General features: G+C 60.8%; 44 protein-coding genes and 4 tRNA genes (2 of these 48 running past the window's edge). 27 read left to right on the top strand and 21 right to left on the bottom strand.

Features of this window, described 5'->3' with window-relative positions:
- On the top strand, positions 1–41 hold the 3' end of the coding sequence (locus M2103_RS06345) for a M48 family metallopeptidase (RefSeq protein ID WP_277509473.1). The gene continues 1231 nt to the left of window position 1, outside the view; the window shows 41 of its 1272 coding nt (coding positions 1232–1272); its start codon lies off the left edge, out of view; it ends in the stop codon at positions 39–41.
- An 11-nt stretch (positions 42–52) separates the two neighbouring features.
- Positions 53–1003, top strand: coding sequence for an endonuclease/exonuclease/phosphatase family protein (locus tag M2103_RS06340; protein ID WP_277509472.1), 951 nt, complete (start codon positions 53–55; stop codon positions 1001–1003).
- Here the strand turns inward: M2103_RS06340 and M2103_RS06335 are convergent.
- From M2103_RS06335 to M2103_RS06315, 5 genes are all read right to left on the bottom strand, one after another.
- Positions 993–2777: a SulP family inorganic anion transporter gene (locus M2103_RS06335; RefSeq protein ID WP_277509470.1), complete on the bottom strand. Its 1785-nt coding sequence runs from the start codon at positions 2775–2777 to the stop codon at positions 993–995. The genes M2103_RS06340 and M2103_RS06335 overlap by 11 nt on opposite strands.
- A gap of 74 nt (positions 2778–2851) precedes the next feature.
- The gene (gene queA / locus M2103_RS06330; protein ID WP_277509468.1) at positions 2852–3949 is read right to left on the bottom strand and encodes a tRNA preQ1(34) S-adenosylmethionine ribosyltransferase-isomerase QueA; all 1098 of its coding nucleotides are present in this window, start codon (positions 3947–3949) and stop codon (positions 2852–2854) included.
- 178 nt (positions 3950–4127) lie between these two features.
- Positions 4128–4203, bottom strand: a tRNA-Thr gene (locus M2103_RS06325).
- A 131-nt stretch (positions 4204–4334) separates the two neighbouring features.
- Positions 4335–4580, bottom strand: a complete 246-nt coding sequence (locus M2103_RS06320; protein WP_277509466.1) for a hypothetical protein — start codon at positions 4578–4580, stop codon at positions 4335–4337.
- 87 nt (positions 4581–4667) lie between these two features.
- Positions 4668–4742 (bottom strand) — tRNA-Lys (locus M2103_RS06315).
- Between the two features lie 255 nt (positions 4743–4997).
- Here M2103_RS06315 and M2103_RS06310 point away from each other — a divergent pair.
- Together M2103_RS06310 and M2103_RS06305 are read left to right on the top strand one after the other, a co-directional pair.
- Entirely contained in the window at positions 4998–5603 is a 606-nt protein-coding gene (locus M2103_RS06310; protein WP_277509464.1) for a sigma-70 family RNA polymerase sigma factor, read from the top strand.
- Positions 5600–6325 (top strand): hypothetical protein, encoded by a 726-nt coding sequence (locus tag M2103_RS06305; RefSeq protein ID WP_277509462.1) that lies wholly within the window; start codon positions 5600–5602, stop codon positions 6323–6325. The genes M2103_RS06310 and M2103_RS06305 overlap by 4 nt, the downstream gene beginning before the upstream one ends.
- Before the next feature lie 37 nt (positions 6326–6362).
- Here the strand turns inward: M2103_RS06305 and M2103_RS06300 are convergent.
- Positions 6363–6450, bottom strand: a tRNA-Leu gene (locus tag M2103_RS06300).
- Positions 6451–6657: 207 nt separating this feature from the next.
- On the opposite strand from M2103_RS06300, the gene M2103_RS06295 reads away from it, so the two are divergent.
- The 6 genes from M2103_RS06295 to dps all read left to right on the top strand — a co-directional run bounded on the left by M2103_RS06295 (position 6658) and on the right by dps (position 13061).
- A complete protein-coding gene (locus M2103_RS06295) occupies positions 6658–8964 on the top strand; it encodes a tetratricopeptide repeat protein (RefSeq protein ID WP_277509460.1) in 2307 nt (768 codons plus the stop codon).
- 127 nt (positions 8965–9091) lie between these two features.
- Entirely contained in the window at positions 9092–9703 is a 612-nt protein-coding gene (locus M2103_RS06290) for an acyl carrier protein phosphodiesterase (RefSeq protein WP_277509459.1), read from the top strand.
- A 69-nt stretch (positions 9704–9772) separates the two neighbouring features.
- Positions 9773–10456: an SDR family oxidoreductase gene (locus M2103_RS06285; protein ID WP_277509458.1), complete on the top strand. Its 684-nt coding sequence runs from the start codon at positions 9773–9775 to the stop codon at positions 10454–10456.
- Between the two features lie 245 nt (positions 10457–10701).
- Positions 10702–11109 (top strand): OadG family transporter subunit, encoded by a 408-nt coding sequence (locus M2103_RS06280; RefSeq protein WP_277509457.1) that lies wholly within the window; start codon positions 10702–10704, stop codon positions 11107–11109.
- A 52-nt stretch (positions 11110–11161) separates the two neighbouring features.
- Complete coding sequence (locus tag M2103_RS06275) at positions 11162–12445, top strand: sodium ion-translocating decarboxylase subunit beta (protein ID WP_277509456.1); 1284 nt, start codon at positions 11162–11164, stop codon at positions 12443–12445.
- Positions 12446–12569: 124 nt separating this feature from the next.
- Positions 12570–13061 (top strand): DNA starvation/stationary phase protection protein Dps, encoded by a 492-nt coding sequence (gene dps, locus M2103_RS06270; protein ID WP_277509455.1) that lies wholly within the window; start codon positions 12570–12572, stop codon positions 13059–13061.
- 65 nt (positions 13062–13126) lie between these two features.
- On the opposite strand, the gene M2103_RS06265 is transcribed toward dps, so the two are convergent.
- From M2103_RS06265 to pyrR, 7 genes are all read right to left on the bottom strand, one after another.
- Complete coding sequence (locus tag M2103_RS06265; RefSeq protein ID WP_277509454.1) at positions 13127–14497, bottom strand: UDP-glucose 6-dehydrogenase; 1371 nt, start codon at positions 14495–14497, stop codon at positions 13127–13129.
- A 155-nt stretch (positions 14498–14652) separates the two neighbouring features.
- Entirely contained in the window at positions 14653–15054 is a 402-nt protein-coding gene (gene raiA, locus M2103_RS06260) for a ribosome-associated translation inhibitor RaiA (protein ID WP_277509451.1), read from the bottom strand.
- Between the two features lie 320 nt (positions 15055–15374).
- Complete coding sequence (locus M2103_RS06255) at positions 15375–15614, bottom strand: hypothetical protein (protein ID WP_277509450.1); 240 nt, start codon at positions 15612–15614, stop codon at positions 15375–15377.
- 105 nt (positions 15615–15719) lie between these two features.
- Entirely contained in the window at positions 15720–16235 is a 516-nt protein-coding gene (locus M2103_RS06250; RefSeq protein ID WP_277509449.1) for a hypothetical protein, read from the bottom strand.
- Between the two features lie 29 nt (positions 16236–16264).
- Positions 16265–17557, bottom strand: a complete 1293-nt coding sequence (locus M2103_RS06245; RefSeq protein WP_277509447.1) for a dihydroorotase — start codon at positions 17555–17557, stop codon at positions 16265–16267.
- A 169-nt stretch (positions 17558–17726) separates the two neighbouring features.
- Positions 17727–18674 (bottom strand): aspartate carbamoyltransferase catalytic subunit, encoded by a 948-nt coding sequence (locus M2103_RS06240; protein WP_277509445.1) that lies wholly within the window; start codon positions 18672–18674, stop codon positions 17727–17729.
- A gap of 95 nt (positions 18675–18769) precedes the next feature.
- Positions 18770–19333, bottom strand: coding sequence for a bifunctional pyr operon transcriptional regulator/uracil phosphoribosyltransferase PyrR (pyrR, locus tag M2103_RS06235; RefSeq protein WP_277509443.1), 564 nt, complete (start codon positions 19331–19333; stop codon positions 18770–18772).
- A gap of 283 nt (positions 19334–19616) precedes the next feature.
- Here pyrR and M2103_RS06230 point away from each other — a divergent pair, with 283 nt between their 5' ends.
- The 7 genes from M2103_RS06230 to M2103_RS06200 all read left to right on the top strand — a co-directional run bounded on the left by M2103_RS06230 (position 19617) and on the right by M2103_RS06200 (position 26928).
- Positions 19617–21104 (top strand): hypothetical protein, encoded by a 1488-nt coding sequence (locus M2103_RS06230; RefSeq protein ID WP_277509442.1) that lies wholly within the window; start codon positions 19617–19619, stop codon positions 21102–21104.
- Positions 21105–21157: 53 nt separating this feature from the next.
- Entirely contained in the window at positions 21158–22354 is a 1197-nt protein-coding gene (locus M2103_RS06225) for a glycoside hydrolase family 2 TIM barrel-domain containing protein (RefSeq protein WP_277509441.1), read from the top strand.
- Positions 22326–24068, top strand: a complete 1743-nt coding sequence (locus M2103_RS06220) for a HAMP domain-containing sensor histidine kinase (RefSeq protein ID WP_277509439.1) — start codon at positions 22326–22328, stop codon at positions 24066–24068. The genes M2103_RS06225 and M2103_RS06220 overlap by 29 nt, the downstream gene beginning before the upstream one ends.
- On the top strand, positions 24065–24757 hold the full coding sequence (locus M2103_RS06215; RefSeq protein ID WP_277509438.1) for a response regulator transcription factor: 693 nt from the start codon (positions 24065–24067) through the stop codon (positions 24755–24757). The genes M2103_RS06220 and M2103_RS06215 overlap by 4 nt, the downstream gene beginning before the upstream one ends.
- A 211-nt stretch (positions 24758–24968) precedes the next feature.
- On the top strand, positions 24969–25700 hold the full coding sequence (locus M2103_RS06210; RefSeq protein WP_277509437.1) for a hypothetical protein: 732 nt from the start codon (positions 24969–24971) through the stop codon (positions 25698–25700).
- Positions 25701–25894: 194 nt separating this feature from the next.
- Positions 25895–25985, top strand: a tRNA-Ser gene (locus M2103_RS06205).
- 430 nt (positions 25986–26415) lie between these two features.
- Complete coding sequence (locus M2103_RS06200; RefSeq protein ID WP_277509436.1) at positions 26416–26928, top strand: hypothetical protein; 513 nt, start codon at positions 26416–26418, stop codon at positions 26926–26928.
- Positions 26929–27000: 72 nt separating this feature from the next.
- Here the strand turns inward: M2103_RS06200 and M2103_RS06195 are convergent, their stop codons facing one another.
- Positions 27001–30354 carry a family 78 glycoside hydrolase catalytic domain gene (locus M2103_RS06195; RefSeq protein ID WP_277509435.1) on the bottom strand — a complete coding sequence of 1118 codons (3354 nt, stop codon included), beginning with the start codon at positions 30352–30354 and terminating at the stop codon, positions 27001–27003.
- A gap of 151 nt (positions 30355–30505) precedes the next feature.
- Here M2103_RS06195 and M2103_RS06190 point away from each other — a divergent pair, with 151 nt between their 5' ends.
- The gene (locus tag M2103_RS06190) at positions 30506–33103 is read left to right on the top strand and encodes a U32 family peptidase (protein ID WP_277509434.1); all 2598 of its coding nucleotides are present in this window, start codon (positions 30506–30508) and stop codon (positions 33101–33103) included.
- Between the two features lie 737 nt (positions 33104–33840).
- Here M2103_RS06190 and M2103_RS06185 read toward each other — a convergent pair.
- From M2103_RS06185 to M2103_RS06165, 5 genes are all read right to left on the bottom strand, one after another.
- The gene (locus M2103_RS06185; RefSeq protein WP_277509433.1) at positions 33841–34218 is read right to left on the bottom strand and encodes a VOC family protein; all 378 of its coding nucleotides are present in this window, start codon (positions 34216–34218) and stop codon (positions 33841–33843) included.
- Between the two features lie 81 nt (positions 34219–34299).
- A complete protein-coding gene (locus M2103_RS06180; RefSeq protein ID WP_277509432.1) occupies positions 34300–35295 on the bottom strand; it encodes an alpha/beta fold hydrolase in 996 nt (331 codons plus the stop codon).
- Positions 35295–36335: a 3-oxoacyl-ACP synthase III gene (locus tag M2103_RS06175; RefSeq protein ID WP_277509430.1), complete on the bottom strand. Its 1041-nt coding sequence runs from the start codon at positions 36333–36335 to the stop codon at positions 35295–35297. The genes M2103_RS06180 and M2103_RS06175 overlap by 1 nt, the downstream gene beginning before the upstream one ends.
- A gap of 163 nt (positions 36336–36498) precedes the next feature.
- On the bottom strand, positions 36499–37356 hold the full coding sequence (locus M2103_RS06170; protein WP_277509429.1) for an SDR family oxidoreductase: 858 nt from the start codon (positions 37354–37356) through the stop codon (positions 36499–36501).
- Between the two features lie 29 nt (positions 37357–37385).
- The gene (locus tag M2103_RS06165) at positions 37386–37952 is read right to left on the bottom strand and encodes a 3-hydroxyacyl-ACP dehydratase FabZ family protein (RefSeq protein ID WP_277509428.1); all 567 of its coding nucleotides are present in this window, start codon (positions 37950–37952) and stop codon (positions 37386–37388) included.
- A 94-nt stretch (positions 37953–38046) separates the two neighbouring features.
- On the opposite strand from M2103_RS06165, the gene M2103_RS06160 reads away from it, so the two are divergent.
- From M2103_RS06160 to M2103_RS06120, 9 genes are all read left to right on the top strand, one after another.
- The gene (locus tag M2103_RS06160) at positions 38047–38346 is read left to right on the top strand and encodes a DUF971 domain-containing protein (RefSeq protein WP_277509426.1); all 300 of its coding nucleotides are present in this window, start codon (positions 38047–38049) and stop codon (positions 38344–38346) included.
- Positions 38347–38387: 41 nt separating this feature from the next.
- The gene (gene hisI, locus M2103_RS06155) at positions 38388–38846 is read left to right on the top strand and encodes a phosphoribosyl-AMP cyclohydrolase (RefSeq protein ID WP_277509425.1); all 459 of its coding nucleotides are present in this window, start codon (positions 38388–38390) and stop codon (positions 38844–38846) included.
- A 144-nt stretch (positions 38847–38990) separates the two neighbouring features.
- Complete coding sequence (locus M2103_RS06150) at positions 38991–39923, top strand: metalloregulator ArsR/SmtB family transcription factor (protein WP_277509424.1); 933 nt, start codon at positions 38991–38993, stop codon at positions 39921–39923.
- 218 nt (positions 39924–40141) lie between these two features.
- Positions 40142–41119: a MoxR family ATPase gene (locus tag M2103_RS06145; RefSeq protein ID WP_277509422.1), complete on the top strand. Its 978-nt coding sequence runs from the start codon at positions 40142–40144 to the stop codon at positions 41117–41119.
- 157 nt (positions 41120–41276) lie between these two features.
- Positions 41277–42188, top strand: a complete 912-nt coding sequence (locus M2103_RS06140) for a DUF58 domain-containing protein (protein ID WP_277509420.1) — start codon at positions 41277–41279, stop codon at positions 42186–42188.
- Between the two features lie 235 nt (positions 42189–42423).
- Positions 42424–43482: a VWA domain-containing protein gene (locus M2103_RS06135; protein ID WP_277509419.1), complete on the top strand. Its 1059-nt coding sequence runs from the start codon at positions 42424–42426 to the stop codon at positions 43480–43482.
- Complete coding sequence (locus tag M2103_RS06130) at positions 43479–44576, top strand: VWA domain-containing protein (RefSeq protein WP_277509418.1); 1098 nt, start codon at positions 43479–43481, stop codon at positions 44574–44576. Before M2103_RS06135 ends, M2103_RS06130 begins: the two co-directional genes overlap by 4 nt.
- The gene (locus M2103_RS06125; RefSeq protein ID WP_277509417.1) at positions 44573–45649 is read left to right on the top strand and encodes a hypothetical protein; all 1077 of its coding nucleotides are present in this window, start codon (positions 44573–44575) and stop codon (positions 45647–45649) included. Before M2103_RS06130 ends, M2103_RS06125 begins: the two co-directional genes overlap by 4 nt.
- A 23-nt stretch (positions 45650–45672) precedes the next feature.
- Positions 45673–48243 carry a BatD family protein gene (locus tag M2103_RS06120; protein WP_277509415.1) on the top strand — a complete coding sequence of 857 codons (2571 nt, stop codon included), beginning with the start codon at positions 45673–45675 and terminating at the stop codon, positions 48241–48243.
- A gap of 21 nt (positions 48244–48264) precedes the next feature.
- Here the strand turns inward: M2103_RS06120 and mfd are convergent, their stop codons facing one another.
- Complete coding sequence (gene mfd / locus M2103_RS06115) at positions 48265–51801, bottom strand: transcription-repair coupling factor (protein ID WP_277509414.1); 3537 nt, start codon at positions 51799–51801, stop codon at positions 48265–48267.
- A 142-nt stretch (positions 51802–51943) separates the two neighbouring features.
- Positions 51944–57671, bottom strand: the 3' portion of a protein-coding gene (locus tag M2103_RS06110) for an MG2 domain-containing protein (protein ID WP_277509413.1). It continues 518 nt past the right edge of the window; only the last 5728 of its 6246 coding nucleotides appear in the window; the start codon falls outside the window, past its right edge; the stop codon is at positions 51944–51946.

The following is a 57671-nucleotide window of genomic DNA, read 5'->3' as shown; positions in this document are numbered from 1 at the left end:
TTGAACGCGAAACCGCGATGAACACTCCAACAAAGAAATAACACAATCTCCCATGCGCCGCCCGTTTTCCCGTTGCCGGCTGTCCGGCCTGTTTCTCGCTCTCAGCCCTGTCAGGCATCTCGCCCTGCTCGGAGCAGTTATTCTACCCTTCGGCCTTTCAGCGGAAACTCTCAGCGTGGCCACCTACAACACGGCCAACTATACGCTGGCGGGCCGGTTTGTTGATGGCGTTTACACGCGCGGCTACCCCAAGCCGGAAAACGAAAAGCAGGCCCTGCGCGCGGTCATCAAGGCGCTCGACGTCGACATCGTCGCGCTACAGGAAATGGGCTCGCAGCCCTTCCTTGAGGAATTGCGGCGCGACCTGAAAACCGAGGGCGTTGACTATCCCCACGCGATCGTGCTCAACGCGGCCGACGAAGCCCGTCACGTGGCCGTGCTTTCCCGCAAGCCGTTCACGCGCGTGAGCAAGCACACCGATCTCGAATTCGCGTATTTCGACACCACCGAAACCGTGAAACGCGGCTTGCTCGAAGTGCGCGTGAAAACCGCCGCCGGCGAACTGGCGCTCTTCATTGTGCACCTGAAAAGCCGGCTCACCGACCGCAAGGATGATCCCGAATCGACACAACGCCGCGCCGCGGAGGCGCGCGCCGTGCGCGATCGCGTGTTTTCCGTTTTCCCAAAGTCCGACGCGCCCGGCGCCCTCTTTATGATTCTCGGCGATTTCAACGACTCCAGGTCCAGTCCCGCCCTCCGAACCCTGACCAGGGAAAAACGCGTAGAGATCATGCACCTGTTGCGTGCAACCGATTCGCGCGGCGAAGTCTGGACGCATTTCTACGGAAGGCAGGACTCCTACTCGCGCATCGACCACATGCTCGTTTCGCCGTCGTTGAAACGATTTGTGAAAGACAACGCCGCCCAAATCCACGACGGTCCCGGCGTGAGGGACGCCAGCGACCACCGCCCCGTCATCGCGCGCTTCGACTTTACTCAGTAGGGGCGTCGCTTGCGGCGCCCGGTTTGGGCTTTCCTCCGGAAGCTACCGCATCGCGGGCGAGCAGCGCCTTGGCTCGCTCGACCGCCGACGGCAAATCAGCTGCGACATTATCGTGGCCCACAGCGTCGAGAAAGCCCGCTTTCTCCATCATGAAATAGGCCTGCGTGTGCGGCCCGCAAAGAATCATGTGCTTTTTGCGCTTGTGCAATTTGGCGTGCAAATTTTCAAGCCGGTCCAGCGCGGTTGAATCCATCGCCGTCACCGCCGCCATGTGGAAAATGACGACCTGCGTGTCCTCGATCCCACGGCGCAAAACCATGTCGAGCTTGTCCGCCGCGCCGAAAAGCAACGCGCCAAACACGCGGTAAATCACCACGCCGTTCGGCAATTTTTCCGCCAGTTCCTCGTTCTTTTCGTGCCCCGGCTGCCCCGCGTCGCTCTCGTTGCCCATCATCGACTGCACCTGCGCCGTGTCGGCCACGCGCTTCACAAACAAGACGCACGCCAAAAGCATTCCGAAGCCGACCGCCGCCGTCAAATCGACGCACACCGTCAGGAAAAACGTGACCAAAAAAACCGCCGCGTCGCCGCGCAGCCGTTTCTTCAGCCGGGTGAACTCTCCCCATTCGCCCATCTTCCATCCCACCGCGGCCAGCACCGCCGCGAACGTAACCAGCGGGATGTGCTTCGCCAGCGGCGCGGCGATCAACAACACCGCCAGCAAAAACACCGCGTGCACCAGCCCCGCGACCGGCGTTTGCGCGCCGCTGCGGATGTTTGTCGCCGTGCGCGCAATCACGCCCGTCACCGGGATTCCGCCAAACAACGGAGTCACAAAATTCGCCACTCCCTGTCCCATCAGTTCCTGGTTCGAGTCATGCCGGTCGTCCGTCAACCCGTCCGCCACCACGGCTGACATCAGCGACTCGATGGCGCCCAGCATCGCAATCGTCGCCGCCGGCACCACCAGGTTTCCCAATTGCTGCCAGTCAAAACGAGGCCACGCGAAACTCGGCAGTCCCCGCGGAATCCCTCCAAACTCCGAGCCGATGGTCGCCACCTTGAATGTGAAAAATTGCCGCACCCATTCGAGCTGCGCCAGCCAGACGAGCAGCGTGCCGCCAACCACCACGACAATCGAGCCGGGCACATAACGCGCCCAGCGCGCCGGCCACCGGAACAACACCAGTAATGATAGCACGCCCAGCCCCGTTGTGAACCAATTGACCGACGGCGCCGCCTGGACCAACGCCGCGATGCGCGGCAAAAATTCGCCCGGCTCCTTGTCCATTTGCAGTCCGAAAAACGGCTTCACCTGCGTCAGCAAAATCGTGATCGCAATGCCGCAGGTAAAACCCGCGATCACCGGCTGGGGCACAAACCGGATCAATGTCCCCAGGCGAAACAACCCCATCGCAAACAGCATCACCCCCGCCATCATCGTGCACAGCAGCAAGTTTGCGAAACCGTAGTTTGCCGCGATGATTGCCAGAAGTCCGACAAACGCCCCCGCCGGCCCGCCGACCTGCACTTTCGACCCGCCTAAAAGCGACACCAGAAAACCGCCGATTATGCCCGCATACAAACCGGCCTGCGGCTCCACGCCCGAGGCCACGCCGAGGCCGATGCACAACGACAGCGCGACCACCCCGACCGTCAACCCCGCCATCAAATCCTTGATGAATTTCTCCCGCGAATAGTCGCGCAGGCAGTCCAGAATCTTGGGCCGGAACCTGGCTAGTTTCACTTGGGATGGATCAAAATCGAGAGACATAACGGGCGATGTGCTTAAACAATCCACCCAAGTTTACCAAGACATAAAAAATATCCGGCCAGGAGGATGGCTGCTCACACAATCAACATGGCGTCGCCGTAGCTGAAGAAACGGTATTCCTTGGCGATGGCCTCGGCGTAAATTTCGCGAATCCATGCGATCCCGTCGCTTGTGCCGGGCGAGAGGAATGCGGCGACGAGGCACAGGAGCGTGGAGCGGGGTTGGTGAAAGTTGGTGACGAGCGCGTCCACCCCGGCGAAGGTCGATGGCGGATAAATGTAGAGCGCGGCCTCGTCGGCGAATGTGGACGTCGTGACGGTTGTTCCAGTGGGGCGTTTGCGGAAGAAATCCTCAATGGTGCGGACGCTTGTTGTGCCGACCGCCACGCGGCGGCCGCGAGGGGAGAGAAGGGCGCTTTGCGTGGAGGCGGGTATTTCGTAGAGTTCGCGGTGGATCGGGTGTTCCTCGATGGTCGAGGTTTCTATGGGTTTGAATGTGCCAAGGCCGACATGGAGCGTGATGTTCCGCATGGCAACGCCGTCGGCGCCGAGGCGCTCGAGGAGTTCGGGCGTGAAGTGCAGGCCGGCGGTGGGCGCGGCGACGGCGACCTGACGGTCGCGCGCGGCGTAAACGGTTTGGTATCGCTCGCGATCGGCGGCGCGGGTGTCGGGCGAATTGTGCGCGGCGTCGCGATTGATGTAGGGGGGCAGGGGAATTTCGCCGAGGCGGTTGGCGACGGCGATGATTGATTCGTTGCCGGCGGTTTCGAACCGGATGAGCGCGCCGCCCTCGGAGTTTTTTTCGAGGACATGCCCGGCGAACTCGGTTTCGTGCGCAAATGTGGCGCCGACGGGAAGCTTCTTGCCGGGACGCAGCAGGCACCACCAAGTGTTTTCGCCGCGCGCGGGTTCGGGGCGCAGCAGGAAACACTCGACCGCCCCGCCGGTCGGACGTTGCGCGCGCAGGCGGGCGGGCAGAACTGCGGCGTTGTTGCGAAAGAGAGTGTCGGTTGGCCGAAGAAAACACGGCAGGTCGGCGAATGTGGCGTGCGTAAGCGCGCGCGCGGCACGGTCAACGACGAGAAGGCGCGAGGCGTCCCGCCGTTCGGCGGGCGTTTGCGCGATGAGGCGCGGCGGAAGTTGGTAGTCGAAGAGATCGGTTGGGAGCGGCACGGTGAGGGAAAAGAGTGAAGAGTGAAGAGTGAACGGTGAAAAGGATGGAGTTTGGTTGATTGTTGGCGGAATCGAAAGTCAGCCAAAAATGACATTTCGCGACATTAGGCGTCATAAACTGGCGCGAAAATGAATAACAAAAAACCTCGCAACCCTATGGATTGCGAGGCCTTTAGAATGGAGCCGAGCATCGGACTTGAACCGACGACCCATGCTTTACGAAAGCATTGCTCTACCAACTGAGCTAGCTCGGCTTGAAATTGAGAAATAGGGAGGAAACCCGCCGTGCCGCCAAGCGCAAGCCAAAATCAATCGCCACGGGAAGTCACACGCTGCGCAAAAAACATCCAGTTGAGAGGCAATCGTTTTTGCGTCTTTTGCGACCTCACTGCGGACGCAGTGCCTTGATTGCGGCGAATTGTTTTGGCGAAATCAGCCGGCGGGGCACGCGTTTTTCGGCTTCGTAGAGCAGGCGATCCCAGTCCTCGTCAGTGGGCGGCCCGTAGTTTTCCCATTGCTTGAAATGTCCCTGTTTGCGCGTCCACTCGATGTTGCCGCCGTGGACGCTCACGTTGATTTGGAATTTGCCGTCCTCCGGTGTTTTTTTCCACCAGCCGAAATCGATAGCCATGTTGGTTTTTTTTGGATTCCGAGAGTTTTGGCCGCATAACCTTCGGCCCTTCAGCCGTCCAGTCCTTCAGCCCTTTGATTTTCACGCTGGTGGGTTGACAGGGATTCGAACCCTGAACCAACGACTTAAAAGGACGCTGCTCTACCGTTGAGCTATCAACCCCCAAGCGTTGAAAGGGGATGGAATAAGGTTTTCTCATGACTCCTTTGCAAGAGTTTTTTCCACACTAAATGAAATACTCGGATGGCATTTTTCTGGCATGCCCCGAAAAACACTGGATTATCCACGTAAAAAGCAAAAATACATCCGCCCAAAAACCGTCCGGCAAAAACGCGCCCCTCGCGCGCACCAACACAATTTCAACTGAAGAAAGTGGGAACAATCGAAAAATACGCGCATCAAACTTCCGTTGAACGTATGTCGACGAAAGCCCAGGATGTTGCCCTCGATCAATTGCTGGTGAGCCGCTTTAAAAATGGCGATCACTCCGCTTTTGATGAAATGGTGTCCCGTTACTGGGACCGCATTTACGCAATGGTGCACCAGCTCCTCCGCAATCAGCAGGATGCCGAGGAAGTCACGCAGGACGCCTTCATCCGCGCCCACCGCGGCCTCGAAAACTTCCGCGGCGAGTCCGCCTTCTCGACATGGCTTTATCAAATTGCCACCAACCTCGCCCGCAATCGGTATTGGTATTGGTGGCGCCGCAAGCGCGACAAAACCATCTCGTTCGACCAGCCTGTCGGTGATGACAATGAAACGCCGCTTGCCGATGTGTTTGTGACCGACGAGATGGACACTCCCGACAATGTCACAATCAACCAGGAGTTTGTTGAGCAGATCGCTACCGCGATGGAACGGCTCAACAAAAAACACCGCGAAATTCTAATACTTCGAAACATCAAAAACCTGTCCTACGAGGAGATCGCCGCCGCCCTCGGCATTTCCGTGGGCACTGTCAAAAGCCGCATCGCCCGCGCGCGCGAAAGCCTCAGGGCCAAAATGGGAGCCGAATTCAAATGAAAGACAAACGATTTATCGAACTGCTCAACCTCTGTGTTGATCACCAGATTACCCCCGATGAAGCCCGCGAACTGGAAGCCGAGCTTCACGCCAATCCCGCGCGCCAGCGCACCTACTTGCAGTATTGCCGCATGCAAAAAGCCTGCTCGCAGCTCTTCGAGGCCGAGCGCGCCCACGCCCCCGCCACGCCCCGCCTCGCCCGGGCTCTTGCTAGCGCAAATCGCAAAATCACACACGCGCCCGTTCGCGCGCGCTTCTCGTGGTGGCGCAACCCGTTCGCCATCGGCGGCCTGGCCACGGCAATGGCCGCGTGCGCGGCGGTCTTCCTTATTAACCGCGCGGCCCCCTCGCATACCCAGCCCGCGCTTGCCTCCGAATCACAACCATCGGTGGCCGTCGCCGCCGTGATTGCAGAACCCGTCCGGAAAACACCCGCGCCCGCGGCGATCCCCGTGCAACCGCAACCCAAGCGTTTCCGCCTTCCGGTGGTCACCAGTTTTTCGGCGGAACAAAACAACGCGCCGCTTATTGAGGACTCCGTGTTCGCATGGACAAAGGACGTGCAACTGCGCCCCCTTCGCAAAGTGTCCACCGAGGACATAATCGCCAGGTTTACCCGCTTGGAAAACAAGCCGATAAACGCATCGCTCCTCCACGTCCCCGCAGCCGGCGCGCATGATCTCGACGCAACCGAAATGACGGTGATCGAGTTCAAGCGATAATCAGGGGCACAATCAGCGGGGGGGCGTGCGTTAATCATGGTGCCAGGAGCGGGGGTCGAACCCGCAAGCCTTTAGGGGGCGGCGGATTTTGAGTCCGCTGCGTCTGCCAATTCCGCCATCCTGGCCCGGATGGTTTGCGCATGTGCGCAGGAACGTGACGCTAGGTGCGCGAGGTTCCTTGTAAATCGAAAAATTTCCGAAAAGCTCAATGCGTGTTTCAACCAGCTTGGGTGCCCACGGAATGCTTTCATGTCTGTTATGTCACATTGTTGAAAAAGTATTATTTCGTTTTGCGTGAAAAATGCTGGAGTGCTTTTCATCCGAATCGCCCTGTGACGAATATCCATGACACCACCGTCGCCTCCCAAGCCCGCTCGCCGGCTCACCGCCGGCGGATTTGGGCGGCTGTGCTGGCGCTCGTGTTGGCCACGGCGGCGGCGTATCACAACTCGTTTTCGGGAGAGTTTATCTTTGATGACATCTGGTCGATTTCACGCAATGAAAGCATCCGGCAATTGAGCACGGCATTTTCGCCGCCCAACACTTTTGGCGAAACGGTTTCGGGGCGGCCTCTGCTGAACTTTAGTTTTGCCATCAATTATAGGATCAGCGGGAAGGAGGTTTGGAGCTATCATCTCGGCAATCTCCTCATCCATGTTGCCGCGGGGCTGTCGCTATTCGGCTTGGCGCGGCGCACGTTGTTGCGGCCCGTGTTGCGCGCGTATTTTGGCGGGGACTCATCCACGCTTGTCGCGTTTGTCATTGCCGCGCTTTGGCTGTTGCACCCGCTGCAAACCGAATCGGTCACTTACATCGTGCAACGCGCCGAGTCGTTGATGGCGTTGTTCTACATCCTCACGCTGTATTGTTTTGTGCGCGGCGTGGATTCCGCGGGCGCGCGGACATTTTGGCTCGCGCTTTCCGTCGCCGCGTGCCTGCTCGGCATGGCGTCCAAGGAGGTGATGGTTTCCGCGCCGCTCATGGTTTTTCTTTATGACCGGACGTTTGCCGCCGGTTCGTTCCGGGAGGCTTGGAAGCGCCGGAAAGTTTACCATGCGCTGCTGGCGTCCACACTGTTGCTGCTCGGCTGGCTGGTTTGGCGCGCGGGCGGGCGCGGGGGAACCGCGGGCTTCGGCACGGAAACCACGGTGTGGACTTACGCGCTCACGCAAATCAAGGCGATTCCCCATTACCTGCGCCTCGTTGTCTGGCCGCGCGGGCAGGTTTTTGATTATGGTTCCGGCGTGGTTGCGCGCGTTTCGAGTGTCTGGCCGCAGGCGTTGCTGTTGGTTGCGTTGGGCGGGGCGACGGTGTGGGCGCTTATCCGGAAGCCGGCGTTGGGGTTTCCCGGGTTTTTGTTTTTCGCGGTGCTCGCGCCCTCGTCGAGCGTGATTCCGGTGGCCACGCAAACCATGGCCGAGCATCGCATGTATCTGCCCCTGGCCGCGACTGTGAGCGCGATTGCCGTCGCGGCGTGGTTGGTTGCGGGGCGGCGTTCGCAATGGCTGTTGATTGCGGCGGCGGCGGCGCTTGCGGTTGCCACATTCCAGCGCAACGCGGTTTATCGCGACCAGTTGAGCCTGTGGCGGGATGTTGTGGCCGGGGTTCCCGGCAATGCGCGCGCTCACAACAACCTTGGCAATCTCTATGCGGAAAAAAACATGCCGGAGCGGGCGCTGGCTCATTGCCGCAGAGCCATCGAGCTCAATCCCAACTTTGCCCAAGCCTACAATAATTACGGTTACGCGCTGGCCAAGCTCGAGCGGCACCAGGAGGCGCTTGCCTATTATGACAAGGCGCTGGGGTTTCGGGAGCATGGCTCTGAGATCGCGCTCGCCAATCGCGGGTATTCGCTTTTTTGCCTGGGGCGCCTGGATGAGGCGACGGACGATTTTATCGCGGCCCTTAAAATCCGTTCCGATTGCACGGCGGCGCTCAGCAATTATGGCAATGTGCTTTGCAGCCTCGGGCGTTATGACGAGGCGCTTGCCATGCTCGACAAGGCCGTGGCCGTTGACCCGAAATTCGCCACGGCCTGGAACAATCGCGGCAATGTCTTTTCGGCGCGCGGGACCGACACGGACGAGGCGTTGCGCTGCTACAAACTCGCCGCCGGGCTCGACCCGAGTCTCTGGGCCGCGGTTGACAATGTGGCGCGCTATTTGCTCGCGCTTGGGCGGCACAGGGAGGCGGTTCCTTATTTTGAGGCGTCGATCCCGATATCCCCCGACGCGGGCGCCTCGCATTTCGGACTCGGCACCGCCCTCATGCTTTCCGGAAGGCCGGCGGAGGCGGTTTCGCATTTTGAGCAGGCGCTTGCGCGCCAGCCGACCGCCGGCTGCCATCACAACCTCGCCGTGGCGTTGTTTAACACTGGTCGCGCGGGGGAGTCCATCGCGCACTTTGAGGCGTCGCTGCGCCTTGATCCACAAGCGGCTTCCGCGCATCATAATTACGCCGTCGCGCTTGCGGCGCTTGGGCGCATTGCGGAGGCCGTCGCCGCGGAAAGAGCCGCGCTGCGAATCGCCCCCGGTTTTGCGCCGGCGCGCGAGCAGCTCGAGCGTCTCGCCGCGAGCCCCGGAGCAGGGGCTGGTTTGCACACGCCGGACGGCCGCTCGAATGATTCCCCGACGCGTTGAGCCGGGTCGCGAAAGTGCCGCGCCGTGCAACTTGGGATTTTGTGATTTGCAGCAACATGGTTTTGGCAGTTGCGTTCGCATGAATGAAACCCGGACGATTTTGCATTAACGAAACCCCGTTTCGCGCATGAACTGGCTCGCTCATTTTTTGCTTTCGGAACCGTCGCCGCGTTTTCGCATTGGCAACGTGCTTCCTGATATCGTCGGTCCGGCCTTGATATCGGGCATGGACATCGAATACAGGCGCGGGGCGGCGTGCCATCACGCGATTGACGATTTCACGGATTCGCACGCGGTCGTGCACCGGAGCATTTCGCGGTTCGCGGGCGTGCGGGAATTGCGGCACATGGGCGGCGTGCTCACGGACATGCTTTACGATCATCTGCTCGCGCAGGATTGTTTCTGGGCGAAATATTCGCCTTCCGTGCCGCTGCCGGATTTTGCCGCGCAGATTTATGACGGGATAAGGGCGCGCGAGCACGAACTGCCCGGGGCCGCCCGTTCGCGCCTGCGCCTCATGTGCGAGCATGACTGGCTGGTTTCCTATCGCGACGCCGGGAAAATCCGCCTCGCATTGCAACGCATGGGCGCGCGTTTGCGGAGGCCCGTCGACCTGTCCGTGGCGATGCCCGTTTTTGAGCGCGCACGCGAGGCGTTTTCGAATGACTTCGCCGAGTTTTTTCCCCAATTGGTTAGGCATGTTTCCGAAATGGAGTTTCCCGAATCGATGCTGTTGTGATTAAAACAGCAGGAACGCATGTTTTGGAAACCCTCTCGGCATAAATAAACGGCACGGATTATATATCTCATGAATAATGCAAAAAAGATCGTTGTCACAGGCGTTACACGCGGGCTTGGTCGGGCGCTTGCGGAGGAGTTCATCCGGCTCGGACACACGCTCATCGGGTGCGGACGCGGGGCTGACGGGATTCTTGATTTGCGTTTCACGCATTCCTCGCCGCATGACTTTTCGGCGGTGGATGTTTCCGTGCCGGCCAAGGTCGATCTTTGGGCCGAGCGTGTGACCGGCATCCATGGCGCGCCGGATTTGCTCATTAACAACGCCGGTTTCATGAACAAACCCGCGCCGCTTTGGAAGGTTCCTCCCGAGGATTTTGCCAGGGTGCTCGACGTGAATGTGAAGGGCATGGCAAACGTCATCCGCGCGTTCGCGCCGGACATGATAAAGGCCGGGCGCGGCGTGATTGTGAACTTCAGTTCGGGGTGGGGCAGGTCGGTGTCGCCTGAGGTCGCCCCTTATTGCGCGGCGAAATGGGCCGTCGAGGGGCTTACGCGGGCGCTGGCGGAGGAGCTTCCGGCGGGCATGGCCGCGGTTTCGTTGAATCCGGGTGTGATCGACACGGACATGCTCCGGCAAAGCTTGGGCGCTGACGCGGCTTCGTATCAAAAACCAGAAGAATGGGCAAAGCGCGCGGCACCGGTGATTCTTGGGTTTGGCCCGAATGACAATGGGCGTCCCGCTGACGTGTAGTGTTTTTAATATTTTATTTAATAGAGCGAGCCAAACGCGGGCTCCTATTGCAGGCGCGTTGAAATAGCGGGTCGTTTCCGTGTGAAAATTTGTAAACGGCAAACGAATATAATTGCCATCAAGCCGTCGCTTTTGCTTGCGCAAGTTCCCAAACCCTTGACGATATTCCCCAACTTTCGTCCCCCCCGCTTTTCTGTGTTTGCTTTTTTCGTCAACCAGATACGCAACCCAAAAATAAACACGCTATGATACTGTCACCCTTGCTGTTGGGAGTATTGCCTGAAAAACCATCGGTAGCTGAAACACTCGTTTATCAATTTAACGGATTGATGATAGTGTTTATGGTTCTTGGAGGGCTTTGGATATTGTTTGAAATCACCGGGGCCATTTTTAAACGACATGGCGCCCTTGTTGAGAAAAAGAAAGCCGGGGCGCGCGCTTCCGCAGCCGCCGCGAGCGCGCCTGTCGAGGCTTCCCCATCCGCCCAAGCGGAAGGGATTGCTCCCGAGGTGATCGCTGTGATTTCCGCATCGATTCACGTCGCGCTTGCCGGGCGACGACACCGCGTGCTCACCATCAACGCGGCGGCGCACGGCAACGAGTGGGCTGCCGAGGGCAGGCGGGATATTTTCAGGTCACACAGAGTGCGTTGATCGCGCGCGTGTGTGAATAGTTTAACAACGTAACATCAACTACTCAAATATCATGGATTTGTTGCAAGGATTCTTGGATTATCTCAGCTCAACCGGATTTCATGCCATCACTTGGAAAATGGTGATCATGTGGGGGGTGATTGTCGTGCTATTTTACCTCGGCGTGGCGAAACAGTTTGAACCGCTTTTACTCGTGCCGATCGCATTTGGCGCATTGCTCGCCAACCTGCCGACCGAAGGCGTGCTCACGGCGAAAATGCGTTCGGACGGTGTTTATGAGACGGCGACATTCAAGATTGAGGGCACGCTGGAGCATCACACCGCGCCGCCCATGACAGTGGCGCCCGACGGAACCGTGACGCCTCCCGCCGCGGCAACCGGCACCGTCAAAGTGGAGCGAATCGAGGGCGGCCTCTACGACTTTATCTCGCAAGGCATCAAACTCGAACTTTTCCCGCCGATCATCTTTTTGGGCGTGGGTGCGATGACCGATTTCGGGCCGTTGATCGCCATGCCTCGAACATTGCTTCTGGGCGCGGCGGCGCAACTGGGCCTTTTTCTCACCTTCATGTCGGCGACGCTGTCGGGGTTGTTCACATCCAAGGAGGCCGCGTCAATCGCCATCATAGGTGGGGCGGACGGCCCGACCTCGATCTTTGTGTCCAACAAGCTCGCGCCGCATCTGCTCGGCGCGATCGCGGTCGCGGCCTACACCTACATGTCGCTCGTGCCGCTTATCCAGCCGCCGATCATGCGCCTGCTCACGACGCAGAAGGAGCGTCGCATCCGCATGAAATCGCTCCGCAAGGTTTCCAAGCTGGAAAAGCTCATATTCGCGGTCGTGGTCATGATTGTGTGCATCCTGCTTGTGCCGGCGGCCTCGCCGTTGATCGGCATGTTGATGCTCGGCAATTTCCTTCGCGAGTGCGGTGTCACGGAGCGCCTCGTCAAATCCGCGCAAAACGAAATCATCAACGTCGTCACCATCTTTCTCGGCACGAGCGTGGGGCTCACCATGAACGCCGAGAGCTTCCTGCGCGGACAGACAATCGGCATCATTTTGCTGGGTGTCGTGGCATTCTGCTGCTCCACGGCGGGCGGCGTGATCGTCGCCAAGCTCATGAATTTGGTTTCAAGGAAAACCCCGATTAATCCGCTGATCGGCTCGGCGGGCGTGTCCGCGGTGCCGATGGCCGCGCGGGTCTCGCAGGTTGAGGGGCAGAAATACGACGCGCAAAACCACCTGCTCATGCACGCCATGGGGCCAAATGTCGCCGGTGTGATCGGCACGGCGGTTGCCGCCGGTTACTTCATTTCAACGCTTGGCGGCGGGTAACTCCGTGGCGCCGCGGCGCGAAATGTAAAACAAAGGCGAATTCCCCTCAGGGCATTCGCTTTTTTGTCCCGGCGGGTTGCGTTTATCATAAATATGCTTTGTCTATAAATAGATTAATTTTTCCATGAAAAAACAAACAACCATGAATGACATCCCCTCCAAAACCCGCGCATTCTCAATCAAAGCGCTCAACCAGACCCTCGCCGATGTGAGTGATCTTTATTCTCAAACCAAGCAGGCTCACTGGAATGTGCGCGGCCCGTATTTTTACACGCTGCACAAATTGTTCGACGACGTGGCCGCGGCGGTTGAGGAGCCGATCGACGCCCTCGCCGAGCGCATCGTGCAGCTTGGTGGCGTGGCGGAAGGCACCGTGCGCATGGTCGCCAAAAACTCCGGCTTGTCCGAGTTCAAGGTGTCCGACAAGGCGGCGAATTCCGACCCGCTCGCCTACGCGAAGGCGCTCGCCGCCCAATACGCCGTGTGCGCGAAATCCGTGCGCAAGAAGGTTGACGCCACCGCCGACGCCGGTGACGCCGGCACGTCGGATTTGCTGACCGGCGTTTCAAACGCCCTCGACAAATCGCTTTGGTTTATCGAGGCGCACACGCGCTGATCAGTCTCGCATCCCTAGGAATCCAAAAAGGCCGCGTGACGCGGCCTTTTTTGTTTGGGCAAATCTCATTCAAACGACCGGCCGATGCCGTGTGCTTGAAAACCGATGACCTTGAGCTTTGCCAGGTCGAGGACGTTGCGTCCGTCAAAGATCAGCGCGGGCTTGGGCATGGTGTCGTAGATTTTTTGGAAATCCAGCGTCTTGAACTCGTCCCATTCGGTCAGCACGGCGATTGCGTGCGCGCCCCGGCACGCCTCGTATGCGTTTTCCGCCACGCTCAGGTTTGGGTTGGGCGGGGCGTCCTTGCCGAGCACGGTTTCCGAAATGGCGCTCGCGGGCACCTTCGGGTCGTAAACGACCACGTTGCCCTGCTCGGCAAGCAGGTCGCGGCAAATGTAAATCGCGGGTGATTCGCGCGTGTCGTTGGTGTCCTTCTTGAAGGCGAAACCGAGAACAGCGATGCGTTTGCCTGCCGCGGTGTTGAAAAGGCTGTGCACAATGCGCCGCGCAAAACGCGACTTCTGGTAGTCGTTCATGCTGATCACTCGCTCCCAGTATTCGGCGACCTCGGGCAGTCCGAATTTTTCGCAAAGATAAACAAGGTTCAGGATGTCCTTTTGAAAACACGAACCGCCGAAACCGACCGAGGCTTTCAAGAACTTCGGCCCGATGCGCGAATCACAACCGATGGCATGCGCAACCTCGTCCACATCCGCGCCGGTCGCCTCGCAAAGCGCCGAAATCGAGTTGATCGACGAGATGCGCTGCGCGAGAAAGGCATTGGCAACGAGTTTTGAAAGCTCGGACGACCAGAGGTTTGTGGTGATGATGCGCTCGCGCGGCACCCAGCGGGCGTAGATGCCGGCGAGCATTTGCACGGCTTGCTCGCCCTCCGGCGTGCGTTCGCCGCCGATGAGCACGCGGTCGGGCGCGATCAAGTCGTTGACGGCCGTGCCCTCGGCGAGGAACTCGGGGTTGGAAAGCACGGAAAACTTCAGCCCGTTCGTATTGGCCGCGAGGATCGTTTTGATTGTCTCGGCGGTTTTGACCGGGATGGTGGATTTTTCGACGATGATCTTGGAGCCTTCGGCGACCTCGGCGATTGTCCGCGCCACGGACTCCACGTAGCGCAAATCCGCCGCTCGTCCGGCGCCCACGCCATAGGTTTTTGTGGGAGTGTTGACCGAGACAAAAATAATGTCGGCCTCGCGGATGTTTCCGGCGACATCGGTGGAGAAGAACAAGTTGCGTCCCCGGCATTGTTTCACGATGTCGTCGAGTCCCGGTTCATAGACGGGCAGGGCGTCGGAATTCCACGCATTGATGCGCGCCGCGTTCATGTCCACGACGGTCACGCGAATATCGGGCGCCTTAAGCGCGATCATGGCCATTGTGGGGCCTCCAACATATCCAGCTCCAATGCAGCAGATTTTCATGATTTGTAGGATGTCTAACTTGGCCGCCTGCCGGTGCAAAACCAAGAAGGAAATCGCGCAAAGAAAAATCGCATGACGAGGGGGCCGCGCATGAAAAAGCCGGACCCGCGAGGAATCCGGCTTTTTCGGTTATTGTTGATTGGCTTTACGATGGCTCAGGCTGTCGCGGACACTTTGGGTAGTTCCGCCTCGAGATCAACGGAGCGCGGGTGAAGTTTCTTTTTCTTCATGGCACTGGCGCGCACGCGCAGAAGGCGGTCCAGCTTCTGCGACATCAAATCAATGGCCTTGTAGGCGTCATCGCTTTCCATGGTGACAACCATGTCCGGACCGCTAATTTCGATGAGCCCCTTCGCAAGAAACTTGGGTTTCCCTTTTCGTAACTTGTCGTATTCCAAGTCGACGCGTATTCGGATGATCCGGGCTTGGTGACGCAGGAGCCTTTCACATTTGCTTTCAATGAAAGCCCTGAGAGCGTCGGTTAGGTCGAGATGCACTCCGCGAACAATAAGCTTGTTATTGTCGCTGGCCGATGAGGGAACGTTTTGTTTTTTCATCGTGTGTGGTTACGCCAGCAAGGAAGCACACTTTTCCCTGAAGGGAAACCAAAATATGCCGAAAAAAGGCTATTTAATTTTGAACATTTTCGAATCTTCCGAGGCAGACGCCGCCAGTGTAAAAATGATGTTTGGGGGCGCCGGGAGGCGGGCGCTGACCTTGGCGATCTTGTCGTCCGTTTCGTAAATGATGATCTGCGGCGGCTTGTTTTCAGGTTCGGCGCATTGGTGGCATTGTTTTAGGAATTGTTCAGTGGTGAATGCAAAAATTTGATGGAGAGTGGAGAAGGGAAACCCAACCTGAGCTTTTCTGCTGTTTTTTAGTTTGTTTGAGCCAAACGTAAGAGCGTTTCGAGATTGTAAACCAATGGCACATCGTGGTCGTAAGTATATGTGTCGCCATAAGTGGCGCGATCCTCGCCATGCAATTCAAATTCCTGAATGCATGCGCCGATCAGCCAGTTTCGCATCGTCAGCGCGGTGTTGACGGCTTTTGTCGCGCTTGCGTGGGTTTGCCGGTGGATGTCCGCGATGCTTTTGATGAGGGCGTCGAAGTTCATGCGGAGGTTTTGTTGTTGATCAAAGATTTTTGGGATGGGGTGCTCGTGTGGAGAAAGAGGGATGATTTTAGAGCTTACGCACGTATCATGACAACCATTCGATTCTTACTTTGGAAAGCCCTTAGTTTTGGCGACTTTTTGGGATAGCAAGGCAATCAAGGCATTTGTGTTTGGAACAATGGAGGCTGGGAAGAAATAATAGGTCCTTTGATTTGTCATAAGAAAGAACCATCCTTTGTGGTATTCCGCAGATGCGATATGTTGCCATTCGAGTCGTCCTTCAAAACCTGCGCCTGTAACATGAATGTCATTTTCGGAAATCTCGTATGATTTTTCACATCGGATTTCCGCGAGAGTGTTCCATTTTTTTCTTACTAAAAAAAACGAACTGAAAAATAGAGAAAATATAAGCAATGGCAATAATAGTAACAGCCAATTGGATAAATAGATATCCAGTGTTGTGTCGTTCGGATGACTTGGGCGCAGAATGGGAGATGCACAGTAATACAAAAATAAAAGAATGGCCAGCAGTCTTAATATTTTGAGTTCTCTAATTTTTGAAAGGTGCCATTTATTAAGCATCCGGTAGTCTGCAAACGTTGGAGTATATTGAAATTTCATTAGGGATGTTTGCAGAGAGAGCGTCTGTGCTACTTTATTTTCCCGTTCTCAAACACCACTTTGCCGCCGACGATGGTGTGTTTCACTCGGGCGGTGAGGGTTTGGCCGGACCAGGGGGAATTGGCGGACTTGCTTTGGCCTTTTTTGGCGTCGTAGAGCCATTTTTCCTTCGGGTCAAAGAGGCAGATGTCGGCATTCGCGCCCTCGGCGAGGGTGCCGGCGGGGAGGTTCAGGAGTTGGGCGGGTTTTCTTGTCATCAGGTCGATGACGTGGGGGAGCTTGAACTTCGATTTGCGCACAAGGATGTCGAGCGTGACGGGGAGCGAGGTTTCCAAGCCGAGGATGCCATTGGGGGCGTTGTCAAATTCGCGGTCTTTTTCGTAGTCGGTGTGCGGGGCGTGGTCGGTGGCGATGATGTCGATGGCGCCGTCGCGCAGGCCTTCGATTATGGCGAGGCGGTCCTCCTCGGTGCGGACGGGCGGGTTCATTTTGTAGTGGGTGTCGTAGTGCTCGAGGGCGGCGTCGGTGAGCGCGATGTGGTGCGGGGTGGCCTCGGCGGTGATGCGGGTGCCGCGCGCCTTGGCGCGGCGGATGAGTTCGACGGAGTATTTCGAGGAGATGTGCTGGCAGTGGATGTGCGCGCCGGTGTAGGAGGAGAGTATGACGTTGCGCGAGACGATGATGTCCTCGGCGGCATTGGGCCAGCCGCGCAGGCCGAGTCGGCTGGACATGACGCCTTCGTTCATCACGGCGCCTTGGGTGAGGGAGTGGTCCTGGCAGTGGTCCATGACGGGGAGGTCGAACATTTTGGCGTATTCGACGGCGGAGCGCATGAGGGCGTTGGATTGCACGCAGTCGCCGTCGTCGGTGATGGCGACGACGCCGGCGCGCTTGAGCGAGCCGATGGGGGCGAGGGCTTGGCCTTTCATGCCGGTGGTGATGCAGCCGGTGGGGTAAACGCGCACGACGGCGTCGCGGGCGGCGGCGTCCTTGATGGCCTGGATGGTGCCGGCGTTGTCGGCGACGGGCGATGTGTTTGGCATGCAGACGACGGTGGTGAAGCCGCCCGCGGCGGCGGCGCGGCTGCCGGTGGCGATGGTTTCCTTGTGCGTCTGACCGGGCTCGCGGAAGTGGACGTGGACATCGACGAGGCCGGGGCAGGCGACGAGGCCGGTGGCGTCGATTTTGCGCGCGCGTTTTTTCGCGGCGGCGGAGAGCGAGGGGACGATTTTGCCGGCGTCGTTGACGTAGAGGTCGCCGATGGCGTCGCGTTTGGTTGCCGGGTCGATGATGCGGGCGCTGTGAATCCAAATGGGTGTCATTGTGATGGTGGTTTGAAAGTGGTTGGTGGGCGTTGGAGGGAGAGGCGGGGAGGAAGGATTTTCGATTTTGGATTCTCGATTTTCGATTGGGAGCTTCCGCTTCGTTTTGAATTTTGAACACGCGCGGTAGCGCGCAATCGAAAATCGAGAATCGAAAATCGAAAATTTTCTAATCGGAGCTGGCGATCACGTTTTCCGGCTGGCCTCCGGAGCAGAGATAGAGCACCGCCATGCGCACCGCGATGCCGTTGGTGACTTGTTCGAGAATCACGCTGTTGGGGCCGTCGGCGAGGTCGTTGTCGATTTCGACGCCGCGGTTGATCGGGCCGGGGTGCATGATGAGCGCCTTGGGGTTCAGCCACGAGGCGCGGGTTTTGTTGAGGCCAAACATGCTCGTGTATTCGCCGAGCGAGGGGAAGTGGTTCGCGCTTTGGCGTTCGTGCTGGATGCGCAGGAGCATGACAACGTCCGCGCCGGCAAGGGCGCCGCGGAGGTCGTGCGAGACCGTCACGCCGAGGGCCGTGAGGTGGCGCGGGACGAGGGTCGAGGGGCCGCAGAGGGTGACGTCGGCGCCGAATTTTTTCAGCGCGTGGATGTTGGAGCGGGCGACGCGGCTAAAGAGGATGTCACCGAGGATGACGATTTTTCGGCCTTTGAGCGAGCCGAGGTGCTCGCGCATGGTGAAGGTGTCGAGGAGGCCTTGCGTGGGGTGGGCGTGCGCGCCGTCGCCGGCGTTGATGACGGGGATGTCGAGGAGTTTGGAGAGGTAGAGGGGCGAGCCGGAGGCGGCGTGGCGCAGGACAATCATGTCGGCCCCGAGGGCGCGGATGTTTTCGGCGGTGTCGCGGAGGGATTCGCCCTTGGTGGTGGAGCTGGCGGAGGCGTCGAAGCTGATGACGTCGGCGCTGAGTCGCTTGGCGGCGATGTCGAACGAGATGCGGGTGCGCGTGCTCGGTTCGAGGAAGAGGTTGACGATGGTCTTGCCGCGCAGGGCGGGGACTTTTTTCACGCTGCGTCCGAGGATTTTTTTGAAGGCGGCGGCGGTGGCGTGGATTTGGTCGATTTCGTCGAGGGAGAGTTCCTCGAGCGTGATGAGGTCTTTGCGTGTCCAGGGCATGGTGGTGAAAAGGGCTGAAGGGCTGAAAGCCTGAAGGCTGAAATCAGAACTTCGGCAATTGTGAGTTTGTTGATGTTTGGGTAATTTTTCAGCCTTCAGGCCTTCAGGTTTTGGATTTCAATGGTGTCGAGGGCGGGGTTGGCGGGGTCGATGTGGGTGCGGATTTTTTCGTTGGCGCCGACGTCGAGCTGGATGCCGGTGTAGTTGGCGGCGATGGGGAGGCGGCGGTCGCCGCGGTCAACGAGCACGGCGAGTTCGACGCGTTCGGGGCGTCCGTGGTCGAAGACTTCGTTGAGGGCGGCGTTGATGGTGCGGCCGGACTGGAGGACGTCGTCAACGAGGATGACGGTGGCGTTGTTGACGTCGCCGGGGATGTGCGTGGGCGCGAACTCCTTGGGGATGGGGTGGCGGCCGATGTCGTCGCGGTGGAAGGAGATGTCGAGCACGCCGGGGCGCGCGCCGGGGATCATGGCGGCGAGTCGGCGGGCGAGGGTGACGCCGCCGTTGGCGATGCCGAGGAGGAGGATTTTTTCGCGGGCCGGATGCCTTTGGGCGATGGCCTTGGCGAGTTGCTCGATGGCGATGTGGATCGCGTGGCCGCTTTCTGTTTCACGTGCGGCGGTGGTTTGTTTTTTTGATTTGCTGATTTTGGCGGGCACGGGTGTGTGTTTTGGCACGGGCTTGGAACGGGGGGAAGATTATTTTATCGAAATGAATCGCGCCGCGGGCGGGGAGCGCGTTCGGCGGGGTGGGGCGGATGCGGGCGTGGCGTCGGGGGCGGGAGCGTTGAGAAATCATTGAGCGGGGGCGGTTGTGCGTTTCGGGCGATTGTTTTATTCTTTGCGCGTTCCCGCTTTTGGCGTCGAATGGCGCAGGGCCGCCTCCTCGCCCCGCCGCCTTTTCACACTGGAGAAAACCCATGCGTCATAGAAAGTCTTCCTCATGAAAAAAATCACATCCGTCCGCGGCGTTTTTTTGCGCGCGCTGTTTGCGCTGGTTGTCCTGGCCGGCGTGCTCCGCGCCGATGACGGCGTCTCGCTGGAAACCGACAGCACTTTTCCCGACATAGAAAACTGGGCGGGCGCCAATTGGCAGAGCGCCGGCTGGCCCGCGATTCAGTTGAAGAAAAGCCGCATCGACCGTTCCATCGTGCAGCTCGGCTTCGACTCGGTGTCGCCCTACAACACCGGCGCCGGCCCCAACTTCCTGCTGCGCGTGCGAATCGGCGGACGGTTTGTTTTTCTGACAAACTCCGCGGAGGTCGCCGCGTCGAAGCCCGGCGCGATTTTGATGCAAAAAAAGGAGCGCGTTTTTGAGGGAATCCTTCCGGGCGGCGGCGTGCTCGCCGAGGCGGCGGTCGATTACGGGCGGAGCACGGTGCACTACTCCGCCGGCGAACTGAATCCGGGCAACGAAAATGATCCCCGCTTCACGTCGCTGCGGTTCATCCCGCGCGAGGGCGCAAGCGCCGCCGGCGAGGCTGGCAATGGCGGCGCGGTTTCGGATTGGGCGCCGTTGTCCTTCGGCATTCCGGCCTACTACGCCGGCGCGAATTGGTCCGTCGCCGCGTGGCCCGGCGCGCGCGGAAAAACCGTGGGCAAGCGCGCGACGGTTCGGCTCGGCTTCGACGGCAGCTCCGTGTATCGGGGCGGCGCGCAAGCGCAGAATTTTCTCTGCCGTCTCGTGTTCAAGACCGGCGGCACGGTTTTTCTTAGCAACAGCGCCGAGGTCGCGCGTCGCAAGGGCGGCGTCACCGTGATGGAGCGGAAGGGCGGCGGCTTCGAGGCGGTCGTGGACGGCTTGGGTGAGTTGAAGGAGGTGGCGGTTGACTTCGGCGAATCCACGATGGCCTACGGACGCGGAACGTGGAGCCTCAACAAAAAGAACACCGCCGACGTGCGCTTCAACAGCCTGGACATTTCTCCCGTCGCGGGAGCGCAAGGCGCATCCGCCGCGCCGCAAGCGCAACCCGCCAAACCGGCGGCCGGCGCGCAAACGAGGGAGTATGTCGCGCCCGCCTACTACGGCGGCCCGAATTGGCTCGTTGCCGTTTTCACGGGCGCGCGCGGGCTGAAGCTGTCGGGAAAAAACACGACGCTGCGGCTGCACTTTGATGGCGCGTCGTGCTTCAACACCGGCGAGGACGTGAGTTTTCTGCTGCGCGTGGTTTTTGAAAATGGGAAAACAATCTACGCATCGAACTCCGAAAAAATCGTGGACGCCGCGCCGGGCGGAAAGACCGCGAAATTTTCGTTGAACAAAACCGCGCGCTATTTCGAGGGCGCGCTTGTCGGGCTGGGCAACGGCGGCGCGGTTCGCGAAATCGCGGTGGATTTTGGCGAGAGCACGAGCCATCTCCCCGTGCCGCTTAACAAGCGAAACAACAACAATCCGCGTTTCACAAAATTGACCGTTTTGGAGGAATCATGAAAAACGCGCCAGCGACTGGGAGCGCCGGCATCTTGCCGGCAAATTCGAAAGCAATGAGAGGATGCGATACTTCGTCTGCCGGCTGGAAGCCGGCGCTCCCAGTCGCTCCGCGTATTCTAATAACATCACTTTGTATTGCGCTTCTGGTTGTCGCCTCCGTTGCGCCCACCCTCGCGAAAGCCATTACAAGCTCCGAAATCGTCACCGTGCGCCGGACGACGGCTTCCGCCGGGAGCGGTTTCGCATCCGTAAAAATCGACGGTCGCAAAATAATCGTCACGCGCGATCATGATAAAAACGCGTCCGGGAATTATATAATAAAAGGTGTGTGTTATTCCAACGACGCCAACGGACTCACGTTTTATGAAAACCTCGACCGCGACTTGGAGTTGTTGAAGGCGATTCACGCAAACTCGATCCGGACATTCAGGCCGTTCGCCGCCTACAAGGAGGGCGCGGAGACGGTCGAGCTCGATTACGAAAAAACCAAGCGCATGCTGGACAAGCTGGCGGAGGCGGGGATCTCCGTCACCGTCGGCTTCGACTCCGCGCGCGACATTGTCGGGGGCATCCGCGACGACGCCACGGGGCGCGTGTATCGCGAGGCGTTTTATCTGGAATATATAAAAGCCTTTGCCGCGCATCCGGCCGTGCTCGCGTGGGCGTTTGGCAATGAGTATAATTATAAATACGCGGAGTGGTTTGGGGGCGACAAAGGCAGGTGGCTCGCCATCCTCGCCGACGCGGTGAAAAACGCGAAGGCCGTGAGTTCGCGACCGACTGCGGTTGTCCATGGCGAGTTGCCACGCGAGGCGGAAATGCTCGAATACCGCGCCATCCCCGGATTGGACATGGTCATGCTTAATATATACCGCGGCCCCGGCTTCGGCGCATTATACAAGGATTGGGAGTCGCTGACACGCGCGGCGCCCATGCCCGTCGTGCTCTCGGAATTCGGGCGCAGCTCGATGGACGGACGCGGCAACGACACCGGCGCGCTCCAGGCCGCGTGGCTCGAAAAAATGTGGGCTGAAGTCGAGTCCAACTTCACCGGAAGCGGCGCGGGCGGTTATGTTTTTTCGCTGAAAGACGAGGCGTGGAAGGGCGATTTCGATTCGGGGCCGAACATCGGCCTCGAAAGTCATCTGGGCATTTTTACCGCGGACGGACAACCCAAGCCGGCGGCGCGCGTGCTCATGCGATTATGGAAGGCGGCGGAACATGAAAAAAAACTTCGAGGCAAAAATTAAGCGCTTGTTTTTGACGCCGTTCGCGTCGTGGTTGTTCGTCGCGCTGGTCGTGGCGGGCGCGGTCGTCATGCTTGTATTGCTGCGCCAAAACCGGGCGCATGATGCCGCGGAGTCGCAACGCCAGGCACAGCTTCGCGCCGCCGCCATCGCCGACCGTGCCAAGCTCTCCGCCGGCTTGATGGAAGTGCTTTTTTCGGACGTGCAAGGCGCGCTCACCGCGACGCTCAATGCGGTGCCGCGCGAAGGCACGCTCGCTTTTTTGGAACGTTGGCGCGAAGTGAATCCCCTCATCGCCGACGCCGTGCTTGTGAACGCGCTCGGCGTGCCGGACCCGGGCGCCGCAGCCATCGCGCCGGCGCCGATGATGACAGACTGGCTTTCAAAAACGCCGTGGCATTCCGGAGCCGTTGCCGAAAAAATCCCGGCGCACGCGGATTCATCCGCCACCGTCACCGCATGGGAACCGCTTCGTGAAAAATTGCGCACCGCCGCCGCTCGCGCTCCGTGGCACGCGCGCGGCGATGATGCGGGGGAACCCGGGCCCGATGGCATCGCGACCGGCAACGTAGGCGCGCTGCCGCCAAGCGATGATTATACAAAAAGGGAAACCTGGCCCGAGCGTCGGCGGCGGCTCGGCATTCCCTTCGTCGAGCGCGCAGGCTGGAACGGCGCGCCCGGCGGACTTTTTGCGTGGCGCATGTGCGATGACGACATCGTGCTGGCCGTCAGCGTGGATTTGCACGAGCTCGCGCGCCTGCTTTCCATCGCGCTCCCGGCGGAGACGCAAGGCGGCGGGCGTTATCAATTGCTCACGGACGGCGGCGGCGGTTTTTCGATTCACGACGAGCTGCTTCCCGGTTGGAGGGTTGCCGCCGCGCAAAGCACCCCCGATGCCGGCGCGGTGTTTTCCGGGGAAGCATTATACATCAGCGCATCGCTGCTCGTGGTGCTCGCGGCGTCGCTGGGAATCCTGCTGCTGCTCGGTTTTCAAAAACGGATGCGCGAAAACGAAATCATCGCGGCCGTCACGGACTACGCCTCGCACGAGATGCGAACCGACGTGCAGGAAATTTTATGCTGCACCGACCCGGATGCGCTGCCACCGGACGCCGACGTTGAGCATCTGACAAAGGAGCGGGCCGCGATGATCTATTACGCGTCCGGGCGGCTTTCCGAGACGGTGGCGTTTGTCCTGGATTTTTTCCCGCGCGTCATGCGCGGCGGAAAACTGTGGACGGAAAATGTCGATGTCGGCCAAGTCGCGGGAAAATTGCTGGATGAGTTCACTGCTGCCATGCGAAGGGCGGGAATCCCAATGGGATTCCGGTCGAGTTTTCCCGGGGAGCCTGTCCGCCTTGCGAGCAACGAAACCGCGATTTCCATCATCCTGCGAAACCTGATTGAGAACGCCTGCCTGCGCGCGCCGGCGGACAATCGCATGGTGGAGTTAGTCCTGCGGGAAAACGCGGCGACGGGCATGATTGAGCTGCGTGTTCGCGATCACGGTCCCGGCATTTCGGGCGCCGAACTCGGACGTATTTTCAAACCCCGCTGGCGTCCCAAGGATGATGAGCGCGGTCACGGCATCGGTTTGCCGTTGTGCAGAAAACTGGCCCGCTCCCTTGGCGGCGATCTTGCTTATGAAACCCCGGGCGACGGCGAGGGCGGAAACGTCTTCATCCTGTCGCTGGCAAATAAAAATAAACAGACATGAATAATATAAACAACGGCGCGGTCCTCGTTGCGGAGGATGATTTGAATCTCGGTTTGTTTTGGGAGGAGTGGCTGATGAGGGCGGGCTACACCGTGACGCGCACGACAAACAAAGCCGACGCGCTGACCGCGTTCGAGCCGGGGCGGTTCGCCTTGGTGGTGCTCGACATGCAAATGCCCGCCGCTCGGGGCCGTGGCGTGAATAATAAAGCGGGTTTGCTGGCCGCCAGGGAAATGCGCCGCCTCGATCCCGACGTGCCCGTGCTCTTTCTCACTGCGGGCAACGACGAGGAAATCGAGGCGGACGCGCTCGAACTGCCCGGCCAGGGCAAAACTGGATTCACTCGAAAACCGTGCGGAATGAAGGCGTTTCAACTCCGCGCGCGCGAAATGGCGCGAAACAATCAATTCCCCTTCGGCCCGCGGGCCGTGATCAACACAAGCACGCACACCGCCACGATCACCGGAGCCAAAGAATCCAAGCGCCTGTCGCCGCAAGTGCTCGACCTGGCCGTGGTGTTTGCGCGAAACAAGGATGTCAGCCTGAGCCGGGCGGAGCTGGTCAGGCAATGGGGCTGGGACGAGGCGTCGCTGGATGAGTGCATCCGCAAACTGCGCGACGCGGTGAATGATGCCGATCGCACAACAATAAAAACAATACACGGCACCGGTTATATATATCAATCGTAGGGGCGCGCCTTGCGCGCGCCCTCGTGTGCGAACGACTGTTTGCGTGCGAATTCATAAAGCGGGCGAACACGGGGGCGTTGAGATTTCATTGATACACGCGGTTTAAGCCGTCACCGGTTTTTGATATAATGTGCGCAACGCCCGCGGAAAGAGGATGCACGACGCGACTCCGACGCGCGGGTTCAAATAATAAACAAAATAACCGCACACCATGACTTCACCAAAATTCCGCCGCCGTTGCGCGGCCTATCAAAATGCAAACTCGCGCGCCTTCGCCTTTGTCGCACTGGCGTTTTGCGCATTAATGATGCTCGCTCCCGCCGCCGTCGCGGCGGACGCGTCAGCCGAATCCACCGGTCGAACCACGCCGGATCAAAAATGGTTTGTCGATGCGGGACTCCTGACGCACATAAGCAGCGACCTGAGCGGCCTCGGTTTTAATATTCGCGGCGGCCGTTATCTTGGCGCGGCGGACAGGCTCACGCTCGACATGGGCGCGTGCTTCGACCTGGACCCGAAAGTGACCGGGCGTTTCTCATATTATCGCAGCGGCAGCAGCACCATTTACCACGACGGAAAAATCGAAATCAAGCAGACGGTCATCCCCGTTTTGTTTGGCTGGCAGCACGAGTGGAAAACGAAAAGCGGCAGGTTTGCCTGCGCCTTCGGCCCCACGGTCGGCGCGGCGTATATCGATGCCAGCGAGGAGAGGAACCCGCGCGTGAGCAACGCGAGCAACGTGATGCGCAGCGATGACGGAGTCGCCTTCATGTATGGCGCGACGCTCAGCCTGCGTTGGAATATCCTCCGTAATAACGATCGTTTCTATGTCGACTGCTCCTTCGCCGCGCTCGGCGCGACGAAGGTGAAGCTCGATAAGTTTTGCGAAGACATAAACCTGTCCGGCGGCCGGCTGGTCGCGGGCATCGGGTATCGGTTTTAACTGATTCCATCCAGTCTCCGGAAGGCGTGAACCCAGGTGCGCACCCGGCATTCGCGCCTCCGGCTGATTGCGGTATAATGATCGGGGTTTTCCAGATGCCATTCCTTGCGCCCAGTTTTGCGCGTGTCGTGTTGACACGGAAGAGAGTGCTTGAAAAATCCAAGAAGTCGCGCACCGTGACGAATCTCGCACTCGGAGGAGTGGCTGAGTTGGTTTAAGGCACCTGACTTGAAATCAGACGTGGGCTCACGCTCACCGGGGGTTCGAATCCCTCCTCCTCCGCCATGCTTCATAGGGGAGTGCAGGCGTTCAAAGCTGGCAGCTTTACCCTTGTTTGGCGTTACTTTTGTGTTACCTCCACAGCATATTTCCAAAGGTTGATTCCACAAAAATAACCGATGATTTAGGGGGCGGAGCGCTCAAACCCATGTGAAGAAAAAACATGAAGCACGTTGCACAAAATAATGCAGGGGATTTCCAATGCCGCTTTTCGGCCCCGGAAGCAAACGCCCTGAACGTCCCCAGCGTGGTTACCGTGTGCATATGACCGGAAATCGTCAACGCAAAGTATGTGCCTCATGCGCCCCAGTATTCCAGTTTTTGGTAATGAATCGACCTCTCAATCGCTTGTGACATTCCATTCTCCACGGAGGCACGAAGGAACACGGAGTAAAAAGGATTGAGGCGGGCGCAACGGGCAAATATAACGTGAGTCATGAAATCCATTACCCTGATTGGTTTAATTACTTTGTTGACGGTTGGTTTTGTCGGGTGTGCATCCACCAATGTAAAAGAGTATGACGACGGCGGTCGCATTTACTTGGGCACCGGCGGCGCAAAGGAAACAAAGAATGGCGTGGATATTTGGAGCGAGGGGGCGCCACCGCGATATTACCGCGTGCTCGCCATGATCAATGACGAGCGGAATAATGCGGTGATTCCGATGGCTCGATTCAAGGGTGATGTTGTCAAGGCAGTGCGGAAACAGGGCGGCGACGCCGCAATCATCATTACTCAGGGAATATCACAGATGGGTTCGTATTCAGTGCCGGGCGTGAGCACGACAAACTACAATGCCACCGTGCAACAAACTTATGCCGGATCGGGTCAATATAATGTGCAAGGACGTGCCACCACTACTTCAACTCCGACCTACAATGTGGCGGTGAACCGAAAATACACGACGTTTGTGGTGATCAAATACGTGAGCGCGGAAGATGCAAAATGAAGCGCCCTGCCGGATGTGTTTTGATGGGGTAATCATAAAAATAAAACGAAGGCGAATTCCTCCGCCATGCGGTTACTGCTCCGCGGTGAAAATATAATTGCCGGATTCGATGGCGTAGACGGCCTTGTTATCGGAATCGGCACCGCGCAGGGTGCGGACGCCCTTGGCGTTTGCGACTGCAACACCGCCTTCGCGCACGGTTGCCGGATTTTTGGTCGGGATGTGGACCGTGGCGGTAGAGCCGGTGGGTATTGAAATTTCCAATACAAATTTTCCGCCTTCCTTTTTCCATGCGCACGCGACCGGGCCTCGAGGTGATTCGTAGGTGGCGCGCGCCCAGGTGATGTCTCCGACGACTTGCGGCTTGATGATGATTTTGCGGAAGCCGGGGCCTTCGGGATCGGGCTGCACGCCCACAAGGTCGCCGTAAAACCATTCCGTGACCTGCCCGAGCATGAAGTGGTTTTGCGAGGTTTGGCGGCGGGCGTTCCATGCCTCGGTCAGGCTGGTCGCGCCTTGGGCGAGTTGGTGGGCGTAGCCGGGTTTTTCGTCGCCTCGCGTGAGCATTTTGTGGATGAGGTCGGAGCGGCCGTTGTCGGCGAGGGCGCGGAGAAGGTAGCGATAACCGACATCGCCCGAGGTGACGCCGTAGTCGTCGGCTTGAAGGCGCGCGACGAGTGTGTCGAACACGACTTTGCGGCGTTCGGGCGGGACAAGGCCGAGCGCGAGGGGCATGGCCTGCGCGGTTTGCGAGCCGGTGGCGTAAGTGGCGATGTTTGGGTCGTCGGTGAAGGGTTTTTGCGCGGGGTCGCCGTCGTTGTTGAGGAAGGCGCGGTTGAATGCGTCGGCGATTTTTGCGGCTTCCTTGTTCAGGCGGGAGGCGTCGTCGGCGCGGCCGATGACGGTGGCGATGCGCGCGAGCGTGTGTGTGATTTCGTAATAGATGGCGGTGGCGGTGAGGGGCACGGGGGTGAGTTGAGAGACGCCGGGGCGGCGCGGGCCGGAGTCAAACCAGTCGCCGAGGCCGTGCGAGAGGATGTGTTTTTTTGCGCGGGTGTTGAGATAATCGACGTAGTCATCCATCGCGTCGAAGTAGTCGCGCAGGGGTTTGTCGTCGTCGGTCCAGATGTAGTGCTGCCAGGCGGCGAGGACAAACGCGGCGCCCCACTCGGGGGAGTCTCGGAAGCCGCCGGCGAAGATGGTGTATTCGGGCGCGATGTCGGGGACGAGGCCGGAGGGGAGTTGCGAGTCGGCCATGTCGCGGAAGCATTTTGCGAAGAGGCGCGCGGCGTCCCATTCGTAGCGGAGCGCGGGGCCGTTGAGGTGGTATTGTTCGAGCCAGCCGAGTTTTTCGCGGTGCGGGCAGTCGGTGAGAACGTGCGCGAGGTTGCTGCGCTGCGCCCAGCGCACGAGCGTGCGGATGCGGTTGAAGAGTTCGTCCGAGCAGGCGAAATCCCCTGCGGGCGGCGTGTCGGAATGGGTGACGAGTGATTTGATTTTTTCGACGACGGGGCGGTTTTGGCTGCCGTCGGGCGGGATGCGCTCGACCTGAATGTAGCGCGTGCCGTGGTAATAGGTGTCGGGAGTCCACGATTCGCCGAAGGGATCGCCGCGCAGCGTGTATTGCCAGTAGGCTGCGCCGCCGCCGACCGACCTGCGGTCGAGGGCGCCGGTGCCGGGATCAACGAGCTCGGCGGGCGTGAGTCGCACGATGGAGCCGGCGGGGCCGCGCACGGTGAGCGAGGGCATCATCGAGGCGTTTTGCCCGAAGTCGATGATGCTGACGCCGTCGCGTATTTGTTTTTCGGATACAGGTGAGAATCCCTCGAAATGGTTGAAGTGCGGGGATGCGAGCGAGAGTCCGCGGAATTTGCCGGCGGGGCCGGGGGTGGTTGCGGCGGGCGTCCATGCGCTGTCGTCGAACCCGGAGTCGGTCCAGCCACGCGGTTCGAGGCGGGCGTCGTAGTCCTCGCCGCCGTAGAGGTTGGAGTAGGTGGCGGGGCCGGTCGAGACGCGCCAGGCGCCGTCGGTGCTGATTGTTTCGACGAGGCCGTCGTCGTATTCGAGGCGGATTTGTCCGTGGGCGACGAGGGGCCGGAAGGGGGTTGTGAATTTGTGATAGCGGTTTAGTGGGTCGGGCCGGATGTTGTAAAAACCGCCGTGGAGGATGAGCGCGAGGACGTTGGATCCCTCGTGGAGCCGCGAGGTGATGTCGTAGGTGTCGTAGAGGACGGTTTTGTTGTAGTTGGTCCAGCCCGGTGCGAGGAGGCCGGTGGTGATGCGCGTGCAGCCGACGGAAAACTCGTAATGGCCAAGGCCGGTGATGTGGGCGAGCGCGCGGACAAGGCCGGGGCGCACGTTGAATTTGCGGCGCAGGAGAAGGGTGGTGTTGGCGCGCGGGTTGTGCTCGGAGGTGTCGAGCCCGTCCGTGATCGCGCCGGGCCGCCAGTTCACGCTGTCGTCGCTGGTGTCGCTCGCGGTGACCGGGGCGTTGAGTGCGATGTTCTTTTTTTCGGGGCCGGAAAGGACTTCGATCTGGCTGAGGGCGAGAACGGGTTTGCCGTCGGCGGGCGCGCGGAGCTTGGTGGCGGTGACGCGGAGGTAGCGTGCGATGGCGGTGTGCGTTGCCGGGGGTGTGCGCTTGATGATGGCGCTTCGCGGATTGAGATCGTTTGCGGTGTCGTCGGAGATGGTGTGGATGCGGTGGGCTTTTTTGAAGGCGGGATCGTCCGACGCCTCGATTTTAAAACGAACGGGGAAACCGTGCCGGTCCGGAAAACCGTGCCTGACGGCGCGAAGGATGACGGTGTCGATGGGCTGCGGCGAGCCGAGGTCGAGTTGCACCCACTTGGGCGTGTTTGCGTGTTTTGCCTCGCGAGAACAGAAGCCGAACGCCTTGCGCTCCCATTTGAGGAGCGCGGGGTCGGTGATCCATTGCGCGCCGGGTTGCCAGCCGGGGCCGAGAGGAGTGTCGAGCACGCCCGTGGTGAAGGTGGCGACGGGACTCCACTTCGAGGCGCGCGAGCCGGGGGCGTTGCTCCAAACTCGAACTTTCCAGAAAACTTGCTGCGAGGTGGCGAGGGGGCGTCCGTTGTAGGGGATGTTGAGGGTTTCGGAAGATGTGACGCGTCCGCTATTCCAGAGGTCGCCGTAGTCGCGCGCGAGACGCTCGGCGTTCGTGGCCGCGAGGATTTCGTAGGCGATTTGGTTTTCGCCGCGCTCAGGCGAGGAGATGCGCCAGCTGAAGCGCGGCTTGTCGGAGTCGATGCCGAGCGGGCTTTCGAGATTTTCGCAACGCAGCGAATCGACCGCAAGCGTGGCGCGCGCGGCGGATGCGAAGGCGAACAAAGTGACAAGCATCGCAACCGCCGCGAAGGCGTGGCGCGACACGCATGTTTTGCAGATCATCGTTCCGATACGAAACATGAAACGATGTTTTATGCGCATGGAACGCAAGGTGAAGCGGAAACGCAGAAAACTGCGGAAAAATTACCAAATTTTTTTGAACGCATTTGATGAAAATTAAGACGTGATTTCGCGCGCTTGATTTGAGCGGGCTGGCTTGTAGTTGTTTTGAATGGTGCAACCAACCGACACGCCTCGCCGTCCCGAAATCCTCGCGCCCGCGGGGGATTGGGAATGCGTGCGCGCGGCGGTCGAGAATGGTGCCGACGCGGTCTATTTCGGGCTGGAACGCTTCAACGCCCGCATGCGCGCGAAAAATTTTACGCAGGCCGACTTGCCCGCGCTCATGGAGTTTCTGCACAAGCGCGGCGTGCGCGGTTACGTGACGTTCAACACGCTCGTGTTTCCCGGCGAGACCGACGAGGCGCGCGACTACGCGCGCACAATCATCGCCGCCGGGGCCGACGCCGCCATCGTGCAGGATGTGGGCGCGTGCAAACTCATCCGCGAAATCTCGCCCGATTTTCCGATCCACGCATCCACGCAAATGACGGTCACGAGCGCGGCGGGCGTTGCGCTTGCGCGCGAACTCGGCGCGTCGCTCGTGGTGCTCGCCCGCGAAAACACGCTCGCCGACATCGCGGCGATCCAGGCCGCGCAGCGCGCCTCCGGCCATGCGCCGCTTTCGCTCGAGGTGTTTGTGCACGGCGCGCTCTGCGTGGCCTACTCCGGCCAATGCCTGACCAGCGAGGCGCTCGGCGGGCGCTCCGCCAATCGCGGCGAATGCGCGCAGGCGTGCCGGCTGCCTTACGAGTTGATTTGCGACGACCGCAAGGTCGATCTCGGCGACCGGCGCTACCTGCTCAGCCCGCGTGATCTCGCGGGCATCGACGTGCTGCCGGAACTCGTGCGCCTCGGCGTCGCCTCGCTCAAAATCGAGGGCCGCCTGAAATCGCCCGAATACGTGGCGAGCATCACACGCGTTTATCGGGCGGCGCTCGATAAACTAATGAAGGATGAAAAATGTATAATGGAGAATGGCGGAGGCGATTCGCAGTCCGGGACTGCCTCGCATTCGAAATATGAACTGGAGATGACTTTTTCGCGCGGACTGGGGACGGGCTGGTTTCGCGGCATCGACAATCAAAATCTCGTCCACGCGCGTTTCGGCACCAAGCGAGGCGTGTTTTTGGGCGTGGTCGCGCGCGTGCAAAACGAAAGCGTCACGCTCCGCCTCGTCGCGCCGCTCAAACCGGGCGACGGCGTTGTGTTCGACGCGGGCACGCCCGAAATCCGCGAGGAGGGCGGCCGCGTTTACCAAGTCGATGCGCGTCCCGGCGGCGAAACGACGCTGCGCTTCGGTCATGGCGACATCAATTTCGGCCGCGTGCGCTCCGGCCAGCTTTTGTGGAAAACCAACGACCCCGCGCTCGACCGTGAATTGCGCGCCACCTACGACGGCGACAAGATCCGTCACACGCGCTCCGTTGACGCCGAGGTGCACGGCCGCGCCGGCGTGCCGCTCACGCTGATTCTTAACGACCGTGCCGGGCATGTCGTGCGCGAGGATTCCGCGGTCGCGCTCGCGCCCGCGCAAACCCAGCCGCTTACGGAGGCGCGTTTGCGCGATCAACTCGGACGCCTCGGCGGCACGCCCTACAATCTTGGCAAGCTCGCCTCGCGTCTCGCGGGCGACGTCATGCTGCCGATGAGCGAGCTCAATCGCCTGCGCCGCGCCGCCGCTGAAAAACTCACCGCCCTGCGCGCCGCGCCGAAACGCTGGACGAATTGCGCCGGATCGAGTGGCACGGGCGACTCGCCCGTGTTGAATAATGCGCCGAATTACGGGCGAGTCGCCCGTGCCACCCAACCCGACGCACCCGAAATCATTCCCGTCCTCCGCAATCTTTCCCAGCTTGAGGCGGCGCTCACGGTGCCGGACATCGCGACGGTTTATTGCGAGTTCGAAAATCCGAAACACTACCGCGAGGCGGTGGCGCGCGTCCGCGATTTGGGAAAACCGGATTTGGAAATATGGGTTGCGCCGCCGCGCATCACCAAACCCGGCGAGGAATGGATACTCGCGCAAACACGCTCGGCGAACGCCGACGGCTACATCGCGCGCAACGCCGACCACCTGCGCCACTTCGCGGACGACCGCAAGCGGGGCGATTTTTCGCTCAACGTCGCCAACCAAATCGCCGCCGAATATTTTCTCGCACACCACGGACTTGAGCGCGTCACGGCATCCTACGATCTGAACATCGCGCAACTCGAGGCGCTGTTGCTGGCGTCGAACAACGCTGCGCCCGCGCTCACGCCGGCATCCTACGACATCACGATTCACCAGCGCATGCCGATGTTTCACATGGAGCATTGTGTGTTTTGCGCGTTTCTCTCCGACGGCAAGGATTACCGCGACTGCGGACGTCCCTGCGAAAAACACCGTGCGCGCCTGCGCGACAGGACGGGCGCGGAGTTTCCGCTCAAGGCCGACGCCGGCTGCCGCAACACCGTTTTCAACAACCGCGCGCAAACCGGCGCCGAGTATGTCGCGCGGTTGCTCGCGCTTGGCGCGCGCCATTTTCGCGTGGAGTTTGTTGACGAGACGCCCGGCGAAGTCGTGCAAACGCTCGCGCGCTACCGTCAACTCCTGCGCGGTGAAATCGACGGCGCGGCACTCTGGCGCGAATTAAAACTGCTCAACCAGCTCGGCGTGACGCGCGGTCAGATGGAAGCCGCCCCGAGAATCCTCCGCCGCAAAAATTGACGGGAACGCGCTTGCACCCCGGGAGCGCGGGCATCCTGCCCGCCGGTTTGGATGCTTGGGCGGCGCGGTGTGCCGCGCCGTCTTGCGGGCAAGATGCCCGCGCTCCCAGGCGCAAGCGTGGTTTGAGCAAAGTTTTGAGATATGCCCCTTTTCCCGCAGTGGTTATTTCTTGTCTTCAAAAATGGCCGCGGTTGCGTGATACGTTTTCTGATATGTCCGCAAACAACACACAGGCTGCGAAACTTGTTTTGGATGCCCGCGCCGAACTCGGCGAGGGGGCGTTTGAATTTGCGGGGTAGAAGCTTTTAACCGCGAATGAACGCTAATGGACGCGAATAAAGGCAAGGGCAAGGTTTGTGAATTAGTTATGATTACTAGGTGTAGTTCTTTGTATAAATAATCCATCCCTCTTCATAATTTATGGTTATTATCAAATGATTATTTTCGCTTTTTTTCTCATATCGTGTGTCGTTGATTCGATGGCCAGACATCTTCATTTTTTCAACAAATAGAAGAAACTCTTCATGAGTTCCGCGTGATTGGAGTGTGTAGGTATAATCGTTATCGCCACAAAATGTTCGGGTCATTTCTTCTCAGACAAATGTATAGGGCATCGCTTCTTTTGGGGTCACTGGCTGGAAATAACTCCACACCAACGATAGGGAAGGCAGGAAGAGGACGCCCAAGAAAACCCATACCCAACGGTGGCGCAGAATTTTTTTCATAACTGGATGTATTCAGAACGGTTGCGTGCGCTGGCAGAATTGGAGGGCTAGGCCCCAGGGGTCGCGCATCATGAGGAGGGCGTTGCCGCCGGGGGTTTCCTCGACGACGAAGGTGGCTCCGGCTTTTTCCAGGCGGGCGCGGTCGGCTTTGGTGTCGGTTGAGACGAAGGCGACGTGGAGGACGAGCGGGGGCTGGTTGGCGTAATCGGGATAGGGCGTGGCGGGGTTGCTGTAGATTTCGATGAAGACGCGGCCGGTTTCGTCGGCAAGGAAATGCGTGTGCGGCGCGGCTTCGACGCGGCGGGCGACCGTGAGGCCGAGGTGCTCGACCCACCATGCGGCTTGGGCGCGGGCGTCGGGAGAGTTGAAGGCGAAGTGTTCGAATTTCATGGGCGGGTTGGTGCGGTTGGTGGTGGGTGGGTGTTGGCCGAGGGAAGCGACTTAAATCGACCGAAGTCGGCTTGAGTCGATTTAAGTCGATGGAAATAGAGGCTCGAAAAACTGCACGATTTTGGCGCGCACTTCCTCGCCGCCGTCGTCGAGGAGGTAGTGGCCGGTGTCGGGGAAGTGGTGCGTGGTGGCGTCGGGGTAAACTTTGCGCCAGCGGTTGTAGAAGTGATCGTTGAAACAGAAATCGGCGCCGCCCCAGACGATGAGTTTCGGGTTGGCGGCGAGGAGCGGGAGTTTGCGCTCGATGGCGGTCAGCGTGGCGTGGGTGGGGTGCGTGGGCGTCATGGGGATGTCGCGCACGAATTCGTGCACGGCGACGCGGTTGGCCCAGTTGTTGTGGGGGAAAAGATAGGCGCGTTTTTCGTCGGGGGTGAGTTTGCGGCGGTGCATGGTCATCCATGTCGCCGGCCATGCGAAGCCGTTGACGCCGCGGACGATCAGGGCGCCGATGCCGAGGGGCGCGCGGCAGAGGCCGATGCGCGCGGGCATGTGGATGTCGGGGAACGCCGCCGTATTCAGAATTGTGATACGTCCGATTTTTTCGGGATGGCGCGTGGCGAAGCCGAAGCCGATTGCGCCGCCCCAATCGTGAACGATGAGGTGAACGCGGCGGAGGTTGAGCGACGCGACGAGCGCCTCGATGTCGGCGATGCGTTGCGCGAGTGTGTGGGGGTAATCGCGGGCGGAGGGTTTTTCGGAGAGGCCCATGCCGATGTGGTCGGGGGCGATGCAGCGGAGCGAGGGCGAGAGGGCGCGGATGATGTCGCGATAAAAAAACGACCACGTGGGATTGCCGTGAAGCATGAGCACGGCCTCGTCGGTGCGCGGGCCTTCGTCGGCGTAGTTCATGCGCGCGCCGCGGGGCGTGACGAAGGTGTTTTGCGCAAAGGGATAGAGGGCGCGGAGCCAGTCGGGGAGGGGCGCGCAGTTCGTAGCGCGGACTGCCAAGTCTGCTTTTTCGGAGGCAGACTTGGCAGTCTGCGCTACGTTGGCGTTCGTTTCGTTCGGGGTGTTCATCACCATTCGACTCCGAGCATGAGGCAGTTGAGGCCGCTGCCGATTCCGAGGAGGGCGACGCGGTCGCCGGGTTTGACGGCGGAGTTTTCAGCGGCGAGGGCGAGCGTGACGGGGAGCGAGGCGGAGCCCATGTTGCCGAGTGTTTCGAAGGTGGAGAAATCCTTGGCGAGATCGAGTCCGACGGTTTCGTAGAGTTTGCGGCGGTGAACGGAGCCGACTTGGTGGCAGATGTAGCGGTCGATGCCGGCGGTGTCCCACGCGGTGGCGGCGGTGAAGTCGGCCCAGGTTTCGCGGGCGAGGGCGACGCCGGCGATGAGGAGTTGCTCGGAGTCGGTTTGCATGGCGAGGGCTTCGGCGCCGTGGGTGTCGCCCTGGCAGAGGTCGTTGTGTTGCGTGGCGGCGCGCCCGGCTCCGCCGATGAGGCGCGGGGCGCGGCTGCCGGCGGGGAGGAGCGAGCGGTGGCAGAGGATGGCGGCGACGGCTCCGGAGCCGATGGTGAGGTTGGCGAAGTAGGGTTTGATTTCGTTGCGGTTGAGCGGCGCGGTGGTGAGGTGCGCGAGGGTTTGCTCGATGAGGGGGCGTCCGTTTTCGCCGGAGACGATCATGCCGGCGCCGATCTGGCCGGATTCGATGAGGCCGGCGAGGATGACCATGCTGTTGAGGAAGCCGAGGCAGGCGTTGGAGACGTCGAAGATTTGCGCGCGGGCGGTGAGGCCGATTTTGCGGTGGGCGAAGGAGGCGGTGGCGGGTTCGAGCATGTCGCGGCAAACGGCGGCGTGCGTGAACATTTCGATTTGCTCGGCGCGGAGGGAGGATTTGGCGAGCACGGCGCGTCCGGCGGCGGCGCTGGCGTCGGATGCGCGCGTGTGCGCGGGCCAGTGGCGGCGTTCGCGAATGCCGGTCATGAGTTCGAGGCGGCCGAAGGGCAGGCGCAGTCGTTCGTAGAGCGGGCGGAGCTGTTCCTCGATCGCGGCGGATGTCCAGACTTCGTCAGGCAGCGCGATGGCGAGGGATTCGATGTGGACGTTTTCGAACTTCATGAGTGGGAGGCGGAGTGCGCGAGCGCTAGAAATTCCAAATTCCAGTGATCAAATTCCAATGGGCGAGGCTCCGCCTCGTCCGGCGGCTGAAAGCCGCCGCTCCTTGTCGCATGCGCGTGTCTCACACGAGTTTGTCCATTGGAATTTGGCATTTGGAATTTGATCATTGGAATTTGGAATTTCCACCGGCGTCAGCCGGTGGCTCGGGTCTCATTGCGAGGCGGATGATTTCGGCGTCGTAAAAGTTGCCGCCGAGGCCGGCGTCGATGGTGAGCGTGGTGGCGTTGATGCCGCTGGCGCGCGGGCTGAGCAGGAACACGGCGGAGTCGGCGACTTCCCGCGTGGAGAGGTTGCGTTTGCGGAGGGTGAGTTTTTCGGAGTAAAGGTAGCTTTCGATGTAACCGGGGATGCCGGCGGAGGCGCTGGTTTTGAGCGGGCCGGCGCCGACGATGTTGAAGCGCACTTCGCGCGTGGCGGGATCGGCGGAGAAGGATTTGGCGAGGAAGCGCGATGCCGATTCGAGCGCGGCCTTGATCGGGCCCATGTAGCCGTAGTTGTCGGGCGTGACGAGGAGCGATGAGATGCCGATGGTGACGACGGAGGCGTCGGACGCGAGGTGCTGCTTGAAGGCGCGGGCGATTTCGACGAGCGAGAAGGCGGAGATGGTCACGGCCTGGAGGAAGTCGGCGCGCTTGGTTTCGTCGAAGGGTTTCAGACCCTCGGAGTAATTGGCGAAGGCGATGGAGTGGACGATGCCGTGGATGGGCGCGTGTCCGGCGGCGGCGATTTCGGCGGCGAGGCGCGCGGGCGCGCCTTCGTGCTCGACGTCGCAGATGAAAACGGGTTTTCCGGCGAGGAGGGTTTCGAGGGATTTTTTGCGCGCCTCGGAGCGGACGCTGTAAATGACGCGCGCGCCTTGTTCCTCAAGCGTGCGCGCGATATGCCACGCGACGCTTTTGCGATTGGCGACGCCGAAGACGACGAATGTTTTTCCGGCGATTTGGAGGAAGTCGGTGCTCATGTTGTTTCAGTTTTTCCGATTTCAGCCCTTCAGCCCTTCAGGCCTTGTGTCTCTGCCGGCCCAGAGGGCACCCCGTCAGAGCCAGCCCTTCGGGCCGCCACCTCCGGTGGCGCCATCTTCGCGCTGTCGCGCTCGTCAGCCTTTTCCTTTTGGCCTTCGGGTGTTTTCCAGACGACGGAATACTCGACGTTCATGACGCGCGTGCCGTCGGGTTTTTTGATTGAGCCGGTCATCATGGTGAAGCCGCCGAGGGTTTCTTTTTTCCTCACGTCGATGACGATGGTGTCGCCGGGATAAACGGGGGTGCGGAAGCGCACGTCGTTTATTTTGGCGAGGAGCGGCACGCCTTCGCCGGGCTTGGCGCCCGCGGCTTGCGCCTGGCGGGCCATGTAGAGCGCGCCGGTTTGGAAGACGGCCTCGCAGAGCAGCACGCCGGGCGTGATGGGCGCGCCGGGATAGTGGCCGCGATAAAAATCCTCGTCGGCGCGCCATGTGCGGCGGGCGGTGAGTCCGTCGGCGGTTTCGGCGACGATTTCGTCCACAAACAAAAACGGCGGGCGGTGCGGTATGAGTTCTGTGACTGCTTGCGTTGACATTGGTAAAAGGGGAATGAGAAGGGGCGTTTGGATGCGAGGCAAGAATCCGTTCTTTCACAAATGCGCAAAGTTGCTTACAAACGCCGTTTTAATTTTGAAGACGCCGCGGAACATCCAGCTCATCGGGACCGAAGTCGCCATCGCGTGGGACGATGGCAGCGAGTCGTATTTTCAGGGTGAAAAGCTTCGCGCGGCGTCCCCGAGCGCCGAGACGCGCGGCGAAAAGGACATCCTCGGCAACCAATACGGCGGGGACGGCCCGAGGGAGTTTCCGGGCGTGACGGTCGTCGGCTGGGCGCGCGTGGGCAATTACGCGCTGCGTTTCGATTTCAGCGACGGACATAATTCCGGCATTTACAGCTACGAATACTTGCTTGAACTTGCCGGTCGATAAATCCAAAATCCGCGATCCAAAATCCAAAATTTCCACACACCATGAACTATCCAGCACGCACCAATAATCAGGAGATCGAGCTTGGCTCGACGTTTCAGCCGAAGTTCGGCGAGGACGGACTCATCCCTTGCATCACGCAGGACATCACCACGGGGCAGGTTCTCATGTTTGCCTTCATGAACGCCGAGTCGTTCGCGCACACGCTCAAGACGCGCAAGGCCACCTACTGGAGCCGCTCGCGCAAAAAACTTTGGGTGAAGGGCGAGGAGTCCGGCAATGTGCAATGGGTGAAGGAAATCTACACCGACTGCGACCAGGACGTCGTCCTCGTCAAGGTTGAGCAAACCGGCTCGGCCAACGCCTCCTGCCACAACGGCTACAAGAGCTGCTTCTACCGCAAGTTCGCCGACCTCGACACCGCCGCCGCCGGCACCGAATACAAGCTCGTAACAATCGCCGAACGCCTCTTCGACCCGGCGACGGTGTATAAGAAGAAGTAGAACGAATTTTCGATTTTGGATTCTCGATTTGACGGACTGTCGCTAACGCTCGAAACGATTGGGAGCTTCCGCTCCATTTCCGATTTCGAGCACACGCGGTAGCGCGCAATCGAAAATCGAGAATCGAAAATCCAAAATTCCGCCATGTCCGCCACCTGGGATATTCTCAAAGTCATTTCCGACCCGACGCGCGTGCGTCTGCTTGCGCTGCTGCAACACGAGGAACTCGCCGTCGCGGAAATGCAGGATATCCTCGGCATGGCGCAATCGCGCATCTCGTCGCAACTCGCGATTCTGCGGCAGGCGGGGCTTGTCGCGGATCGCCGCGAGGGGAAAAAGTCGTTTTATTCGTCGGTCGCGCAAGCCGATCCCGCGCAAAACGCGCTCGTCAAGGCCGCGTGCAGTGCCGCGGCGGACGATTCCGCGCTTGTCGAGGATCGAGAAAATCTTGACCGCGTGCTCGCGCGCCGTCGCCAGCAATCCGAGGCGTATTTTAACCTCATCGCGGGCAAGCTCGGCAAAAACCATTGTCCCGGACGTTCGTGGGAGGCCATCGGGCATCTCGCGCTCCGTCTCACGCCCGCGATCACGATTGCCGATCTCGGGGCGGGGGAGGGCTTGGTTTCGCAACTCCTCGCGCGCCGCGCCGAGCGCGTTTGGTGCATCGACAATTCGCCGCGCATGGTCGAGGTCGGCACCGAGTTGGCCAAGCGCAACAACCTCGCCAACCTCGCCTACAAACTCGGCGACATCGAGGACGTGCCGCTGCCGGACGCGTCGGTCGATCTCGCGATACTCAGCCAGGCGCTCCACCACGCGCAGCATCCGCAAAAAGCGGTCGGCGAAGCGTGGCGCATCCTGCGCCCCGGCGGACGCCTCCTCGTGCTCGACCTGAAAGCGCACACGTTCGAAAAAGCGCGCGAACTTTACTCTGACGTTTGGCTCGGGTTTCAGGAAAACGTGTTGCACGGATTTTTGAAAAAAGCCGGTTTCCAGCAAGTCGAGGTTTCGGTCGTCGCGCGCGAGCCGATGGAGCCGTTTTTCGAAACGCTTCTGGCGAGCGGGACGAAGGTGTGAGGCGCGAGCGGGGCGCACCTTGCGTGCGCCCTCGTGCTCGCCCGCTTTGTGCAAGCGCGCGCGGATCGTTTTTCGGATGCGAGGGCGCACGTGAGGTGCGCCCCTACGGCGTGTTTTTTCTGCAAATCCAACTTGCACGACACGGCTCCACGGAAACAATTGTCCGTTCATTCAGTCTTAGCACATTTTCAAACACACCCATCTCCACATCACAGCTTATGATTACCGGTCCCGTTTGGTCCAAGAAACTCCGCGAAGAAATTGGCAAGGCAGTCATCGGTCAGGAGGCCACCATCGAGCGGCTGCTCGTCGCCCTGCTCGCCAATGGCCACGTGCTTCTCGAGGGCATGCCCGGCCTCGCGAAAACCCTCCTCGTCAAATCGCTCGGCACCGCGCTCGGCGTGCAGTTTGAGCGCATCCAGTTCACGCCCGACCTTCTGCCGAGCGACGTCGTGGGCACGATGGTTTTCCAGCCGAAAACCGGCGAGTTCGTGTCGCATCGCGGCCCGATTTTCGCGAACCTCGTGCTCGCCGACGAAATCAACCGCGCCCCCGCCAAGGTGCAAAGCGCGCTGCTTGAGGCCATGCAGGAGCGGCAGGTCACCATCGGCGGGCAAACGCATCCGCTCCCGAAGCCGTTTTTCGTGATGGCCACGCAAAACCCCGTCGAGCAGGAGGGCACTTATCCGCTTCCCGAGGCGCAAACCGACCGCTTCCTTTTCAAGCTCATCGTCGATTACCCGAGCAGCGACGAGGAATCGCAAATGATGCAGCGCTGGGGCCAGGTCACCAAGCAGCCCGAGCTGCTTCCCGTTTCCAGCGGCGAGGAGCTCCTCTCGTTGCGCACGGAAGTGGACAAGGTTCACGTCGCGCCCGCGATGCAGGGCTACATGCTCGCGCTCGTTCGCGCCACGCGCGCGCTTGCCGCCGATCCGTCCACGCAACTCGAGCCGAATGCCAGACGCCATCTTTCCTTCGGCGCCTCGCCCCGCGCCTCGCTTGCGCTCTACCAGGCTTCGCGCGCGCTCGCGTGGATGCGCGGGCAGGATTTTGTCAGCCCGTCGCTCGTGCAAGACATCGCAACCGACGTCCTTCGCCACCGCATGGGCCTGACCTACGAGGCCGAGGCTGAAAACATAACCACCGACAAAGTCGTCGCCATGGTGCTCGACAAAACTCCGGTGCCGAAACTGTGAAGAAATTTTCGATTTTCGATTCTCGATTTGACGGACTGTCGCTAACGCTCGAAACGATTGCGCGCTACCGCGCGAAAACGAAATCGAAAATGGAGCGGTAGCTCCCAATCGAAAATCGAAAATCGAAAATCGAGAATCGAAAATCGAAAATTCCGCCATGTCCGCTCCTCTTACGCCGCAAACACTCCTCCCGGGAATCTCCAACCCTCTCGCGCTCCTGCGCAAGCTGGAGTGGCGCGTGCGCAATGCCGTCGAATCCACGCTCGGCGGCATTTACCGCTCGGCGTTTCGCGGGCGCGGCATGGAGTTCGACCAGGTCGTGCGCTACGAATTCGGAGACGACATCCGAGACATCGACTGGAACGTCACCGCGCGTCTCGGCGAACCCTACCGGAAAAAATTTGTCGAGGAGCGCGAAGTCACGCTGATCGTCGTTTTTGAGGACACGCCCAGCCTGCAATTTGGCTCCGCGGGCATTTCCAAGCGCGAGGCGCTGCTCGAACTCGCCGGGCTCGTCATGCTCCTTGGCGCGGTCAACCGCGACCGCGTCGGCACCATCCACGCCACGCCGCGCGGCTACACGCTTCACGAGCCGGTGCGCGGACGCGGCCCCATCATGCACGCCGCCGCCGAGCTTTTCGGCCAGCCCGCGCCCGACATCACCGACGGCGCCACGACCGCCGCGATTCCGTGGCAGCTCCTCTCGCGCTCCGCGCCCAAGCACAGCATCATGATCTGGCTCGGCGATTTCGCCCCGCGCCCCGCGCCCGAGGGCTGGCCGATTTTCCAGCGCCGTTACCAGACGATGGGCTTTCGCATCGACGACCCGTGGGAGCGCGCGCTGCCCGCCGGCGAGGGCTTCGCCGCCTACGATCCGGTGAGCGGACGCCTCGTGAACATCGGCGGCACCTCCGCCGAGCGCGCCGCGCACGCCCGCTGGCGCGAGACGCGCGATGCCAACTGGCGCGCACTTTTCCCCGACCAGTTCAGCCGCCTCCAAGTCGGCACCGACGAAAACCGCCTGGATGCGCTCGTCCGCTTTTTCCACAGGAGAATGAGCGCGCGCTGACGCGCGCGCAAATTCCAAATTCCAGCAGCCAAATTCCAGTAAAATTCCAATGACCAAATTTCAAAAAACAAACCGTTCCAACCTCGCGCTTGCGAACGGAGCGGCGGTCTCCAGGCCGCCGGACGAGGCGCAGCCTCGCCTCTTTGAAATTTGGAATTTGAAATCTGGAATTTCGTTGGAATTTGACCGCTGGAATTTGGAATTTTTCCCACAGGAGGGCACCGCATAACCACTGATGTTTAACACCCCCTACATCTTCAAGGACCCGCTCTGGTTTCTCGCGCTGCTCGCCATCCCCGCGATCATGTGGCTGCGCTCGCGCCGCACCGTGCCCGTGTTGATTGTTCCGTTTGCCGCCGCGTGGCATCGCGCGTCGCTCACCGGCCCCTCGCGCTGGCCCGTCATTTTTGCCTCGCTCGGAATCGTCCTCATCACCATCGCGCTCGCGCGTCCGCAAAAAGTCGAGGACAAGCGCGAAGTCCGCACGCAAGGCTACGACCTCATGCTCTCCATCGACCTTTCCGGCTCGATGTATTCCGAGGACTTCACCGAGGGCGGCACGCCCATCAACCGCCTCCAGGCAATCAAACCCGTCATCAAGGCCTTTATCAACGACCGCCCCAGCGACCGCATCGGCGTCGTCCTTTTCGCCGGGCACGCCTACACGCTTGCGCCGCTCACCTTCGACCACGACTGGCTCGCGCGCCAGATCGAGCAAATCAACATCGGCCTCATCGAGGACGGCACGGCTATCGGCGACGGACTCGGCGTGGCGCTCACCCGGCTCGAGCAATCCGAGCGCACCGAGGACGGCAACAAGCGCAAAGGCGCCTTTGTGATTCTCCTCACCGACGGCGCCAACAACCGCGGCATGCTCTCCCCGCAGCAAGCCACCGAAATCGCCAAGGAGCGCAACATCCCCGTCTACACCATCGGCGCCGGGCGCGAGGGCTGGGTGCCGTTTCCCGTCCTCGACCAAAATAGAAACCGCGTCGGCACGCGCCGCGTGGTCAGCGATCTCGACGAGGAAACGCTGCGCACCATCGCGCGCGAAACCGGCGGCCTCTATTTTCGCGCCCGCGACAACAACACCATCAAGTCCGCGTTCGCCGCCATCGACCGCGCGCAAAAAATCGAGTTTCAAGCCAAGTCCTACCTCGTCACCACCGAGTATTTCCACTGGTTCGCCATTCCCGGCGGTGCGCTCTTTTTGCTCGCCGCGTTGCTCACGCGTCTGAATACGCGCGCTTCATTCCGCACTCCGAGTTCCGAACTCCGCACTTCCACCCAATGAGTTTTTACTGGCCGCAACTTCTCTGGCTCCTCGCCATCCTCGCGTTTTTCCTGCTCGGGGAAATCGTGCGTCGCGCCGGTGTCGCGTTCACTTACCCAAAAATCCTCCGCGCTCGCGCCGGCCGACGCTCGCTCCGGCTTGAATCCGACAATCCAAAATCCAAAATTCAAAATCCAAAATCGTCCCGCCCCCGCGTGCTGCTCTACCTCGGCCTCGCGCTCGCTATCGCCGCGTGCGCCCGTCCGCAATGGGGACGCATCGAGGAACCCGTTTTCGACCAGTCCCGCGAAATTCTGATCGCGCTCGACCTCTCGCGCTCGATGGACGCGACCGACGTCAAGCCCACGCGCCTCGACCGCGCGCGCCTGCTCGTTTCCGGACTCCTCTCCGACCTCAAGGGCGAGCGCGTCGGCCTGATTGTGTTTGCCGGCACCGCGTTTTTGCAAAGCCCGCTCAGTTCCGACTACGAAATCCTCCGCGACTTCCTGCCGCTCATGGACACGAAGTATCTGCCCCAGGGCGGCACCGATTACACCGCGCTCCTGAACTCCGCGCTCGGCTCCTTCAGTCAGGGCGACGGCGCCGACCGCTTCCTCATCATCCTCAGCGACGGCGAGGCAAACGACGACACCTGGCGCACACTCGTTGACAAACTCAAGGAGCGAAACATCCGCGTTGTGAGCCTCGGCGTCGGCACCGAGACCGGCTCGATCATGCCCGACGGCGCGGGCGGACTCATCAAGGACGAACGCGGCGCGGTCGTGCTCTCCAAGCTCGAACCCAAAACCCTTCGCGAGCTCGCCGAGGCCACCACCGGCGTCTATGCCGACGCCAGCAGTTGGGTCAACCTTGCCGACATCATCGAGCAAACCGTCGCCACCGGACGCAAAGGCGCGTTTCGCGAGGAAAACCGCGTGCGCCTCGCCGAGCGCTATCAATGGCCGCTCGCCGCCGCGCTGCTCCTCCTCGCGTTCAGCTACTGGTTCGAGTTCCCCGTGCGCCCCAAAAACCGCGCCATCCGCCTCGCCCCGCAAAAGAAACATCCCGCCAACGTAGCGCAGACTGCCAAGTCTGCCCCTCCGCCACTCGCATGACACTGCGCCCGACATCTCTTTTTTCAAAAATCCCCGGTCGAATCAGCCTGATCGGACTGGCCGGTTTGCTCTGTCTCTCGCTCCCGCAACTTTTCGCCATCGAAGTCGCGAAACCCGCCGAACCCACCGAGCCGGCCGCGCCCGTCGAGGACCCCGCAAAACCGCTCGGCGAACTCGTGGGCCGGCTCTCCGCGCTCGACACGCTCGCGCCGCGCGACTTCGCCGACTTCGCCACCGAGACGATCGCCTACAGCCAGGCCGTGCAGGCGTCGAAACAACCTGTATCCGAAAAACCAATACGCGACGCGCTCGCCGCCGTTGACCAGGGCCGCAAGCTCGACCCCAAGGCTGCCGACTGGGACGACCTCCAATCCCGCCTCGAAAAGTTCCTCGAAAAACCCGAGCAGCAAAACCAGGACCAGCAGCAACAGGACAAAAACGACCAGGACAAACAGGATAAGGACAAGCAAGACCAGCAGCAGAATCAGCAGGACAAACAAAACCAGTCCGGCGACAAAAACGACGACCAGCAAAACAAGCAGGACCAGCAAAACCAACAACAGCAGCAGGGCGACAAGTCCGACCAGCAGCAAGGCGACCAGCAAAAACAATCCGGCGAAAACCAGGACCAGCAGCAACAGCAAGGCTCGCAGCAGGATCAGCAAAACCAGCAATCCGGCGACCAACAGCAGCAGCAACAACAGGACAAGCAGGACGGCCAGGGCAAAAACGACAACGCCCAGGAGCAGGAACCCAAACCCAAACAGGAATCCGCGTTCGGCGACATGCGAAAAAAAGACGAGGACAAGCAAAACGCCGGCCAGCAATCACAGGAGCAGCAGCAACAACAACCCGAAGCCCAGCCCGAACAATCCGAAAACATGCGGCAAATCGGCGGCTCCGACGGCAAGGAGCAGAAGCCCATCGACTCGCGCCTGATCATCCCCATGCAGCAGCTCGATCAAGTGCGCGACAAGGACGCCCCCGCGATTCTTTTCCAGCGCATGCAAGCCGCGCAGGACGGCGGCCAGCAGCAACAATCCGCGCAACAACCCAAAGGCAAGAATTGGTAATGACGAACTTTCTCAGATTCACGATGACGCGACTCACCACAACTCTTCCGCTGCTCGCCACGCTGATCCTTTCGGCCCTTCAGCCCTTCAGCCTTTCAGCCCTTTCCCAAACCATCCGCTGGGACCCATCCGGCGGCAGCCTCGCCAAGGGCCAGGTCAGCCAGATCCAGCTCGTGTTTGAAAACTGCCAGCCGCAGGGCAACGTCGCGTTTCCACCCGTGGCCGGCCTCGAACTCCAGCACAACGGCAGCCGCTCGCAAAACTTCAGCAGCATCAACGGCCGCACCGTGCAAAGCGTCTCCTTCGGCTTCAACGCCCGCCCCACCACCGAGCAGCGCGTCACCATCCCCGCGTTCAAGATCAACACCGACAAGGGCGAGATCACCGTGGCGTCCGTCAGTTTCGACGTCGGCGCGGCCACCGTGCAGGGCGGGCAACTCACGCTCGACCAAGTCGTCGGCTCCAAATTCGTCGTTCCCCAAACCGTCTGGGCCGGCGAGGTGTTTCCCCTCACGTATCGCATCACCGCGCTAAAACGCTTCCTCAACTCGCTCGGCAGCGAGCATCCCGAGTGGGATTCGCTTCCGCTCAATCCCGAGCCCTGGCCGAAATACCAATTGGCCGACGAACTCAAAAACGGCGAACCGTGGATCAACGTCACCTACACCACCCGCGCCATCGCGCGCGATCCCGGCGCGATCACGCTCAACCCCGCGCGCCACGTCGTCGCGCTCAACACCGGGCGCCGCGATATCTTCGGCTTCGCGCAACAGGAGCAATTTGCCATCACAAGCGACCAGCCCAAAATCACCGTCAAGCCGCTTCCCGCCGGCGCGCCCGCGAAATTCTCCGGCGCGGTCGGCCAGTTCAAACTCGAATCGAAAATCGTCCCCGAAAACGCCGCCGTCGGCGAACCCATCACCTGGACGCTCACGCTTTCCGGCCAGGGCAACTGGCCCGACATCCAATCGCTCCCGCCGCGCTCCGTTTCGAAAGATTTCCACGCCATCCAGCCGCAAGTGAAACGCACGCCGCAGGGCGAAAACGCGCTCTACGAATTCACCCTCTCCGAGGACGTCGTGCTCGTCCCCACCAAGCCCGGCCCCTACACGCTCGGCCCCGTCGAATGGAGCTACTTCGACCCCGCGCAAGGCCGCTACGTGACCATCACCGCGCCCGCCGCAAAAATCACCGTCGCCCCCGCCGCCAACGCCGCCGCGCCCATCTTCGCCGGCTCGGGCACGCAAGCCGCGACGCCCGCCCCCGGCGCGCTTACACTCGCCGACGCGCCGAAGCAGCCCGCCAACATCCCCGGCGATCCGCTTCCCTCCGCCGCCCCCGCGCCGACACCGCTCCCGCGCTCCCCGCTCATTCTCTATCTTCTGGCCGCTGGTCTCTGGCCTCTTCTTCTCTGGCTCGTCCTCGCGTTTCTGCGCGCGCGCCGCACCGATCCAAACCGCCCGCAACGCGAAGCTCGCGCGCGCATCCAGAAAACACTCGCCGCGATCGACGAGACACCCGCCGCCGAACGCGAACGCCTCGCCTCGCTCCTGCAAGCCTGGCAGCACGACACGGCCATCCTCTGGAAAATCCCGCAAGTCGTGCCCTCCGCGTCGCTGTTCCTGAAAACAAACGACAAGGAAACCGGCGCCGCATGGTCCGCGCTCTGGAGCGACAGCGAACGCGCTCTCTACCGCGCCGGCTCGCCGCTTCCTCCCGACTGGAGCGCGCGCGCCCACGACGCGCTCGCCGCCAAACGCGCGCGCGGCTTCAACCCGCTCTCGCTCTTCGCCCCGCGCAACCTCTTCCCGCTCGCCGCGGCGCTGATCGTTTCCATTTCAGTCCTTCAGCCCTTCAGCCCATCGGCCTTCGGCGCCACCAACACAAGCTCCGCCCAAACACCGGAAGCCGCATACAAATCCGGCGATTTCAAAACCGCCGAAACCGCGTGGCGCCGCGCCGTCGAGGCCGCGCCGACCGATTGGGTCGCGCGCCACAATCTCTCGCTCGCGCTTGCGCAACAAGACCGCTGGGCCGAGGCGGGCGCGCACGCCTTCGCCGCGTTTGTGCAGCACCCGAACGAACCCGCGGTGCTCCGCAACGTGCTCCTCACGCTCAGTCGCGCCGGATACACGCCGAGCGCGGTCGCGGAAGTCACGCGACCCGGACCGGTGCGCGAAGTCGCGCTGCGCTTTGCGCCCGCGCAATGGCAATGCGCGCTCGGCATCTCGGTCGCGCTCGCCGCGCTCGCCTTCGCGTTTGTGCTGCTCGCCGTTTACGGACGCCGCTTCCGGCTGCTGCTTTTCATCCTGGCCGGCGCGGCGTTTGGCTTCGCGGCGCTTGGCGTGACGGTGTCGCTGCTCAGCCTGCACGCCTACGGTTCCGCGAAGGACGAACGCGCGGTGATCGTGTGGAAATCGGGCTCGCTCCGCTCGATCCCGACAGTCGCCGACACGACGCAAAAAACCACCCCGCTCGCCGCGGGCACGGTTGCGATTGTTGACAAGGATTTCCCCGGCTGGGTGCGCCTCGTTTTCGAGGACGGCCAAACCGGCTGGGTGCCCAGGGAAGACACCGTGCGCTTGTGGAAGTGAGTTTGCGGGCGCGCGACGGTTTTACGCATTCGGCAGGTTGTTCAGGAAAACGAGGATTTCCTTCAATCGCGCGAGCGGTTTGGGGGCGGCGAGTCGCGGGAAACGCGTGCCGTGCATCACAAAATCGTCGTGCTTGCCGGTGTTGCGCAGGCATTTCAGGCGGGTGCCGGCGGTTTCCACGCTGAGGATGTTTTTCTGTTCCGCGCGTATCCGGATTTCGGTGATTAAAAACAGCGCCTTCACTTCGTCGCCGTATTTGCCGAAGCGGTCGCGCAGGTCGTTTTGGATTTGCTTGAGCGATTCGGGGGTTTCGGCGAGCGCGAGGCGGCGGTAGAAATCAATGCGCAGCCGCGTTTCCGAAATATACGCGCTCGGGATGCGCGCTTGAATTTTCGGAATCTCGACAATGCCGCTGGCGGCGTCCTCGGCCGCCTTGATCGCGGAGTAGGACGTGGCGTGGGCTTGGGAGGGTAGGGCGCGCTCGCCGGAATTGGGTTTGGATTTTGTGGAGGCTCCGGGCGGCGGCTTCGGCGAAGCCGCCCTGTCTTCATCCGCCTCGCCCACATAGACAAAATCGAGCTTCACATTTGCGCGAATGCTCGCCGCCGATTTTTCGCCTTTCAGGCGCGCCACCGATTGCCGCAACAACTGGCAATACAGCTCGAACCCGACGCCGACGATGTGGCCGCTTTGTTCCGCGCCCAACAGGTTTCCCGCGCCGCGCAGTTCGAGGTCGCGCATCGCGATGCGGAAGCCCGCGCCGAGCTGGTTGTGCGCGCGGAGGGCATTCAGGCGCTGGCGCGCGATTTCCACGAGGTGCGTGTGACGGTGCAGCAGCAGATACGCGTAGGCTTGGTGCTTGAAACGACCGACGCGGCCGCGGAGTTGGTAAAGTTGCGAGAGGCCGAAGCGATCCGCGCCCTCGATGATGATTGTGTTGCAGTTCGGAATATCGAGGCCGCTTTCGATAATGGTGGTGCAGACGAGGATGTCGTATTTGCCCGCGACAAAATCGGTCATCACATGCTCGAGGTCCTTTTCGTGCATTTGTCCGTGGCCGACGCCGATGCGCAGGTCGGGCAAAAGTTCGCGCAGGCGCGCGGCGACGAGGTCGATTGTTTGCACGCGGTTGTGCAGATAAAATACTTGCCCGCCGCGGCGCAGTTCGTGGCGCACGGCCTCGATGATGAGTTTTTCGTCGTAGGTTTTGACGATGGTCTGGACGGGGTGGCGGTTGGTGGGCGCGGTTTCGATGACGCTCATGTCGCGCGCGCCGGTGAGCGCCATGTAGAGCGTGCGCGGGATCGGCGTGGCGCTCATCGAGAGCACGTCCACGGTGGCGCGCATGGTTTTGAGGCGCTCCTTGTGCTTCACGCCGAAGCGCTGCTCCTCGTCGATGACAACGAGGCCGAGGTTGCGAAAGACGATGTCTTTTTGGAGAAGGCGGTGCGTGCCGATGAGGATGTCAACTTGTCCGGCGGCGGTGGCTGCGATGATTTTGTTCTGCTCGCCGCGCGTGCGAAAGCGCGAAACCATTTCGACGATGACGGGGTAGCCGGCCATGCGCTCGCGAAAGGTGTTGAGGTGTTGTTGCGCGAGCACGGTTGTCGGCACGAGGAGCGCGACCTGGTAGCCGTCCTGCACGGCCTTGAACGCGGCGCGGATGGCAACCTCGGTTTTGCCAAAGCCGACATCGCCGCAGATGAGGCGGTCCATGCTGCGCTCGCGTTCCATGTCGGCCTTGGTTTCATCAATGGCGCGGAGTTGGTCGCGCGTTTCGGTGAAAGGGAATGACGCCTCGAATTCCTTTTGCCAGGTGGTGTCGCCTCCAAAGGCGTGCCCGGACTGCGCCTCGCGCGCGGCCTGGATGCGGAGCAGCTCGGCGGCGAGATCGATGGTGGCGACTTCGGCGGCGCGGCGTGTTTTTTCCCAGCGGTTGGTGCCGATGCGCCCGAGCTGCGGGCGCGTTTTGCTGAGGCCGACGTAACGGCTGACGAGGTGCGATTCCTGCAACGGAACGTGGAGCGTGACGCCGTCGTCGAACTCGAGCGAGATGACTTCGCGCATGCCCGTGGCGTGGTCGATTTTCGCGAGGCCGCGATAGATGGCGATGCCGTGCTGGATATGGACAACGAGATCGCCCTCGACGAGCTCGGAGAAGTCGAGGAGCTGGTCGACTTGGGCGCGCTGCACGAGCGCGCGTTGTTGCAACGCCGCGCCGCCGGCCCGTCGCGCGCGCTGGCGCCCGAAGAGCTCGGTTTCGGTGATGTAGAGCGCGGGTTGGAAAGGCGGCGCAGATATTTCTGCCTGTGCCACCTTGCGCGTTATGCGGAAGCCCTCGTTGAGCGTGCCGCGCAGATAGCGCGGACGGATTTTTTTGAAAGCGGTTGTGCCGGCGAGGATTTCCTTGGCGCGGTTTTCCTCGCCCTCCTTGGCGGTGATAATCGTGAGCGCATAGCCGTCGCGGGTTGTCCATTGGGCGACTTGTTTCAGGAACCGCGCGCGGGCGTCCTCCTCGGCTTGGAGGCGTTCGTTGGCGACGAGATCATTGGAGGGATAACTGCGGTGGTGAACAAGGCTGTCGGTTTCCCAAACAACTTCGCGCGTTCCGGGCGCGTCGAAAATCTCGCTGGCTTCGTCGAGATCGCTGACTCCAAAAAGTCCGGAGACTTTTTGGAGAAGGGTGAAGAGTGAAGGGGGAAGGGTGAAATCGGACGCAGGCGTGGTGCTGACGCCGGTTTCGCTGGAGAGTGCGTTGAAATTTTCCTCTAGCATTGCCGGTTCGACGAGCAGCAGGTTTGTGCCGGCGGGAAGGTAATCGGCCATGCCCGTCTTCGACGGTTCGAGGCGCACGCGTGGACTGGCGGAGAGCGTGATGCTGGCAACGGATTCGGCGGAGCGTTGCGTGACCGGATCGAAGGCGCGGATGTCCTCGATTTCGTCGCCGAAAAAATCGAGGCGATAAGGTTGCGTGGCGGTGATCGGATAAACGTCGATGATGCCGCCGCGCACGGCGTAGCTGCCCGGCGCCTCGCAAACGGCCTCGCTGTCGTAATCGAGCTCGCGGAGTTTTTCTATCAGCGCCTGAAACGGCTGCGCTTGTCCGCTCGCGAGCGTGATTTCCGCCGTGGCAAATTGCGCGAGGGCGGGGACGGGTTGTGACAATGCCGCGGGCGTTGTGACAATCAGTTTGGGGTGTGAAATTTTTGGTTCAGCGTTAAGGGAACCTCGCAGGGCGGAGAGGACGGTGAGGCGGTCGGCGCTGGCGGCAAAGGCTTCGCGCATGTCGCGCGTGTCGGGCATCGATTCGGGGAGGATGTAGATCGCGGCGGAGTTTCCGGTTTTCAGTTTGCGGTTTCCAGTTGGGGAATCTGTTGCGCCGGCAGTTTCAAAAAACGCGATGTCCTCTGCGAGTTGTTCGGCGAGCTTGGGTTCGTCGACAACGATCAACCACAGCGGCGCGGGGTGGGCGCGCACGAGCTCGCCGATGACTGCGCCGCGGGCGGGCGGGCAGACTCCGACGTGCTTGGCTCGATACGGAATCGCTGAGGCTGACATTTATGTCGCAGATTGAACAACGAAGGTGCCGATGCGCGAAGTTTTTTTAATCGCGGAAGCGCGGAAGGGCGGAAAGGCGAAAATTCAGAATGAGATTTGATTCCGTGCTTCAGCTCTTCCGCGTTTCCGCGATGGGGTTTTCCTATTCGACGACGAGGGTGGTGCTGGCGGAGTGGGAGTTGTATTCGGGCGCATACATGCACTGGATTTCGGCGATGCCGCTTTCGTAGACGCCGCGCAGTTGCACGCGCACCGGATACTCGAACACATGCGTGCCGGCGGGTAGCCAGTCCATGAAGAAGTGCGTGGCGGTGTCGCGCGTGCTCTCATAATAACCGAGGCCGTTTTTCCAGCGGTAGCCGCTCAGGACGTTGACCGGCTCGGTGCCGCTGCCTCGCTGGTCTTTCAAGTGCACGAACTCCATTTCGCGGTCGGTGCGCAGTTCGATGCGCGCGATGAGGGTGTCGCCGGGCTCAAGCTTGGTTTTGTCGAGCGCGACGAGGGTTGGGCCGCTCGATGTGTTGATTTGTTTCCAAAGGGTTTTCTTGAGCGTGAGCGGCGTGCCTTCGTGCGGGGTGATTTTGTCGATGGTTTGAAGATACTGCCAGGTGACGCCGCCCCACGCCGGGCCGGCGTTGGTTTTGGTGACGGTGATTTTTTCTCCCATTGCGGGTGTGATGGATGGGCCGGGGATGCGTTCGCGATAATAGCCGGTGCCGGCCTCGGATTGGGCGGGGGCGATTTTTTTGCCGCCAAGTGAAACGGTGACAAGGGCGTCGGATGCGAGTTTGTCGGCGCCGCGCAGGAGCAGCGCGTAGACGGCGTCGGCGGTCGCCTTGGTGCTGGGCCAGGCTTGGGTTTGCTTTTGCTTGAGCAGCCAGAGTTGGAGGTCGGAGACGGCTTGGGCGTCGCGCGCGACTTCGTCGAAGACTTCGATCATGAGCGCCTGGGTTTCGATTGGGGCCTGCCACCAGAACCAGCCGCGGTTGGTGTCGGCCCAATACATGCCGAGTTCGTCGTGGTTTTGGGCGTGTTGTTTGAGCGAGGTGACGATGGCGGCGGGTGTGGCGGTGTCGCCCATGCGGGCGAGCGCGAGGGCGGCGTGGCCTTGGGATTGGCGCGGGAGCGAGAGCCAGTGTTTGCGGGCTTGCGCGGCGTAGAAGTCGTAGGCGGCGCGGGCGGTGTCGGGGATGGGGATTTCCTTCAGGTAGAAGCTGCGTGTGTAGAGTTGGAATGCGTCGGCGCTGCCGAGGTGTTTGTCGTCGGGGTTGAAGTTTTTCGAGGCGATGAGCTCTGCGTGGTGTTTGGCGAGGGCGGCGTCGAGCGCGGTGACGGCGCGCTTGAGCATGGTGTCGGCGCGGTTGTCGAGCGGGATGCCGAAGTGGCGCAGGCGCGCGAATCCGGCGACGAGGTAGCGGGTGATGTAGTCGCTGCCGCGTCCGCCGGGGAACCATGCCCAGAGGCCGTCGTTCATCTGGCGCTCGGCGAGTTGCGCGATGATTGCCTGGGTTTGCGCGGCGGGGCGGTTGGCATCGAAGAGATTTCCGATGGCGCGGCGGTTTTCACTTTCGCGCGTGGCGTCGCGCAGCCACGGGGTTTCCTCGATGAGCACGGATTTGAGGTCCTCGTTTTTGAGGAGGGGCGATTCGAGCGCGGGGGTGTTGCGCCATTGCTCGAAGACGCGCGCGATTTTCGGGTCGGAGTTGGCGATGTGCGCGGCGAGGACGTTGGCGTAGTAGCGGTTGAAGAGTTGCTCGGTGCATCCGTGCGGATATTCCATGAGGTTGGGCAGCGCGAGCACGGCATACCAGGCGGGGTTGCTGGTCATTTGCACGGTCAGGGATTCGTGGCGAAGGGTGGTGTCGGTTGCGGATGCGGCGAGTTTGTCGAAGCTGAATGTGTAAGTGCCTTTGTCGCGGACGGGCAGCGTGATGGATTCGGTGACGAGCTGGCGGCGACTGAGGACGGGCAGAAAACCCTCCTCGCCGTCGCTGACCGCGCCGGTGGAGGCGACGGCTTTGTAGGTGAGGAAACCCTGGCCGTCGGAAACATAAATGCGCCATGAAATTGTTTTCGATGAATTTGGTGCCAATGTAAAAGGACGCTTGGGGCGATTAGCTTCACCATCTATTGTTTCAAAGGTGAATATATCCATGTCTTTCAGCGTGCTGGCGTCGGCGAAGGTGAGCTGGGCGGATCCGGTTTGCGGCTTGTCCGTCATGTTGGTGACTTTGACGGTGAACTCGACGGTGTCGCCCTCGCGCAGGAAGCGCGGCGGGTTGGGCTGCACCATGAGGTCTTTCGCGGTGACGGCGGTGTCAGTGAGGATGGCGGAGCGCAGTTGTTTGTCGTGCGCGAAGCCGAGGAATTTCCAGCGTGTGAGCGCCTCGGGCACCGTGAACTCCATGCGCACGGAGCCGTCCGAATCGGTCAGGAGTTGCGGGAAGAAAAAGGCCGTTTCGTTAAGGTTCTTGCGCGCGGTGACGGCGGCGAGGTCGGGGGCTTGGTCGACCGACCATACGGGAGTGGTCATTGTTGCTCCGTCCGGTCTACCAAGCGGAACCAACCCGCCGGAGTAGTTGTCGGCGGAGACCGCTGACCTTGGCACTGCCTTCGCCGCCGAAAGAGTGGGATTTCTGGTCGAACTCCGGGCTTCTTCCGTCACGGCAAATCTTTCGAGGTAGACTAAGTCTCCTGTGCTAAATGCGCCGCCGCCGACGCGCACGCTGTCGTCCGACCATTGTCGGAGGGTAAAATCACTCCATGTGCGATAGAGCGGGGCTTTGGCTCTTGACGCGGGTGAGACTGGATTCAGGTCGTTGTGAAGCCGTATGAGGTGGGAGTTTCTATTGCTTGTATGCCACCGCGTGTTGTTCATGGCCTGCGAGCGAAAGGGCGCGATGCGACTTAGCCAGTTGTGGGCGCGGTATTGGTCGAGCGAGGCGTCATAGAGCGTAGCGGCGAATTCGGCGGCGGCGGGTTCGGCGTTGGGGCCGGTGATGCGAGCCGTCCATGTTTCGCGTCCTCCCGGAACAAGCTTTGAAGTGAAATGCTCCCAGGTGATTTTCAGTTGCTTGTTATCCCATGGCACGTCGATCAGCCGGGCTTCGGAGACGAGGCGGTTGTCGCGCATTTGAAAAATGCGCAGGAGCACACCGCCGCGCATGGAGTTGGTGATGTTCACGCGAATCTTCTGCTGTGTCGCACCGGGGTTTGTCCAAAAACTCCGCAATGCTTTACCGTCACGCTCAATAACAATGCACGCGCGCGCGGCATCGTAGCCGGTTGACCAGAGTGCCTCAAACGTGTTGCCGGGATGCAGTGTCCACGAGGGAGCGGCGATTGAGAGAGGCTCTTTTATCGAATGGTGCGAGGCACCGGGATCAAGCACACGGATGTCGACTTGCGCGGTGACGTTTTTGCCAAAGCGATCCACGGTTGTGACGAATGCGCGGTAAATGCCCGCCGACAGTTTTGGCGCGAGCTCGGCTTTGCCGGTTTCGGCGTCAGTGGTGAAGGGGAGCGTGATAACGGATTTTTTCTCGATGGGCCAGTCTCGCGTGTCGGAGGAATTCTCGTCGGGGACGGGGCGCGTCGCGGTGCTGGTCGAGGCGCGGCGATAGGAGGTGTTGCGGGCGGCATCAAGGGAGGGTCGGGGAACTTTTTTCGGCTGCTTGAGGGCGTGGATGGCGACGGTGCCGGTCGCGGTTTGCGGAGCGCCATCAAGCGTGGCGGTTGAAAGTTTCAGGGTGACGGGTTTTGAGGAAATGTGCCAGTCGCTTTCGGTGGCAATGGTGGCGGCGAGCGCGGTGTGGCCGATGGTGACGGTGTGCTTGGCGGTGCGGGTTTCTCCGGAGGTGTCGGTGACCTCGGCGGTGATGGTGTATTTGAATGAGGGCTCGTCGTCGGGATCGACGGCGGGGTCGGGGAGGGCGGTGAAGGCGAGTGTGTATTTGCCGTTCGCATCGGTCGTCGTCACGCCGTGCGCGATTTCGCGCGACACTCCGGGGCGGAACCACCAGCACCAAGGCGGCCAGCGCACCTCGCGGCGAACGCGCCACTTGACTTTGGCTTCGTCAATCGGCGCGCCGGTGTAGGCGGTGGCGGTGCCGGTGAGCGATGCGGTTTCATTGAGCTTGGGCGCGGTCGAGGGCGGGGCGAGTGTGACTTCGAATTTCGGGCGTTTGTATTCCTCGATGTTGACGGTGGTGAAGCCATTTTCGCGGTTGTCACCGCGGAGGCGATAGCGACCGTTGAGACGCCCCGCGGGGATTGTGAAGCTGCCGGTCACGGAGCCGAAGCCATTGGTGACGAGTTCGAGTTCGCCTGCCTTTTTGTTGTTGGGGTCGTCGATGACGATGGTAATTGGGTGATCTTCCAAAAGTTTGAATTTTCCACGCGCGGGCCCGTGTTTCAGGACGACCGCCTTGAAATGGATGGTTTGCCCGGGGCGGTAGATGGCCCGATCGGTGAAGAAATAAACGCGCGTGCGGGTGCGGTCGATGACGGGGGGCGTGGTGCGGCTTTGAATGTTGAACGATGTGGAGACCGTGGCCCCGTCGGGAGCGACGGCGTGGATGCTGCTGATTCGCGGTCTGAATGATTCGTCCGCGCGCGTCGAGAGCGAGAAATGACCGGTGGGCGAGGTGACGCCTTCTATTGTTTCGAGTGTGTTTTCGGATTTCACGTTGAGCCATGCGGTAACGCTGGCGTTGGCGACGGGTTCGCCTGTGGTGGCGTTAACGACATAGCCGGAGAGCTGGCCGGTGGTGCGGTTTCGGCTGTCGTGGACGATGGCTAGATTTGATACCCAGAACGTGGTGCAGGAGATGGCGTTGTTTTCCTCGGAGAAATCTTCGGCGAAGCTGGCGATGAGCACGTAGAAGCCCGGTTCGAGGTCGCGCGGGGCGTCGAGTTTTTGCTCATTGTAACGATAGTCGGGCGTGGCGGAAATTTCCGCGCTCCAGCTTTTAGCGATGGCGCGGGAGGACGTGAGAAAGCTTTTATGGTAATCAGTAAATCTGAATGAGCGTGCGTTCCGGTCGTGAATGCTTTTCCCCCAGTCGCATTTGTAGGCGCGAAAATGGATTTTTGTCTGGTTGCGGTAGCGGATGCTGATTTGCGCCGGCGTATTGGCGGGGTCGGTCGGCCAAGTGCTCTCAGTGACAATATTGCCGAGCGCGGGAAGTGTGATGCGTTCGATGAGATTATTGAGCGCACTGATGTCGTCGTCTCTAGCGCGGGTTCCAAGCTGAACGCCGGCTTGGGCGGCGACGACTGCGGCATCGGGATCGTCCTTTTCAAGGAACCGGGCGAGCGTGAGAGATGCGGAGGCCGCGACGGCGGGGGCTGCGGCGGTATTGTGTTTGATAAAACTGCGCAGCGCGGCGGCGTGGATCTCGCGGGTGGTATCGTTGTTGCCGAGGACTTTGGCTGCCCATGTGATGCGGGCGAGGTCGGCGTCGGCGAGGGCGAGTTGGGGGAGCGGGTCGTCGAGGTGGAAGCGGAGGAGTTGCTGGTAGAGTTGGATGGCGCGGAGGGTGGGATTGCGTGGCACGGGTGAGACGTCCGTGGTATTTTCAGGTTGTTGATTTTGGCTTACAATTGAGCCGGGCTTGGGCTCGGCGCTCCCGGGATTCCATGCCAGAAATTCTTCGAGTGTGCCGAGGATGGGCGAATCGGGAGCGGGTTCGAAAGCATCCTCAGATTTGGAAACGCCTTGCTCGCCCGCGCTGTAAAAAGCGATGGCCTCGTGGACGAGAAAATCATAGAGGGTGGGGCGGTAGTCGTCGGGGAGTTCGCCTTTGGCGAGAAGGGGGGCCAGTGTGGCGATGGGTGTTTTTTGAAGCGTGTCGGAATCGGCGAGCGCG

It is taken from the genome of Ereboglobus sp. PH5-5 (genome assembly GCF_029504805.1).
In the GTDB taxonomy this organism is placed as follows: Bacteria; Verrucomicrobiota; Verrucomicrobiia; order Opitutales; family Opitutaceae; genus Ereboglobus.
The sequence above is the reverse complement of the archived record's forward strand: the minus strand, read 5'-3'. Positions and strand labels throughout refer to the sequence as shown.

Excerpts from the sequence above, each read along its gene's own strand:
- M2103_RS06340 (WP_277509472.1), top strand. The coding sequence starts at position 53 with ATGCGCCGCCCGTTTTCCCGTTGCCGGCTGTCCGGCCTGTTTCTCGCT.
- M2103_RS06335 (WP_277509470.1), bottom strand. The coding sequence starts at position 2,777 with ATGTCTCTCGATTTTGATCCATCCCAAGTGAAACTAGCCAGGTTCCGG.
- M2103_RS06320 (WP_277509466.1), bottom strand. The coding sequence starts at position 4,580 with ATGGCTATCGATTTCGGCTGGTGGAAAAAAACACCGGAGGACGGCAAA.
- M2103_RS06310 (WP_277509464.1), top strand. The coding sequence starts at position 4,998 with ATGTCGACGAAAGCCCAGGATGTTGCCCTCGATCAATTGCTGGTGAGC.
- M2103_RS06305 (WP_277509462.1), top strand. The coding sequence starts at position 5,600 with ATGAAAGACAAACGATTTATCGAACTGCTCAACCTCTGTGTTGATCAC.
- M2103_RS06290 (WP_277509459.1), top strand. The coding sequence starts at position 9,092 with ATGAACTGGCTCGCTCATTTTTTGCTTTCGGAACCGTCGCCGCGTTTT.
- M2103_RS06285 (WP_277509458.1), top strand. The coding sequence starts at position 9,773 with ATGAATAATGCAAAAAAGATCGTTGTCACAGGCGTTACACGCGGGCTT.
- M2103_RS06280 (WP_277509457.1), top strand. The coding sequence starts at position 10,702 with ATGATACTGTCACCCTTGCTGTTGGGAGTATTGCCTGAAAAACCATCG.
- M2103_RS06275 (WP_277509456.1), top strand. The coding sequence starts at position 11,162 with ATGGATTTGTTGCAAGGATTCTTGGATTATCTCAGCTCAACCGGATTT.
- dps (WP_277509455.1), top strand. The coding sequence starts at position 12,570 with ATGAAAAAACAAACAACCATGAATGACATCCCCTCCAAAACCCGCGCA.
- M2103_RS06265 (WP_277509454.1), bottom strand. The coding sequence starts at position 14,497 with ATGAAAATCTGCTGCATTGGAGCTGGATATGTTGGAGGCCCCACAATG.
- raiA (WP_277509451.1), bottom strand. The coding sequence starts at position 15,054 with ATGAAAAAACAAAACGTTCCCTCATCGGCCAGCGACAATAACAAGCTT.
- M2103_RS06255 (WP_277509450.1), bottom strand. The coding sequence starts at position 15,614 with ATGAACTTCGACGCCCTCATCAAAAGCATCGCGGACATCCACCGGCAA.
- M2103_RS06250 (WP_277509449.1), bottom strand. The coding sequence starts at position 16,235 with ATGAAATTTCAATATACTCCAACGTTTGCAGACTACCGGATGCTTAAT.
- M2103_RS06245 (WP_277509447.1), bottom strand. The coding sequence starts at position 17,557 with ATGACACCCATTTGGATTCACAGCGCCCGCATCATCGACCCGGCAACC.
- M2103_RS06240 (WP_277509445.1), bottom strand. The coding sequence starts at position 18,674 with ATGCCCTGGACACGCAAAGACCTCATCACGCTCGAGGAACTCTCCCTC.
- M2103_RS06230 (WP_277509442.1), top strand. The coding sequence starts at position 19,617 with ATGAAAAAAATCACATCCGTCCGCGGCGTTTTTTTGCGCGCGCTGTTT.
- M2103_RS06225 (WP_277509441.1), top strand. The coding sequence starts at position 21,158 with ATGAGAGGATGCGATACTTCGTCTGCCGGCTGGAAGCCGGCGCTCCCA.
- M2103_RS06220 (WP_277509439.1), top strand. The coding sequence starts at position 22,326 with ATGAAAAAAAACTTCGAGGCAAAAATTAAGCGCTTGTTTTTGACGCCG.
- M2103_RS06215 (WP_277509438.1), top strand. The coding sequence starts at position 24,065 with ATGAATAATATAAACAACGGCGCGGTCCTCGTTGCGGAGGATGATTTG.
- M2103_RS06210 (WP_277509437.1), top strand. The coding sequence starts at position 24,969 with ATGACTTCACCAAAATTCCGCCGCCGTTGCGCGGCCTATCAAAATGCA.
- M2103_RS06200 (WP_277509436.1), top strand. The coding sequence starts at position 26,416 with ATGAAATCCATTACCCTGATTGGTTTAATTACTTTGTTGACGGTTGGT.
- M2103_RS06195 (WP_277509435.1), bottom strand. The coding sequence starts at position 30,354 with ATGTTTCGTATCGGAACGATGATCTGCAAAACATGCGTGTCGCGCCAC.
- M2103_RS06190 (WP_277509434.1), top strand. The coding sequence starts at position 30,506 with ATGGTGCAACCAACCGACACGCCTCGCCGTCCCGAAATCCTCGCGCCC.
- M2103_RS06185 (WP_277509433.1), bottom strand. The coding sequence starts at position 34,218 with ATGAAATTCGAACACTTCGCCTTCAACTCTCCCGACGCCCGCGCCCAA.
- M2103_RS06180 (WP_277509432.1), bottom strand. The coding sequence starts at position 35,295 with ATGAACACCCCGAACGAAACGAACGCCAACGTAGCGCAGACTGCCAAG.
- M2103_RS06175 (WP_277509430.1), bottom strand. The coding sequence starts at position 36,335 with ATGAAGTTCGAAAACGTCCACATCGAATCCCTCGCCATCGCGCTGCCT.
- M2103_RS06170 (WP_277509429.1), bottom strand. The coding sequence starts at position 37,356 with ATGAGCACCGACTTCCTCCAAATCGCCGGAAAAACATTCGTCGTCTTC.
- M2103_RS06165 (WP_277509428.1), bottom strand. The coding sequence starts at position 37,952 with ATGTCAACGCAAGCAGTCACAGAACTCATACCGCACCGCCCGCCGTTT.
- hisI (WP_277509425.1), top strand. The coding sequence starts at position 38,388 with ATGAACTATCCAGCACGCACCAATAATCAGGAGATCGAGCTTGGCTCG.
- M2103_RS06150 (WP_277509424.1), top strand. The coding sequence starts at position 38,991 with ATGTCCGCCACCTGGGATATTCTCAAAGTCATTTCCGACCCGACGCGC.
- M2103_RS06145 (WP_277509422.1), top strand. The coding sequence starts at position 40,142 with ATGATTACCGGTCCCGTTTGGTCCAAGAAACTCCGCGAAGAAATTGGC.
- M2103_RS06140 (WP_277509420.1), top strand. The coding sequence starts at position 41,277 with ATGTCCGCTCCTCTTACGCCGCAAACACTCCTCCCGGGAATCTCCAAC.
- M2103_RS06135 (WP_277509419.1), top strand. The coding sequence starts at position 42,424 with ATGTTTAACACCCCCTACATCTTCAAGGACCCGCTCTGGTTTCTCGCG.
- M2103_RS06130 (WP_277509418.1), top strand. The coding sequence starts at position 43,479 with ATGAGTTTTTACTGGCCGCAACTTCTCTGGCTCCTCGCCATCCTCGCG.
- M2103_RS06125 (WP_277509417.1), top strand. The coding sequence starts at position 44,573 with ATGACACTGCGCCCGACATCTCTTTTTTCAAAAATCCCCGGTCGAATC.
- M2103_RS06120 (WP_277509415.1), top strand. The coding sequence starts at position 45,673 with ATGACGCGACTCACCACAACTCTTCCGCTGCTCGCCACGCTGATCCTT.
- mfd (WP_277509414.1), bottom strand. The coding sequence starts at position 51,801 with ATGTCAGCCTCAGCGATTCCGTATCGAGCCAAGCACGTCGGAGTCTGC.